Here is a 56,411-nt window from a genome sequence, read left to right on the forward strand (position 1 = left end):
GCCGAGGAAGCCGCAGGTGCCCTTGATGGTGTGGACCAGGCGGAAGATGTTATCCAGGATCTTGGCGTTGTTCGGCTCCTGCTCGAACTTCACCAGCTGGTTGTCCACGGTGTCCAGGCTCTCGCTGGTCTCCGTCAAAAACTCCCGCAACAGATCATCCATGAAAACGCCTTACTGAGCTGGACTTCGACGCCTGGGCCGCGCTTGGAATCGACGGAAGCCCTCTTTCGATCGTTAGACATCCCCTTTCACGGTCCCGTTAATTTCATCCTCCGTGCTAATACGGATATTGAAGAGAAGTTTGCCGTTCGGCTGCACGCAAGGGCGCTTTTCGACAAAACCGTCATCGCGCCGCGGCGGCGAGAAGCGTGAGGTCAACGCGCCGAGACGGCGCGGCGGGACGCACGAGAAAGTCCTGCTCGTGAAGGACGATAGGCACGGCCTGCACAGGATTGAACGAAGCCGTCCGCAATCGAGGGCGCCCTCGCGGCCGTTGTTTCGCGCTTGCCGAGATCGGCAAAGTTCGCGCTTTCGGTAAACGAACCGTTACCCCTGACCGCTGCGGCGCGCGCGGCGCTAACCCAGTCGCGCGGCCGACGCAATGTCGCGGTGCTCCGCCAGGCAATCGTTGATGGCGGCGAGCAGCGCGTGCGGCGTGAACGGCTTGCGCAGGCAGCGTGCGGCCCCGAGCTCCAGCGCCATCCGGAGGAAATCGGGTGCAGGCGAATTCAGATTGGCGAAGGCGTAGCCCGACATCGCGATCAGCGGAATGACAGGCGCCCGCTCGTGGAAAATCCGGATCGATTCGAACCCGCGCATGTGTGGCATGAAGATGTCGACGATCATCAAATCGAACTGTTCGTGTTCGAGTGCCCGCAGTCCGGCTTCACCTCCCTCGGCGATCGTGACCCGAAAATTGTTGCGCTGGAGATAGATCTCGATGGCCATGCAGACCATCGGATCGTCGTCGACAACGAGAATATGGCGCAGGCCGTCTCGTCCCATTTGAGCGTCCCGTTTCGGCAATTCAATCATGGAGCCGTGGCGCACGCCTTTCTCCTCTGGTTTCGATCGAGAAATGGATGGTTGCTAATGTCGTTGGAGGCGCCGGGAAAACGAAGACGATGGACGCGAAATCTGCGACCGGGCGGCGCCATGATCGGGAGCAATGGCGGATGATTGTAAGCACTCGTCCGATGCAAGAGGATGCGCGTGTCGACCGGTGTCCGATTGCAGCACGGATGCAATGCTTCCGGCCCATGAAGGCCCCTTGCCGATTTTTCCCGCGCCCCTTGCAGGACAGGCGCGCAGGCTCCGCAGCGAATCAGCGCGTCACACTTATTTTCCGCCGCGAATGCCCCAGGCTGTCTGCCCTCTAAAGGGTATATGGACATCTCCACAACCATTACAATATGTTTTCCTGCCGCGCAACTGGATGACGAACAGGCGCGGCACCGATCGGAATATCGAACACGCCAGATTGACCTGCATGACCGCGAGCCGCCACCTGCCCAATCAGTTGCTGCAAATGCTCGATGCGGCAGAGTTCGATCTGCTGCGCCCTCATCTCGCAACAGTGGAAATGGTCAGGGAAACTGTCTTGGGCGAGGCGGGCACCGCGCTACCACATGCGACTGTGCGGGAACCTTGCGTTCGCGACTCCACGCGCCCCGACTGCACGCCAGTACGATCGTCCGATGTGCCACGGTCGGACATCTTGTCCCAATTGCCAATATATCCCGACGGGAAGATGATGGAACTTGCTCGCCCAGGGAGCGGTTTCACCTGCCGCGACCCGCTGTTGCAGGAGAGGGGAGGCAGCTTTGGAAACGATGGTGCGCCCATCCAACGGTTTCCTGTCCGCACTGCCGGCGGACGATTATGAACTGATCCGCCCGCACCTGCGAACAGTTGATCTGCCCCATGACGCGGTGCTGGTCGAGACCGGCGAGACGCTCAAGCGCGCTTATTTTCCTCACCGCGGTGTCATCTCGCTGGTGGTGAAACTCGCCAAGGGTGAGCATGTGCAGGTCGCCATGATCGGCCGCGACAGCCTGCTCGGGACGCTCTCGACCATGGGCGATGCGTGCGCGTTGAACACCGCCATCGTGCTGGTGCCGGGCCTTGCGTCGGTGATGGATCTCGACCGGCTGCGCATCGCCGCCGACCAGAGTAGCACCCTGCGCACGTTGCTGACGCGCCACGGGCTGGCGGTTTACGCCCAGGTCCAGCAGACCGCGGGCTGCAACGCCGCCCATCCGGTCGAGGCACGGCTGTCGCGCTGCCTGTTGCACACTCATGATCTGTCGGGCGACTACCGGCTGCTGCTGACCCAGGAGGCCATGGCACAGATGATCGGGGCGCGGCGCAACAGCGTGTCGCTGGTCGCCAATACATTGCAGCAGGCCAATTTCATCCATTACAGCCGCGGGCACATCCAGATCGTCAACCTCGACGGCCTGCGCCAGACGGCGTGCGAATGCTACGCCACCGTGAAGGCCCAGTACGACCGGCTGCTCGGCCCGCGCTGACCGCGGCTCGCATGGTAAACTGCCGGCTAATGCCGGCCCGCAAACACCTCATGTCCTGCTACCGGAACTGAAATTCGAATGCCGTAGACACTGGGGGTGCCCTCGCGCCGGGACGTGCCGCGCGACAATGACCATGATCAAGGCTAGGCCATGTTTGAAGTCACCGTCGCGCCCGCGCAGAAGGCGCTCGATGCCGAACCCGCGCGCGAGCCGCGCGCGTACGAAGCGCTGGTGCGCGAGATCGGCGAAGACGGTGCCTGTGAAGTGCGCGACGTGTTCTGGAGCGAGACCTGCGGGCGCCTGCAACTGTTCCGCACGCTCTCGCTCGCGCAGCACCACGCCAGGATCGCGCGCGAAGCGCATTCGCTGAAGAGCGCGGCCGGGACGTTCGGCTATGTCAGGCTCGCGACGCTGGCATTGACGCTGGAGAGGTCGGCCGAGAGGCTCGGCGATGTCGAATTCCGCGACCTCCTGGACCGGATGGATGCCGCCTATGCCGCCGCGCGCGCACAGGAGCCGCGCTAACCACGCGCGCGTGCATTCCGCCGTACTTCTACGGTTTGCGATTTTTAGAGATGGCTAATCATAGGTGGTGATAGTCGCGGGAAACCAGGAGGGTTTCCATGTTCACCTACGAGACCGCGGACCAGAAGGAGGTTCGCCGCTTCCGTATCGCACAGTTCAACGGCCGGATGGCGACGGTGAGGGCTGGCGAGTCGACGGTGACCGGCTTCGTGCGTTCGGTGCTGGAGCAGGAATCGAGCATGCCCCCCCGCTGGACCATCACCATCATCCCGAACGGACCGAAGGAAGAGATCAAGCCGCTGCGTCCCGCCTCGCGCGCGCGTCCCTTCGCCGAAGACTATTTCTGAGCGCGATCGGGTTCTCGAGAGATATCTTCCGGCCTTTGTCCGCACCGCCTGCCGGCGATGCAACACGCCAGCCTCAATCAATCGAATGCAGCAGCGCCGCACGGACGAGATCCGCGGTGTTGCGCGCACCGAGCTTGCGCATCGCCTCGGCACGATGGCTCTCGAAGGTGCGCGGACTGATCTGCATCCGAAGCGCGCCCTGCTTGTTCGAGTAACCCTCGCTGATCAGCCTCAGCACCTCGCGCTCGCGCTTGGTCAGCCGCTTCTGGCCCGACAGGCCGAGGAGTTCGGCGCTCGGCACGCGCTGGGCTTGCTGTGCGCGGACGGCCTTCGATTCTGCGTCCTCGACACTGGACGGGATCGACAAGCCACCCTTGTGAGGACCCGCAAGCTGCTTGACCAGGCCGCAAACCCGCTCGGTCTGGGCCAGCGCGTTTTCGACCACCCGCTGCAAATAGGCACGATCGCCGGTCACAGGCGCGAGCTGATCGCTGTGATGCTTGATCTCGCCCATGTAGAGCAGCAGCGCAGTCAGGGGGCCGTTGAGCTCGCGGGCGATGGCAGCGGCCATTTCGTCGGCCGCCTTGGCCCGGGCGGCGCTCAGGCGGACGAAATCGAGCTCTTCAGTTGGAGCAGCGCTGCTTTCGTACCATTCCGACGGCCGCGAATCGGTGGCCGTATCATTCTGTGACCCCATGTCACTCACTTAGCGGAACCGGGGGCGATCGGTGGTTAACTTTTTGCTCCGTAAGACTACGGTGATTTCGGCGGTTTTGCGCTAAAATGGCGGCGCCGGCACAATTTGTGCTTGCGTCGCGCGCCGTCCGATCCCGCAGGGGTTGAGTTTCCTGCGAGATCTTGGGCAAACGGGCCGAAAATTCCTTAACCGCCGCTTCCGCCCGAGGCCGCCCCCCGGCTTTTACGGAATAATTAACGGCGACTTGCTTCTCTTAGCAGGTTGAGAGCGCGCAAATGCCTCCACGCATTGGGCCCGCACGCCCGCGGGACACGCTGCGAAAGATTGCGTGCCATGGACGAGATCGATCGGCTGTCGGAATTCCTGCAGAGGCTGACGCCGCTGTCGCGCAGCTGTCTGCTCAGTGAGCTGGAGCGGCTCGATCTGTGCGGCATCGACATGCCGGGCTCGGCCGACGTCCAGTCCCGCTTGCGCGCCGAGTTTCGCAAGGACGGATCGACCCAGGCGCGTGCCACCAGCCCGTCGCGCTATTTCTTCGCGCCGCTCGAGCTGCTCCTGATCGACGGCGCGCCCGAGCACGCCAATATGGGGCGGATCTCGCGCAACACCCTCACCCCGATCTGGGAGTGGATCTGCCGCGACCTGCTGCCGACCATGGCACGCGACTACATCAAGGCGATCGGCGACCAGGTTGCCGCCAACAATCCGAAGGAAGTCCTGAAGATCGCATCGACCTTCCAGACCAAGGTCGTCAAGGTGCTCGAGAGCACCTTCGCTTCGGCGGAGAGCACCGAATTTGCGCGCGCCAAGCTCGCCCAGTACACGGCGTCACGCAGCGCCTTCGGCGACGTCAGGAAGATGCAGCATGTGCTGCGCGCCGGCGATGCGCTGCCGAAATTCAATGAAAAACTGCCTGCAAAAATTACGAGATTCGACGACGGCCAGGTTGCCCAGATCACCGCGCAGCTCGACGCCTTCAAGAAGGCTCATCCCGACGCACTGCCCTTCGCGCTGACGCTGGTGGCGAGGCGCCTTGCGACACCCTGGCAATTGGTGCGCCTCGCCACCAAGACCGCCGCGAGCAAGAGCCCCGCCGACGTCGCCGCAGCGCCCTATGCCTGCGTCGTTCCCATGGTGCTCGACCGGCTCGACGACAAGCGCCTCGCGCTTCGCATCGCGCTCCGGCACAACCGGGTGCTGGTCGCCCGCGACCTGCTCACCGAGATCTACGACACCGAATATGCCCTCAAGGTGCGCATCGACGGCATCGAAAACTGCGAATGGGGTATCCGGCTCCAGCAATTGATGGATGCGATCGCGGCGCTGGTGTCCGCCGAGGTGAGCCGCTTCCCTTCCAATGTCGGCCACATCCTCGGCTCTCGCCGGCTGCGCAGCCACGACACGCTCGGCGGCAAGCTGACTTACCTGGCCTGGAAGGGACGCGACGCGATGCAGGACGGCGCGGCGGCGTTTCGCAAATTGATCGGGCAGACCTGATATCGCGCGGCGCGCTTTAATGCGCGCGCGGCAGGTACAGGAACCGATCGAGAAATCGCCCTGACATCACGGTTCTGAACCACCAATACATCATTCGCCGCGTCGTCATTGTCGTAATCCTCGACAGCCCACCACCGGCTGCGCCGAGCAATAGCGCAAGTGCAGCAACCCGCGTGTGATGCGCTTCACATTTGCGGCCGCGGGCCTGGCCGCGTTGTCGCAGAACCGTCGCGAGCGAAAGCGGAACATGCGCGCATCGCGGGAAAGAAGCGACGCGGCCCTGTTCACCGTCGTCGAGCAACACTGGCCGCATCTCGAAAAAGCCACCGGCAATAATCCTCCGATCATCTGCCCTTGCTTCGAAAGGGCACACAATCGCATTGCCCGCCTCCGTCCATCGGCGAGCACGACGCTAATTACATCGCGCGAGAGAAAATTCGCGTGCGCTGGCAGTCGTTGCGCGTGCGGTGCTCGAGTATGCAAATTCTTTTCGAACAGACTGTCGAAAAATTAGCTCGAATTGCAGGGTTTAACGTTACTCAAATAATTCAAGAACGATGTGAAGCTCTCCTTATTTGAACCCACGCTCCGCGTTTAAGAAACCGTCACGGAACGGGAGTGGTGTTGATGAACGATGGGATGGTTGAGCTCGTCGGACGAAGGCCTGTGACCTTCGGACGACGAAAGGTAACGCCGCGCGCCTGCGTGGCCGATAGCAAGCGGCATCTGCGCGCCTTTCTCAGCGAGGTGCTGGAGGATCTCGGCTTCGTCACCAGCGAATGCGCCAGCGCGGACGAACTGCAGACCGTGCTCGCCACAGATCTGCCGGACCTGATCCTGCTCGGCGTCGCCACTGACGGCATCGAGCCGGGAAGATTCCTTGAAATATTGGTGCGGGAGGCTTTTGCCGGCAAGGTTCTGGCCGTCGGCGCCCGCGAGTCGATCATCGTCAGGGCCGTGCAGCAGGTCGGCGAGGAATATGGTCTTACCATGCTGCCGCCGCTCACGACGCCCTTTGCCGCGGAAACGCTGCGCGAGCGCGTCGCCATGCTGCTGCCGGAGGAGCCGGCGCCGAGCCCGGCGGTGCATGTCGGCGAGGCCCTGCATGCCGGCTGGCTCGAGCTCTGGTACCAGCCCAAGATCGACGCGCGCACGCTGGTCCGCAGCGGCGCCGAGGCGCTGGTGCGGATGCGGCATCCGACCTGGGGCGTGGTGCCGCCGGCCTATTTCATTCCGGAGCCGCACGATCCGCATTTACGCGACCTGTCGGAGTTCGTGATCGCGCGCGCCATGCAGGACTGGCACTATCTTCTGGAACAACAAAGCCCGGTCGATCTGTCGATCAATCTTCCGGCGTCCTATCTCAGGGAGCCGCAGGCGGTGCGCGATCTCTGCCGCAGCATGCCGACGCATCCGGCCTTCGGTGGGCTGACGGTCGAGATCGACAGCGAAGAGGCGATCGGCGACCTCGATCACCTCGCCGAGGTCGCGCGCGAGGTCGGCCTGCACAATATCGGCTTGTCGATCGACAATCTCGGCGCCAACTGGCCGGCGCTGATGGGCCTGGACAAGATTCCCTTCGTCAAGCTGAAGGCCGACCGGCAGTTCGTCACCGGCAGCGGCAACGATCGGCTCAAGCGCACGGTGTGCCGTCACATCGTCGAGCTCGCGCAGGGCTATGGCGCGCGCAGTGTGGCCCAGGGGGTCGAGAGCCGCTCCGACCTCGTTGCGGCCAACGAGCTCGGCTTCGACCTCGTGCAGGGCTTTCTGTTCGGCAAGCCGATGCCGCTGAAGAAATTTGCACGGAGCACGCTGACGCGAACGGTGATGGGGCAGGCGTGAGGCAGGAGCCTCACGCAAACCGGCGCGCGAAGAAGACGCAGGCAACCACGAGTGCAGTTGCGACGATCGTGCTCCAGGCGACGGGCTCGTGCAGCAACAGGCCCGCGAGCGCAAGTCCAAAGAACGGTTGGAGCTGTTGCAGCTGGCCAACGCGCGCGATGCCGCCGATCGCGAGGCCGCGGTACCAGAAGATGAAGCCGACGAACATGCTGAAGATCGAGACGTAAGCGAGCCCGATCCAGGCGGGCACGCCGACGCCGCTCCAGCTCGGCGGCCAGGTCCATAGCGCGACCGGCACCATCAGCGGCAGCGCAAGCAGCAGCGCCCAGGAGATCACCTGCCAGCCGCCGAGCCGGCGCGACAGCGCGGCGCCTTCGGCATAGCCGAGGCCGCACAGCACGATGGCGGCGACCATCAGGAGATCGCCGGTGAGCGAGGCCGATCCGTCGCCGGACAAGGCAAAGCCGGCCACCGTGGCACTGCCGAGGACCGCGAACACCCAGAACAGCGGCTGCGGCCGCTCGCCGCCGCGCAGCACGGCGAAGATCGCCGTCGACAATGGCAGCAAGCCGATGAAGACGATCGAATGTGCCGAGGTGATGTGCTGGAGCGCGAGCGCCGTCAACAGGGGGAAGCCGACCACGACGCCCACGGCGACGATGACGAGCGAGGCGAGATCCTTTCGCTGCGGCCGCACCTGACGGAGCAGGCCGAGTACGGCCAGACCAATCAGCGCGGCGATGACCGCGCGCGCCGACGTCAGGAACAGCGCCGAGAAGCCGCCGACCGCCACGCGCGTCGCCGGCAACGAGCCGCTGAAGATGATGACGCCGAGAAGCCCATTGCCCCAGCCGCTGCCCGCAGATTGCATGTCCGTCCCATTTTTTTGAGTCGCGACATTGGGGCTTCCGCGCGCGCGAGACCAGTCACAATTTCACAATCCGGCGAAACTGTACGGCGGCGCCGACATGATCGTCGGTTAATACAACGGCTCCTCGTACACCGGCTCGCCGTCGAGCAGCAGCCGCTTGATGGCGGCGCGGCCCGAGGGCAGCACGGCGGCAACGACCCGGACCTTCTGCTGGTTGCGGGCTTGCTCGAGCTTCTTGCCCTCGCCTTCGGGGACGAAGTAGCTTTCGAGACCGTATTTGATCAGCAGGTTGTCGCAGAAGGTGTGCCGGCCCGGGCCGCAGGACCCACCGTAATTGGCGACGCGGCCGCGGATCAGCACTTCGGGAGCCGAGACCGTTACAGGCTCGGCATGCACCGAGACGGCCGCGTAAAGGCCGCTGGCATTGGGCGCGAGCTTGACGAACACTTCCGGATGGCGCGCATCGGCCGGCTTGCCGGCAAGTAGGCCGGCCGGCACTTGCGAGATGTCGTAGCGCAGCACGACATAGTCGCCGCGCAGGAGATCGCGGGGATCAACCGGCTGGGTCTGCAAGGTCACCTCGGTCCCCTCGCGCAGGATCTGCATGCGGTCGACGACCATCAGCACCAGCAGCGCGCATTGCAGCAGCACCGCGACACCGAACAGCACGGCTTTCGGGATGCGCTGCCAGAGTTGTGTGATGGTTCCGATCATCGCTCAGCCCTCGGCAGCATGCGATTGAGCGCGGTTGCAAAGACGACGGCAATGATTCCGGCCCCTGCAAGGAACGCAGAGCGACGCAGCAGGGAGCCCTTCACCGCCCAGGTGATGCCGGCGATAACAGCGGCGATGCCGAGCCAGCCGGCGACGATCCGCGGACGCACCTCATCGAGCACACCGGAGACGACGAGGCACAGCATGGCGCAGAGCAGCGCGGCGTAAGCGAACCAGGGCTCGCCGGCCGTGGAGACCGGCCAGATCGGCGCTGCGACCAGCACGATTCCGATCGCGCAGGCCGCGAGAATTTCACCTGCGCGCTTCGTGAGCATGGCGGAGACGAGGGCGAGAATCACCCCCGCAACCCCGCACAGGATCGCCCAAATCGGCTGGGCGGATACCGTGCTGGTCCGGAAGCGAATGATGTCGTCGACCGTCGTCACCTCCAGGAACGCGACACCGGCCAGCGAGAACGCTCCGTAGATCGACAGGACGGTCCCAAGCTGGCGCGCCCTCGGCGAGGGCATAGCTGCGATCGCAAGCCCGGCGCCGAACAGCAAGGCGGCGCCGTTGGCGAGCACGAAGGACGGCTGGGCGCCCTCGAACTCGAAGCGAAGCGACGTCGCGATCCACCACGGCAGCACCGCGAGCGCGACGAGATGAGCGGCGACGCGGGAATTCCATGCGAAGGCGAGGCCTGCGGCGATCAGCCAGACCGCCACGAACGGAAGATGCAGGACGTCGGGCGCGTCGTGGATCCGCATGCAGGTCCAGATGCTGGCGGCGACGAGGCCGACTGCGAGCGCCCCGCGCGAGCCGGTCAGAAGCGCCGCGGCGAACGCGCCGATCGACCACAGCAGCATGCCGCCGGCAAAATCCTCGCCGAGATGATACATCTGGCCGACCAGCGCGATGCCCGCACCGAAGATGATCGCACCGATGCTCGCGCAGAGATCGGCGAGAACGTCGCGCCCCCTCGCAGCGAACCAGGCGCCGAGGCTGCCGGTGACGACCATGCCGGCGAGCAGGATCGCGAACCGCAACAGCCGCGCGATCTCGGTCCAGTGTGCCGCGATGAAGGCGAGGAACGCGGCCGCGATCAACAAGCCGCCGACGATGCCGACGACGACGGCGATGTTGATGCCCGCAGGCAGCGGCGGCAGCGCATTGCGGATCGAAGCGGCCGCCGCCGGCGCAATCACGCCATCGGCTTCCCATCGCGCAAGATCAGCATCGAGGCGGTCCCGGTAGGTCTTCTCGAACATCGTGGTGGATTACCTCGTTCCCGCCTGATGGCGGGGCATTGCTGGGTCGGCGCGGGCGGGGAGTTGGTTCAAGCGGGCGCCGCGGCGCAGGGGGTCTTATGCCGCCGGACAACATAAACGCGAAAACAACCCCATGCACAGTAGACGGGGGCTGAGAGATCAATGACTTACGGGAGCCGGAATTTGTCTGCCTCGTCGGGCAAATTCCAAGAGCGATGCGCGCGGCGTCATCGCCGAGCGCGGCAAGGCGATTCATCGATCTTTTCATATTCTGCAAAAGAGATGCTCAGATTGCGCGAATGGTTGGAGGGCCCTCAAAGCTGTAGCGTTCGCTCAACACGGCCATAAACGGCCACTTTGCAGCGAGGGGGACTGCAGCCATGGAATCGCTGGCGAAAACCAGTCGCCCCGGATCGACGGTGATGCGAGCGCTGCTGTGTCTCGTTGCCGCGACGTCGCTGGCGCTCCAGGCGGGTACCGCGAGGGCCCAGACGGCAGCGGAATCCTGGCCGAACCGTGCGATCACCTGGGGTGGTGCCGTTCGGGGCCGGCGGCGTCACCGACCTCGTCTCGCGCAAGATCGCGGAGCTGCTGCGGACGCGGCTTGGGCAGCCCGTGGTGGTGGAGAACCGACCCGGCGCCGGCGGGACCATCGGGACGGAGTTCGTGGCCCGGGCCCAGGGCGACGGCTACACCGTGCTCTACGCCTCCGGCGGGCCGATGACGATCCAGCCGAACCTGGGGATGACGAAGCTCAACTACGACCCGCTTAGGAGTTACGTCCACGTCCGCGGCGTGAGCTCGTCGAATCAGGTCCTCGTCGCGACCGCAGCAGCGCCCTACAGCACGCTGGCAGAGTTCGCCGCCTACGCGAAGGCCAACCCGGGCAAGGTCAATTTCGGCTCCCCCGGCCCCGGCACCGCCCAGCACCTCGCCGGCGAGATGTTCCAGGCGGCCGCGGGCATCAAGCTGACCCACGTGCCCTACAAGTCGGGCTCGAGCCAGATGACCGACATGATGTCGGGCATCCTGGACGTCTCCTTCGACTACCTCACGGTGCTGAGGCCGCTGATCGACACCGGCAAGGTCAAGGTGCTCGGCACCACCGGCGCGGCGCGGATGGCCGCGCTGCCCGATGCGCCGACGGTGCTCGAGGCCGGCTACCCCGACGCCGTCAATGCCGGCTCGACCTGGGTCTCGCTCCCGGCCGGGACCGATCCGAAAATCGTGGCCAAGCTCTCCGAGGCGCTGGCCGCCGTGCTCGCCGACCCCGGCATCGCCGCAGACCTCGCCGCCAACGGCCAGGTATCGATCGCCGACAAGGGGCCGGCCGAGCTGGTGCCGTTCATCGTCGATGAGACCGCACGCAACAAGCGGGTGATCGAGAGCGCGGGGATTGGGGTGCAGTAGTGGGGGACGGCCGTATACGTCGCGCACGCGACGAAGTGGCTGTCGGCGTGGCAACCCGATCGCGAAGTCGCGGAAGGGCCGACGTCGCGGTGGACGATGGTGGCCCTACCGCGGTCGACGCGTCGACGATGCCGCCCGCATGTCGGCTACATGCTGCCGAAGGATCTGCTGCTGCCGTGGCGCAACGTGCTCGACAACGCCATGCTCGGGCTGGAGATCCGCAAAACGCCGAAGCCCCGCGCATGCAAGATCGCATCGAGGCTGATCCGGACTGAAGGCCTCTCCGGCTTCGAGCACGCCAAGCCCGCGGCGCTCTCCGGCGACATGCGCCAGCGTGTCGCCATCATGCGCACGCTTGCCTTCGATCCCGAAGTGATCCTGCTCGACGATAGGCGGGGTTCCGGCCGGGCCTCTCTAAGGCGACCGAGTTGCGCGGTCGAGGCTGGTTGGGAATTTTGTCTACCTCGACGTTCGCCGCCGGACAGTGCCAGTTTAGTGCACTGTCGCCGTAACACGGGCGGTACGATCTTCTTGATAATAGCGGGAGAGAGAGGCCACCCAAAATTGATATCATAGAGCGCATTGCTATGGTCGATTGCTTCCCAAGTATTAGGAAAATGGAAATGCGAGAGGAAAAGTTTGGAATCATTGCTCTAATTGTGATCGGGGCATGGATATTCGTTGCACTTCCGTTCATCTACCTGCCAGATCACAGTGAGTTTTGGAAAGAGCCGCTTGGGATGAAGCCTGGAGAATGGCTCCTCTCCCTGGCCACGTTCGGCCTCTGGTACGCGACATGGAGGTTGGTAAAGGGCGCCGATCAAAATGCCGAACGACAGTTGCGAGCGTATGTCTCCTTGGTCGGCGGAGGGATGGTTCACGCGACCGTGGACAATCAGCCCGGATACCTTGTGCAAGTCGAATTAAAGAACGGAGGCACAACGCCGGGATATGAATTCACGACATGGATCATGCCGCCTCGGATACTTGGTGTCAGCGAGATCCCGTTCGGTCCGCCGCGCCCCGAGTCCGATCGCACCGGCAAGTCGATTATTGCGCCAAGCACAAGCGCTTGGATAAACCATTATGCTATTTGGAATCCGGGCGAACTAGAGGACGTTCGGGATCGGAAGAGAGCCATCTTTATTTGGGGTGGCGCAAACTACAAGGATGCCTTCGGCCGCTCTCGTAGATTCATACTTCGGCTAATGATCACGGGGCTTGAAGGAGCGCCGAACGGATGGGCGCTGGCACCTCATCCCCTGGGCTATGAGGCCGACTGAAGCGGGAAAGATAGACAGCTCTTGCGCACGCCGGCGGTCGCGCTTGGCGCAATGCCATAAGCAGCGGAGTCCCCCTTGAGCGCAAACGGAATCTGTTGGGACGAATTCAAGACCAGGTAATGCTTTCAGCGAATAGAGGCTAGCCACGACGCTGGATCGCCCTACGCCCCTTCGGGCCTGATGAAGAGGTCTCTCATCCGGCGAGGAAGCCAGCGATGTTTGATCAAAGGACTGGTCGCGCAAGCAGTCCCAGCATCATCATTTTGGCGGAGAGGGAGGGATTCGAACCCCCGATAGGCTTGCACCTATGCCGCATTTCGAGTGCGGTGCATTCAACCACTCTGCCACCTCTCCTGAAGGCGCCAAGGCTAGGAGCTGCGGCCCCTGTGGTTGGGGGCGTTAATAGGCGAGGATGGCGGGCCAGACAAGGCGCGGGAGACGAAAATCAGACCCGTTTTCTGCCCCGGACACCACGATGTCGCGGGGGTGGTGGGGCCGATTGCAGATTTCGGCGGCACTTTGAGCCAATTCGGCCGGGCCCATTCGCTCATGGCGCGGCGCGCGGGCTGAGGCCGCGCAGGGATCGGCGAATCACGGGTCTGGTGGAGGAACGAGGGGTGGGACCGCCAGACGCGGTAAACACTGGCGGTCCCGTGCCGCTCATTGAAACTCTGGCCAGGAAGGGCGGCTTCGCAGGCCAGGCGAGGCGACGATTCGACCCTAGCGCGCGGGCGGCGGCTCGCAACGCAATCCGGTCCTTAACCTAACCAGTCAAGGTTACTCTGGAGCCCAACGGGGCTCCAGGTCCTTATTTGGACGCGTTTTCTTGACGCGAACCGGTATCCACTTCGCTCGAAAACGCTAACTAGTCCGCCTTGCCTTTTTTCTTCCCGTTCTCCGTGGAATCCCGGTCCTTGCCGTTGCCGTTTTCCTTGCGGCGGTTGGTGAAGCGCGCATTGCCAAGGCCAGTGCCGATGGTGAGCACGCCCCAGCGATCGAACTCCTGCATGAACGGCACTTCCGACAGACCCTGAACCACGCCGTCATTGTGCATCAGGACCGCGGTGTCGTGCTCGCCGATCTCGGGGATGGCCTCGATGAGGCTCACCGGCAGGTTGAACTTGCTGCTCTCCCAATTGCCCGGGAGATTCTGCGCGCCCTTCTCGATGGAGCCGTCCTTGTTGATCACGCCGGGACAGGCGATGCCGATGAAGGGTGCGAGCTTGAAGCCTTCGGCCTCGGCGTCCTCGATCAGGCCTGCGAGCATCTTGACCAGCCGCTTGACTGCGGCTTCGCGGCTCGGCTCGTCATCGGCGTGGCGCCACAGGTCGGATTTGAAGACGACCGCCTTGGACAGATCAGGCGCCTTCTTCCAACGGGTCTCGACGATGCCGCAGCGGATGTTGGTGCCGCCGATATCGACCGCGAGGATGCTGTCATAGGCCTCGAAAATCCAGGACGGTGCGAGGTGCAGGGCCCCGATCAGCCCGGCATCGTCGGGATCGAAGCGGATCGGCACCAGATCGACCTTGAAGCCTTCCGATTTCAGGATGATCTCGGCCCGGGCAATGGAAATCTCGCCGAGCCTGGAGGCCCGAAAGCCGCCGCCGACCACGATGCACTCGGTCTTGGCCCAGGCCTTGGTCTTGAGAAACCGCCGCGTGACGTAAGCCAGCTCCTGCGCGAAATCCTCGATCGCGCTGTGCACCACAGCCGTGGCTTCGGTATCGTCGCCGACCAGAACGGCATCGAGGACCTTCTTGCTGATCTTGTCGGACGGCTCGTCGCCAAAGGGATCCTCGCCGCTCTTGCGCAGCGGCTTGCGCCACTCCTCGAGGATCTCGCGAAACGCCCCCTTGCTGGCGCGATCGCCGAGAAAGCCGTCGTCGTCCTTGATCTCGATGTTGAAACTGTCGACGTCGACCGAGGGCAGGCGACCCGCCCCGTGCTGGGCGATGCCCGTCGTCTTCACCAATTCGTCTGTTGCCATGATAGCCCTTGCCCGCATGTCCGATTTGCGAGGACAACGGGGAGGGAACCTGTTGGTTGCAAACCGGCTGCAGATTCGGCCGATGCCTCGGAAGGCCGCCCAAATCCTTCAAATCCCGGCGGTTTTCCTTGACTCTTCGCGCCCGGCGGCTATAAGTCCCGCAACCGGCGCGGGGCGTTTCTCGCGCCGCTTGTTTTTGCGTGGGTTTTCAAAGGGATAACTCCCGCCCGCACAAAACTCGCATAAACCCATAGCGACTGGCAAAAAGCCGGCCCCGACAATCCGTCGCGAGGCCGGGATTGAACACGGAGAAAAAACGATGTTCGCAGTCATCAAAACCGGCGGCAAGCAATACCGCGTCGAGCCGGATGATGTTCTCGAAGTAGGCAAGATCGAAGGCGAAGTCGGCTCGATCATGCAGTTAAATGAAGTGCTGGTGGTCGGCGGCGACACGCCGGTGCTGGGCATTCCGACGGTCGCAGGCGCGTCCGTCGCGGTCGAGGTGCTCGACCACAAGCGCGGCCCCAAGGTCATCGCGTTCAAGAAGCGCCGCCGCAAGAATTCGCGCCGCAAGCGCGGCTATCGCGACGAGATCACGGTTCTGCGCATCAGCGAGATCCTGACCGACGGCGCCAAGCCCACCAAGGGCCCGCGTCCGAAGCGGGAGAAGGTGGCGAAGGAGCCGGCAGCGGAAGCCGCCGAATAAATAAAGTTGATCACGCCAATTCACGAATTGATGCGTGAGAAATTTTGAAATGATTCCGTCAAGGAATTGATCTAGAAATACGCAGGATTTCGGAGACGGGCCATGGCTCACAAAAAAGCAGGCGGTTCATCGCGTAACGGACGCGATTCCAAGGGTAAGCGCCTCGGTATCAAGGCGTTCGGCGGGGAAGTTGTGATTCCCGGCAACATCATTGCGCGTCAGCGCGGCACCACCTGGCATCCCGGCCTTAATGTCGGCATGGGCACGGATCACACTTTGTTCGCGAAGGTCGAGGGTCGCGTAACGTTCCAGGCCAAAGCCAACGGCCGCACCTTCGTATCGGTGCTCCCGATCGCAGAGGCTGCTGAATAGACGGTGGATCAAATTGGAATCCGCCGGTCCCACTGAACCGGCGGAGTCCAGATCATAGAGATCGAAGGCTCCAGGGGAGGCGGGAAACCGGCCTCCCCTTTTCTTTTGCTTGCTCACTTTGACTTAGTGACTTTCACGGAGCCGGACATGTTGCAGGATTTCTCGAGCGTGACCTTGCAGGAGGCGAGACCCAGCGTCGTCGCCACGGAGCGACTGACCTTGCGGCGGCCGACGCTTGCCGACGTCAGGACCATCGCCCGGCTCGCCAATGACCGCCGCATCGCCGAAAACACCCGCCGCCTGCCGCATCCCTATTCGCAGGACGACGCCGTCGAATTCGTCCGCGCCACCGCAGCGCTCGGCAGCGAGACCGTATTCCTGATCGAGCACGACACCGGACCGGTCGGCATGGTCGGCATCGACTGCTCAAAGCCCGGCGATGCCGAGCTCGGCTACTGGCTCGGCGTCGAGCATTGGGGCCAGGGCTTTGCCACCGAGGCCGCGCGCGGCGCGATCGACTTCTTCTTCGAGGAGTTCGAGGACGAGCATCTCTATGCCGGCGCGCGCGTCACCAACCCGGCCTCGCGCAAGGTGCTGGAGAAGTGCGGCTTCCAGTGGAGCGGCGTGCAGCTGCATCGCTTCCTCGCGCTGGGCTCGTCGACGCCGGTCGACTGCTTCCGCTTGTCGCGCGGGGTGTGGGCCTCGCTGAAGAGCTGGAGCAGCGCGAGACGGATGAGGTGACTTACCCTCCCCCAGGCGAGGGTGGGCATCACGCCGGCGGATTCACGTCGGCGCTCTCACGGCCGAGATCGCGCTCGCGCAAGTAAATATAGAACCCGGCGCCGATGATGATCGCGGCGCCGATCAGCGTCGCCATGGACGGCACGTCGCCGAACACGACGAAGCCGAAGATCACGGCCCAGACGATCATCGAATATTGGTAGGGCACCACGACGCTCGCCGGCGCGAGTTTCAGGGACCGGTTGACGCAGAACAACGCCGTTACCGAAACCAGCCCGGCGGTCACGAAGATCACGAGGCTGCCCGGGGTCGGCGGCACCCAATGGAACGCCGACAGCACCGCACCCAGCGAGAACGTGCCGACAAATTGCGAGGACGCCATCACGATGTCGGGCGTCTTGCGCAGGCTGCGTGTGATCAGCATCAACGTCGCGAAGGACAGGCTGCCGCCGAGCGCGATCAACGCCGGCAGGCTGACGGTCTGCGCCGACGGCCGCAGCGCGATCAAGACGCCGCAGAAGCCGATCAGGATCGCCGTCCAGCGCCGCCAGCCGACCTTCTCCCCCAGAAAGATCGCCGACATCGCGGTGACGAAGATGGGCCCGGCCAGATAGTAGGTGATGACGTCGGCGAGCGGCAGGTAAACGGTCGCAAGGAAGAAGGCGGCGACTTCCAGCGTCGAGAGCACGACGCGAAACAGCTGCAGGCGCGGCCGCTCCAGATGCAGGAACTGGTGACGCTGCTTCCAGATCAGCGGCGACAGCAGCAGCAGCGCCGCGCAGGCGCGCAGGAACAGCAGCTGTCCCACCGAATAGGTCCCGACCAGGAACTTGCCCATGGCGTCGCCGAACGAGAACATGAAGATCGACAGCACCATGAGTCCGATTCCGGCCAGGCGCGCGGAGCGATCGTCATAGGCGGAGAGAGATTTGAAGAAGGGCATTGATTGCACTGTCAGGGGTCGTCATTGCGAGCGACTTGTCCGCCGAAGCTCGAAGAGCGAAGGCGGAAGCGAAGCAATCCAGACTGCCTCCGCAGCGGCAGTCTGGATTGCTTCGTCGCTTCGCTCCTCGCAATGACGGGGAGAGAGCGTCAGGAATCGGCTGGTAGAGTCGCTTGCGGTCGTTTTAATGACGTGGCCGCGCCGGACAAGCCCACTCCGTCGAACTGAACGGATTGTCGCACTCTTCGCATCGCGGTAGCGATAGCAGCCGCACCGACAAAAGAGCTTTGACATGACCGATTTCGATCCGACCCAGCATCGCATGATCCCCACGCAACGCTGGTTTGAAGATTTCGTCGTCGGCGAACGCTTCGTGGTGCCGAGCCGGACCCAGACGTCGGCGATCTTCGCGGCGTTCCAGACCGCGAGCGGCGATACCCATCCCGTGCACTACGATTTGGAATATTGCCGCAGCCGCGGCATGCCGCATCTGCTCGCCCACGGCTTCCAGACCCTGATCCACACCGCGCCCGGCGCCGGCCTGTTTCCGTTCATGGTCGAGGAATCCCTGGTCGGCTTCCTCGAGCAATCGAGCCGGTTTCTCAAACCGGTCTTCGCCGACGACACCCTCTATCCCGCGCTCGAGGTCACCGAGCTGGTGCCGGGCCGCACCACCGGCGTGGTGACGCTGGGGAGTACCGTGTTCAACCAGCGCAAGGAGCTGGTGCTGGAGGGCACGCAGAAATTCCTGATCCGTCGGCGGCCCCTCTGAAGTCGTCCCGGGGTTAAGCAAGGGCCCAAATTCGCGAGAAATTCGGCCGATTTGCGGGTCCATCCGGGTTGCCGCGCGGGACCGGCTGGCCTACCTATGGCCCATGAAATTCCTCGACGAAGCAAAGGTCTATATCCGCTCCGGTGACGGCGGGAACGGCTGCGTGGCGTTCCGCCGCGAGAAGTTCATCGAATTCGGCGGTCCCTCCGGCGGCAATGGCGGCCGCGGCGGCAATGTCATCATCGAGGTCGCCGACGGCCTCAACACGCTGATCGATTACCGCTACCAGCAGCACTTCAAGGCCCAGAAGGGCGAGAACGGCTCGGGCTCGGACCGCCACGGCGCCAACGGCAAGAACATCGTGCTGAAGGTTCCCTTGGGCACGCAGATCTTCGACGAGGACCGCGAGACACTGATCCACGACTTCACCAATGTCGGCGAAAAGTTCGTGCTGGCCGAGGGCGGCAATGGCGGCTTCGGCAACGCGCATTTCAAAACCTCGACCAACCGCGCGCCGCGCAACGCCAATCCCGGCCAGGTGGGCGAAGAGCGCTGGATCTGGCTGCGGCTGAAGCTCATCGCGGATGCCGGTCTCGTCGGCATGCCAAATGCCGGCAAGTCGACCTTCCTGTCCAAGGTCAGCGCGGCGCGGCCGAAGATCGCCGACTATCCCTTCACCACGCTGCATCCGCAGCTTGGCGTCGTCAACGCCGACGGCCGCGAGTTCGTGCTCGCCGACATTCCCGGTCTGATCGAGGGCGCGCATGAAGGCACCGGTCTCGGCGATCGCTTCCTCGGCCATGTCGAGCGCTGCCGCGTGCTGCTGCATCTGATCGACGCAACCTGCGAGCATGCCGGCAAGGCCTACAAGACGGTGCGCAAGGAGCTCGACGCCTATGGCGGGCTCTTGACCGACAAGATCGAGATCGTCGCGCTGAACAAGATCGACGCGGTCGAGCCGGACGAATTGAAGAAGCAGAAGGACCGGCTGAAGCGTGCGGCCAAGAAGACCCCGCTGCTGCTGTCCGGCATCACCGGCGATGGCGTCAAGGAAGCCTTGCGCGCGCTCGTCGAGGTGATCGGCGAGGCCCCGGTGTCGGCCAAGGCCAAGAGCGCGGCCGAGGCGGAGCCTTGGTCGGCGTGAAGTAAGTACCGCTCCCTCCGCACCTCTCTCTACGGGAGAGGTTTTCTTCGCGCCATCGATAGCGCAATATCGGGCGACCGAAGTAAGGAGCGAGACGCATGGCGCGCGCGAAGAACGTTCTCTGGATCATGTGCGACCAGCTTCGCTATGATTATCTCGGCTGCACCGGCCATCCCACGCTGAAGACGCCGAACATCGACGCCATGGCCAAGCGCGGCGTGCTGTTCAGCAAGGCCTATGTGCAATCGCCAATCTGCGGGCCGTCGCGGATGTCGTTCTACACGGGACGCTACATGCGCTCGCACGGCTCGCACTGGAACGGCTGGCCGCTGCGCGTCGGCGAACCCACGCTCGGCGACCACCTGGGCAAGATCGGCGTGCGCAACGTGCTGGTCGGCAAGACCCACATGGCGCCCGACCTCGAAGGCATGAAGGCGCTCGGCATCCCACCGGAATCGACGATCGGCGTGCATGTCGCCGAATGCGGCTTCGAGCCTTATGAACGCGACGACGGCCTGCACCCGACCGGACGGCCGCGGCCGAAATACGACGAATATCTGCGCCGGCAGGGTTTCGAGGCCACCAATCCCTGGGAGCACTGGGCCAATTCAGGCGCGGCGGACGACGGCTCCTTGCAGAACGGCTGGCTGTTGGTGCACGCCGACAAGGCCGCGCGCGTGCCGGACGAGCATTCCGAGACGCCCTACATGACGCGGCGCGCGATGGATTTCATCGGCGAGGCCGAGATCGTGGGCAAGCCGTGGTGCCTGCATCTGTCCTACATCAAGCCGCACTGGCCCTATATCGCGCCCGAGCCCTACGCCAGCATGTATTCGACCGACGACATGATCCCGGTGATACGCTCCGAGCGCGAACGGCAGAATCCGCATCCGGTGTTCGGCGCCTACATGGACATGCGCTACTCCCGCAACATGGCCCGCGATGAGGCCCGCGAGAAGGTGATCCCGGCCTATATGGGCCTGATCACCCAGATCGACGACCAGATGGGCGTGCTGATGAAATTTTTGGAGGCGCGCGGCCTGCTGGAAACGACGATGATCGTGTTCACCTCCGATCACGGCGACTATCTCGGCGATCACTGGATGGGCGAGAAGGATTTGTTTCACGAGCAGTCGGCGAAGATTCCGCTGATCATCATCGATCCGTCGCAAGAGGCCGACGCCACGCGCGGCACGCGCAGCGATGCGCTGGTCGAGGCCATCGATCTCGCGCCGACCTTCGTCGACTATTTCGGCGGCAAGGTGCCGGGCCACATTCTCGAAGGACGCTCGCTGCTGCCGCTGCTGCGCGGCTCCACACCGCCGGATTGGCGCAAGGTCGCGTTCTCCGAATATGACTATGCCATGCAGGATGTGCGGCTGAAGCTGAACCAGCCGATCGCGCGCTGCCGCCTGTTCATGGTGTTCGACGGCCGCTGGAAATACATCCATGCCTCCGGCTTCCGCCCGATGCTGTACGACCTCGAAACCGATCCGGATGAATATTTGGATCGTGGCGACGATCCTGAATGTGCAGGGATCATCGCGCGGTTGCAGGCCGAGCTGTTCGACTGGGCGCTGCATCCGAACGACCACATCACGACCCCGCGCGAGAAGATCGCGGCCTATGCGGATAACCAGCTGCAGGTGAAGGGCGGCGTTCTGATCGGCATCTGGGACGAGGCCGAGCTTGCTGCGATCAAGGATGGCATCGCGCAGCGCGCGAAGCTCTAAACCCTCATGGTGAGGAGGCGCGTAAGCGCCGTCTAGCGGACGATGCTTGGCATCGCCGCGAGAACCATGCAGGCCAGCTACAGCAGCGGGGCCTCGATCCTTCGAGACGCCGCTTCGCGGCTCCTCAGGATGAGGAGATAGAGGGCGCGAAGCTCTCTCAGCTCGTCATGCCCGGGCTTGACCCCGGCATCCACGTCTTGCGCCAAACGCTGAGGCACGTGGATGGCCGGGTCAGGCCCGGCCATGACGGCGGGGTGTGGAGTGCGAGCCGCGCCCTCAATTCTCGATCTTGTATCCCGTCGCTTTCACGATCGGCTGCCACAACGCGATGTTCGCGGCGAGCTCCTTGGTCAATCCATCCGGTGTCGACCCGACCGGAATGAGACCGATCGCCGTCAGCTTCTCCTTCACCTCGGGCTTGGCGAGCGCGGCGCTCGCGGCCGCGCCGAGCTTGCTCGCAAACTCCGGCGGGCTGCCGGCCGGAAGCCACATGCCGTACCAGGCGTCCGCGACGAGATCGATGCCGCTCTCCTTCAGCGTCGGGACCTCAGACGCGAACGGCGAACGCTCCGCGCTCGACACCGCGATGATCTTCACGCCCTTGGCGCGGTGCTGCGGCAGCGCGTCGGCCAGTGTGGTGATCCCAAAAGAGATGTGACCGCCGACGAGATCGTTGAGGATCGGCGCGCTGCCGCGATAGGGCACGCGGGTCAGGGGGATGCCGAGGTCCTTCTCGAGCTTGGAGCCCATGAAATGCGGAATGGTGCCGTTGCTCGGCACGCCGAATGACGTCTTGTCCGGATGCGCCTTGAGCCACGTCACAAAGCTCTTGAAATCGGTGGCCTCGACCGCCGCGTTGATCACCAGCGCGAATTCAAACCGCGCCAGCAGCGATACCGGCATGAAATCCTTGGCCGTGTCGAAGCTCGGTGTCGTCTCCACCATCGGCAGCAGGTACATGGTCGGGCCTGTCGTCACCAGCACCATGCTGCCGTCTGCGCTTGCGCCCTTCACCGCCTTGATGCCGATCAGGCCGTCGCCGCCGGTGCGGTTCTCGACCACGATGGTCCGCTGCAGCGCCGGCGCCATCTCCTGCGCGATCAGCCGGCACAGCGTGTCGCCGCCCGCCCCCGCCGCGAACGGGAAGATCATCTTGCTCAGTCCCGCCTGCGCTTGCGCTTCGCCCGCCTGCGAGAGCAGCGGCAGCCCAAGATATCCCCCAAGGCATCCGGCCATGAATTTGCGGCGATCCATTCGTTTCCTCTTTCGGCCCATTATCGTTGGCCGCAATTAGAGCCAGGCGAACGCCCGACACAAGGCCGAGATACGCCGTTTACCATGCCGGCTGCCTTGCGCCGGTCACCGTCCTGCTGCAAAAGCAGGGCTCATCGGCGCCGCCTGTCGCTCCGCCGTTTTCCGCATACAGCGCCACACACACATACACATGGCCAGCCCCGAACTCAGTCAATTCCGCCGCATCGTCGTCAAGGTCGGCTCCGCGCTACTGGTCGATTCCGACAGGGGCGAGGTGCGGGCGTCCTGGCTCGCCGCGCTCGCCGACGACATGGCCAAGCTGCACCGCGAGGGCCGCGACGTGCTGGTCGTCTCCTCCGGTTCGATCGCACTCGGCCGCAGCCGGCTCAAATTGCCGCGCGGTCCGCTGAAGCTGGAGGAGAGCCAGGCCGCCGCCGCCGTCGGCCAGATCGCGCTCGCGCGGATCTGGTCGGAGGTGCTGGGCGCGCACGGCATCGGCGCCGGCCAGATCCTGGTGACACTGCAGGACACCGAGGAGCGCCGCCGCTATCTCAACGCGCGCTCCACCATCGGCAAGCTGCTGGAATGGCGCGCCATCCCCGTGATCAACGAGAACGACACGGTGGCGACCAACGAGATCCGCTACGGCGACAACGACCGCCTCGCCGCGCGGGTCGCCACCATGGCGAGCGCCGACCTCCTGGTGCTGCTGTCCGACATCGACGGGCTCTACGACGCCCCGCCTAAGAACAACCCGAACGCGAAGCTCATTCCGGTGGTCGAGAGCATCTCCTCGGAGATCGAGGCCGTGGCGGGTGACGCCGAGTCCGAGCTGTCGCGCGGCGGCATGCGCACCAAGGTCGAGGCGGCCAAGATCGCCACAACCGGCGGCACGCATATGCTGATCGCTTCCGGCAAGATCGAGCATCCCCTGCAGGCGATCGCCGATGGCGGCCGCTGCACCTGGTTCCTGACGCCGGCCAACCCCATCACCTCGCGAAAGCGCTGGATCGCAGGCACGCTGGAGCCGAAGGGCACGCTGACGATCGATGCCGGCGCCGTGACGGCGCTGCGCGCCGGCGCCAGCCTGCTGCCGGCCGGCGTGATCAAGGTCGAGGGCCAGTTCGCCCGCGGCGATGCCGTGATCGTGCGCGGCCCTGATGGCAGCGAGGTCGGCCGCGGCCTGATCGCCTATGACGCCGAGGTCGCCGAACGGATCAAGGGCCGCTCATCCCCGGACGTGATGGCCATCCTCGGCATCAGTGGGAGGTCGGAGATGATCCACCGCGATGATCTGGTGGTGGGGGGGTAAGGCCTTGTCGCATGCCCGGGCTTGTCCCGGGCATCCACGTTCTTGCGGGAGAGAGAAGGCGTGGATGGCCGGGTCAAGCCCGGCCATGACGCCGGAGATAGGCCAGCGGCTTAGCTGACACAGCATCGGGAGATCAGCCATACTCTCCCGAGCCTTCGCAAAAGCGGGATTTCCGTGCTAGGACACCGCCTTAGCAGAAGGTTGAAACTCCCATGGCCGCCCCCCTCAAAGCCGTCGACGGCAACGCCGATCTTCAGGCCCTGATGTCCGAACTCGGGACCCGTGCCCGCGCTGCCGCGCGCGTGCTGGCGCTGGCGCCGCCGGAGCAAAAGAACCGGGCGCTCGAGGCCATGGAGCGGGCGATCCGCGGCAACGCCGCGGCGATCCTCGCCGCCAATGCCGAGGACGTCGCTGAGGCCCGCGCCTCCGGCAACGCCACCTCCTCCTTCATCGACCGCCTGACCCTGACCCCGGCGCGGGTCGAGGCGATGGCCGAAGGCATCGGCATCGTGCGCGGCATTGCCGACCCGATCGGCATCGTCACCGAGAGCTGGCAGCGGCCGAACGGCATGTCCATCGAGCGCGTGCGCGTGCCGCTCGGCGTCGTCGGCGTGATCTTCGAGAGCCGGCCCAACGTCGCGGCGGACGCCGGCGTGCTGTGCCTGAAATCCGGCAATGCCGTGATCCTGCGCGGCGGCTCCGACAGTTTCCGGTCGTGCCGCGCGATCCATGAATGCCTGGTGCAGGGCCTGCGCGAAGCGGGCCTGCCTGAAGCTGCGATCACGCTGGTACCGACGCGCGACCGCGCGGCGGTCGGCATGATGCTGTCGGGATTGAACGGCGCCGTCGACGTGATCGTTCCCCGGGGCGGTAAGAGCCTCGTCGCACGTGTCGAGCAGGAAGCCCGCGTGCCTGTATTTGCGCATCTCGAAGGCGTCAATCACGTCTATGTCGATGCCAGCGCCGACCTTGCCATGGCGAAGTCGATCGTGCTCAACGCTAAAATGCGCCGCACCGGCGTCTGCGGCGCGGCCGAGACGCTGCTGGTCGATCGCGCTGCTGCCGGCAAAAATCTGAAGCCGCTGGTCGAGATGCTGATCGAAGCCGGCTGCGAGGTGCGCGGTGATGAAACAGTGCAAGGGGCGGATGCGCGCGTAAAACCTGCGAGCGAAGATGATTGGGACACCGAATATCTCGACGCGATCATCGCGGCGAAGGTGGTGGACGGCGTCGACGGCGCGATCGCGCACATCCAGAACCACGGTTCGCATCACACCGATGCGATCGTGAGCGCGGATGAGGCGGCTGCGAACAAATTCCTGAGCGAGGTCGATTCCGCGATCGTGCTGCACAACGCCTCGACGCAGTTCGCCGATGGCGGCGAGTTCGGCTTCGGCGCCGAGATCGGCATCGCCACCGGACGCTTCCATGCCCGCGGCCCCGTCGGCGCCGAGCAACTGACGAGCTTCAAATATCGCGTTCGCGGCACTGGGCAGACGCGGCCGTAAGTAACGTCGCGGGGCGGGCATTGAGCAACAATTTCGTCGTGCCGCGTTTTGTGGCGGAAGCGGTCCCGCCTCACACGGAGGGCATGCGCATCGGCCTGCTCGGCGGCTCGTTCAATCCGCCGCATCAGGCCCATCGCGCCATCAGCCAGTTCGCGCTGAAGCGATTGCAACTCGATCGCGTCTGGTGGCTGGTGACGCCAGGCAATCCGCTGAAGGAGAACGGCGCGCTGCATGAGCTCGGCGCGCGCATGCAGGCGGCGCGCGAGGTCGCTGATGATCCGCGCATCGAGGTCAGCTGTCTCGAATCCGTCATTCGTACCCGCTATACTATCGACACGATCAACATCTTGCGCCGCCGCTTCCCTGGCTTGCGCTTTGTCTGGATCATGGGCGCCGACAACCTCGCTCAATTCCACCGTTGGCAGGACTGGCGGCGCATCGCCGCCCAGGTGCCGATGGCCATCATCGATCGCCCGCCGCAGAGTTTTCGCGCCCTCGCCTCCCCCGCAGGACAGGCATTATCGCGCTACCGCCTTTCCCAGGAAAAGGCGGCACTGCTGGCGGACCGGAGGCCGCCGGCTTGGGTGTTTTTGACCGGATTGAAGCTGAATCTCTCCTCGACGGGCCTGCGGAACCCGGACGGGAGCTGGAAAGGTACGAAGTGAGTCAGAGTATGCCGACGTGATGTGGACTTCGGGCTCTCTGGCATATTGAAACCCTTAACCCCACATGATGTAGTGTAGCCAGTGGGCGCCGGATTCGGCGTTCGCGATACAGTGAAAGGAATGGTCCCTGACCACATCTGTATTGTCCAAGACAGAGTCTGTTTTACCCAAGGTTGCCAAGCCGGCGCGTAAAACATCGACCAAAGCTGCGGCCTTGAAGGCGCAACCCGACGCCGACAAGACGCTGAGCCTGATCCTCTCCCGCCTCGACGACATGAAGGCGGAAGAGACGGTCACCATCGACCTTCGCGGCAAATCGGCGTACTCCGACTACATGATCGTCACCACCGGCCGGGTGAACCGGCACGTCGGCGCGATCGCGGAAAACGTCGCCAAAGGCCTCAAGGAAAACGGCATCAAGAACATCCACGTCGAGGGCTTGCCCAATTGCGACTGGGTGTTGATCGATTCCGGCGACGTGATCGTGCACGTGTTCCGACCCGAAGTCCGCGAGTTCTACAATCTCGAGCGATTGTACACGCAGGGCCCAGGGGCGGCGAAGGCGATCTAGGCTCATCGGGCCGATTTCGAATCGGCTGACGCGCATGCTAGCGTCGTGCGCGCGCTTATTGCGCGCGGTCTTGAAAACGCGACCCTGAAGATATCAGACCCCTGAAGATATCATGCGTGTTGCTGTCATTGCGGTGGGCCGGCTGAAGCAGGGCCCCGAACGGGAGCTTGCCGACCGCTATTTCGAGCGGTTCGATGAGGCCGGCCGCAAGCTTGGATTCCGCGAGCTCCTGGTCCACGAAATCCCCGAAAGCCGCGCGCGGGACACCGCGACGCGGATGAGCGAGGAGGCCGCGGCGATCTCCGTCCATATTCCGGAAAAATCGATCCTGGTGGCGCTGGACGAGCGCGGCCAGAATCTCGAGTCCAGCGTATTCGCACGGCATCTGTCGCGCTGGCGGGACGAAGGCGCCGGACATACTATCTTCGTGATCGGAGGGGCGGACGGACTTTCGCCCGAATTGCGCCGTAAGGCGAAGCTCGCGATCGCGTTCGGCTCTGCGACCTGGCCGCACCAAATGGTCCGCGTCATGCTTCTGGAACAGCTTTACCGGGCCGCCACCATTCTGGCCGGCCACCCCTATCACCGCGCGTGATGCGCGCCATAACGAGCACCTTTGCCGACACGATGCGAGCGCCGCTCCTCAACCTGTTGCTGATCACAAGCGTTGCCGGCGCAAGCCTCGCGCAAGCTCAGACGGCAACGCCGGCGCCGCAGACCGCAGCCGTCTCGCCCGATGCCATCAAGCAGCGCGAGCAGGAGCTGGAAGCCGCCCGCGCCAGGCAGAAGAGCGCGGAGGAAGCACAGGCCAAGCTCAAGGCCGAGATCACCGCGCTCGGCCAGGACCGCACCCAGCTCAACCAGCAGCTGATCGACACCGCCGCCAATGTGCGCAGCGTGGAGACCAAGATCGACGAGACCGAAGCACGGCTGCGCGCGCTGAACGGACGCGAGCAGGCGATGCGCACCTCGCTGGATTCGCGCCGCGCCGACATCGTCGAGGTGCTGGCGGCGTTGCAGCGGGCCGGGCGGCGCACACCGCCGGCGCTGCTGGTGCGGCCCGAAGATGCGCTGCAATCGCTGCGCACGGCGATGTTGCTCGGCGCCGTGGTGCCGGAATTGCGCGGCCGCGCCGAAAAGATCGCAAGCGAGCTCGGCGAGCTCGTCGCCTTGCGCAAGTCCATCGCCACCGAGCGCGACCAGCTCGCCTCGGACCGCGACCGGGTCCGCAACGACCAGACCCGGCTCACCGCCCTCGTCGACGAACGGCAGCGCCAGCAGGCGGGGCGCGAAAAGGATCTCGACGCCGAGAACTCGCGCGCGATCATACTGTCAAAGCAGGTCGGGGATCTCCAGGGGCTGATCACCAAGATGGAGCAGGACCTGCAAAGCGCCGCCAAGGCAGCCGAGAAGGCCGCCGAGGCCGCAAAGCTGGCCGAAGCCAAGGCGGCAGCCAGCGCCAAATCCGGCCCGGGCGCATTCAAGGACCGGTCCCGGACCACCCCCGCGATTGCCTTTGCCTCGGCCAGGGGCCTCCTGCCTCTTCCAGTTAACGGTAACAAGATCAGGGATTTTGGCGGTTCCGACGGGGCCGGCGGGGTCCAGAAGGGTATTTCGCTGGCGACCAAGCCCGGCTCCCAGGTCACAACGCCGTGTGACGGCTGGGTGGTCTATTCCGGCCCGTTCCGCAGCTATGGACAACTCTTGATCCTCAATGCCGGGGGCGGGTATCATGTCCTGATCGCCGGGATGGAGCGCATTTCGGTCAACATCGGACAGTTTGTGCTCACGGGGGAGCCGGTCGCGACCATGGGGTCGACCTCTCAGGTCGCTTCCATTCTCGCGACGAACGCGAGTCAACCTGTGCTGTATGTCGAGTTCCGTAAGGACGGCACTCCAATCGATCCAGGCCCATGGTGGGCCGCAAATGAAGGCGAGAAGGTTCGCGGATGATGCGCAAGACTTCAGTAATCCTCCTCAGCGCAGCCACCGGTGCGGCGCTGACGCTGTTCGTGACACAGCCGCGCGCGGTGTTCATGGGTTCGAGCGCGCGAGCTGCCACCGCGGACACCTATCGCCAGCTCAATCTGTTCGGCGACGTCTTCGAGCGCGTGCGCTCCGACTATGTCGAGAAGCCCGACGACACCAAGCTGATCGAATCCGCCATCAGCGGCATGCTTACCGGCCTCGATCCGCATTCGAGCTACATGGACGCCAAGAGCTTCCGCGACATGCAGGTGCAGACCCGCGGTGAATTCGGCGGCCTCGGCATCGAGGTCACGATGGAAGACGGCCTCATCAAGGTGGTCTCGCCGATCGACGACACGCCGGCCTCGCGCGCCGGTGTCATGGCCAACGACATCATCACCAATCTCGACGACGAGGCGGTGCAGGGCCTGACCCTGAATCAGGCGGTCGAGAAGATGCGCGGCCCGGTCAACACCAAGATCAAGCTCAAGATCATCCGCAAGGGCCAGGACAATCCGATCGACGTCACCCTGGTGCGCGACAACATCCGCGTCCGCTCGGTGCGCGCGCGTGTCGAACAGGACGACATCGGCTATATCCGCATCACCACGTTCAACGAGCAGACCACCGAAGGCCTGAAGCGCGAGATCGCCAACCTCTCGAATCAGATCGGCGACAAGCTCAAGGGCTACGTCATCGACCTCCGCAACAATCCGGGCGGCCTGCTCGAGGAAGCGGTCACTGTCTCCGACTCGTTCCTGGAGAAGGGCGAGATCGTGTCGACCCGCGGCCGCAACGCCGAGGAGACCCAGCGCCGTACCGCGCATTCGGGCGACCTCACCAAGGGCAAGCCGGTCATCGTGCTGGTCAATGGCGGCTCGGCTTCGGCGTCGGAAATCGTCGCCGGCGCGCTGCAGGACCACAAGCGCGCAACCATCGTCGGCACCCGCTCGTTCGGCAAGGGCTCGGTGCAGACCATCATCCCGCTCGGAAGCGGCAACGGCGCGCTGCGTCTGACCACCGCGCGCTACTACACGCCGTCGGGCAAGTCGATCCAGGCCAAGGGCATCGTGCCCGACATCGAAGTGCTGCAGGACGTACCGGACGAGCTGAAGTCGCGCACCGACACCAAGGGCGAAGCTTCGCTGCGCGGCCATCTCAAGAACGACGGCGACGAGAAGACCGGCTCGCAGTCCTACGTCCCGCCGGACGCCAAGGACGACAAGGCGCTCAAGCTCGCCGACGATTTGCTCCACGGCATCAAGAACAGCGCCTCGGCGGCGCCCACCCCTGGCGGCGACAACAAGGCCACGGCCGACAAGCCCAAAGCGGCGAATTAGGTCCTCGCATCGTAAGATCTGACGAGAAGGGCGGCTCCTCGAGCCGCCCTTTTTGCTTGGAACTCCCGGCATCCCCGGCCTATCCCGGCCTGCCGCCGCTTGACCCCGGCGTGGTATCGTCATTCGCAGTGATTCGGGATCGCGCATGACTGAAACGGCCGATGATCTGAGCGCCCCGCTCGGACAGGATAAGCCGCGCCGGAAACGCCGGCTGCGGCTGCCGTTCACGGCCATGCAGCTGCTCGCCGTCCTGCTCGGCCTGTTCCTCGTTACCTTTGCCGGCTTCGCCATCTTCAACAAGGATCCGCTCGGCGGCGAGCCGATGACGCGGATCGCGATCGGCGAGAAGGGCGCGGACAAGGCTGCCGCTGAGAAGCCTGCCGCCGACCATGGCCAGAACAGCAAGCAAGACGGCAAGCAAGACAGCAAGCACGACAGCCAGGAGGCGCAGAAGCAGGCTGCTCCCGGCGAGCAGAAGACCGTTACCATGATCGACGGCTCCACCGGCGCCCGCCATGACGTGGTGATCGGTGCCGGCGAAGCCGCCGACAAGGGCGACGCCGCAGCGTCAGCCCCGCCGCCCGTCATGGCCGGGATCAATCCAAAACTGCTGGAGAAGTCACGCTACGGCATGATCCCGGTGGTCGCCGACGGGCTGAAGCCGTTCAACGTCTACGCGGCGGATGCCGACCGCGCCAAGGCCGCCAAGATGCCGGTGGTCGCCATCGTGATCGGCGGCCTCGGCGTCGGCGCCGCCAAGACCACCGACGCCATCATGAAGCTGCCGCCGGCGGTGACGCTGGCCTTCACGCCTTACGGGTCCGATCCCGGCAAGCTGGCGGAGCGGGCCCGCGCGCAGCGCCACGAGATCTTCCTGCAGATCCCGATGGAGCCCTACGACTTCCCCGACAACGATCCGGGACCGCAGACGCTGCTGACCTCGCTCAGCGCCGACCAGAACATGGACCGCCTGTACTGGCATTTGAGCCGGATGCAGGGCTATGCCGGCATCGCCAATTTCATGGGCACCCGCTTCATCGCGACGGAGCCGGCGATGCAGCCGATCATCCGCGAGGCGGCCAAGCGCGGCCTCGGCTTTTTCGACGACGGCTCCTCGCCCCGCAGCATCGCGCCTCAGGCCGCGGCGAACCAGACCATGCCGTTCGGCAAAGGCGACATCGCGATCGACGTGGTGCCGACCCCGACCGAGATCGACCGCGCCCTGAACAAGCTCGAATCGGCGGCACGCGAGCGCGGCGCGGCTGTCGGCACCGCCTCCGCCCTTCCCGTCTCGATCGAGCGCATCGCCGCCTGGACCAAGACATTGGGCGACCGGGGTATCCTTTTGGTGCCATTGACAACCGCGATGCTGAAATCAAAATCCAGCTAAATCAACGGATTGGTACGGCACGGGTCCTCGCGGGGCCATTGGCGCCCTACCGACAGCATGCGAGAGGTCTGGCGGAATGGCGCGTTACGAGGATCTGCCCTACCGGACCTGCGTCGGAGTGATGCTGATCAACACGAAGGGCCTGGTGTTCATCGGCCGCCGCGCCGGCGGCATCGAACATGTCGATGACACCCATGTCTGGCAGATGCCGCAGGGCGGCGTCGATCCCGGCGAAGACACCTGGGAGGCCGCCAAGCGCGAGCTCTATGAGGAGACCAGCGTGCGCTCGGTCGAGCGGCTCGGCGAGGTCCCGGACTGGCTCACTTACGACATTCCGCGCACGGTCGCCGGGCGCGCCTGGAAGGGCCGCTATCGCGGCCAGCGCCAGAAATGGTACGCGGTGCGCTTCACCGGCAAGGACAGCGAGATCAACGTCGAAAGGCCCGGCGGCGGCGGCCACAAGGCCGAGTTCGTAAGCTGGCGCTGGGAACCGATGCACAATCTGACCGGGCTGATCATTCCCTTCAAGCGCCCGGTCTATGAGCGCGTGGTGCAGGAATTTTCCCCGCTGGCGGATGAATAAATCAAATTGTCGCTCCGGGTTCGATGCTAAGGCATCGCCGGAATGACGATGAGAGATGCCCGCGTGACCAACGAAAAGCCCTACCGCCCCAACGTGGGGATTGCCCTCTTCAATGCCGATGGCCGCGTGCTGATCGGTCACCGCTTCAAGGGCGACGGCCCCGAGATCATCCTGCCGGGGCTCGATTGGCAGATGCCGCAAGGCGGCGTCGACGAGGGCGAGAATCTGCGTGACGCCGCGATGCGCGAGCTCTGGGAGGAGACCAGCGTCGTCAGCGCGGACTACCTCGGCGAGACCGACTGGTTGACCTACGAATTCCCTCCTTACGACGGCCCGCAAACACACCGGCTGGCGAAGTTTCGCGGGCAGCGGCAAAAATGGTTCGCGCTGCGTTTCACCGGCAAGGATGATGAGATCGATCCGCTGACGCCGCGCAACGACCAGCCCGCGGAGTTCGACGCCTGGCGCTGGGAGCGCCTGGATCGCGTCGCCGATGTCGTGGTGCCGTTCCGGCGTGACGTTTATCGCGCGGTGGCGCGAGAGTTTGCGGTCTTTGGAAAGTAAAACCGCGAAAACAACCCCATGCACAGTAGAACGGGGGTGGAAATCATTGGAGGATTTTCGCCGGAGATTTGCGCGTGAGGCACCGTTCTTGTCAGCAAGGCTGCCACCGCTCGCTCCGCTGCGCTCCCTCCCCCGCTTGCGGGGGAGGGTTGGGGAGAGGGTATCTCCGCAACCGAGAACCCCCAAGAGGAGAGAGCCCTCACCGGGCGCGTTGCGCCGACCTCTCCCGCAGGCGGGAGAGGTGCACCGAGCCCGCAGCCGATTGATTCAACCTAAGCACATTCCACCCTAATTAACCGGTCCCACCGTGAACGGGCCGATTGCGAGGACGTGGCAATCGCTGTCGCGCTTGGCGCAGTCGGCGAGGGCGGAATTGACGGCGGTCTGCTCGTCGGCGGCCTTGAGGCCGAGGCCCGGCCGGCCGGCGGTGCCGACGGCAATCGCATTCCAGCCCATGGCGTCGGCGAGCTTGCGCATCACCTCGCCGCGCGCATCCGCTACGATCGATGCATTGGAGGCGGCATTGAAGAAGCCGGTGATCCTGAACAGGGTCGGGATCGGCACGACGAAATTATCGTCGACGGCGACCACGAGGCACGCCACGCCGGCGATCGCGCCGCACGATTCCAGGGACCGCCGCGCGGCGTCCTCAGGCGATGAGGCGCCGAGCACCATGAAATATTGTCCGCCCGGCCCAAGCGCGACCGAACGCGATTTCGCAGCCGGCACGAACATGTTCTCGAGACGGACTTTTTGCGGATCGCGCACGATCGGAAAGTCCTTTGAGGCGAACGCCCGCTCGGTCATGGCGTCATGCCGGAAATAGGGCGACGGCGGCATCGGCGGCTTGCCGTGAGTGTAGACGATCGTGTTGCCGACCGCATAGAGCTCGCAACGCCGCGGCGATTGCGCGGCATCGGCGCGCTTCTGGCACTGCTCGAGCGCGCCGTTACGCGCGGCCTCCTCGCTCGGCTGGTTCAACACCGAGCCGGTGAAGCCGCCGACATTGAGCGCGAAGGCCTTGTAGTCGCCGGCCGTGGAATAGTCGCCGGCGAGGAAGTTGCGGACGCGCTCGTTGATGAACGGCACGCTGTCGGCCGCAAACTTGCCGGCCATCGGCGCGGCCGACGGCGCAGGCATCGGAGCCATGGCAGCTCCGGTATTTTGCGGCGCCATTGATGTCATCGGCGCCTTGGCAAGCTGGGTCGGCATTGGGCTCGGCACCGCTGCATTTGCCGTCGGCGTGGCACTTGGTGCCGCGGCCGGCGCCGCTGCGACGCTCGCCGTCTGCTTGAGCTTGGTGTTGTAGAGAAAGCCGGTGACGCCGATGGCGACGATCGAGACCACCGCGACCACCAGCGGCCACATCCACACCGGGGCAGCGGCCAGCTTCGAGCCCGGCCTCTTCAGCTGCGGCTTGGTGTAGCTGCCGTCCTCGCGCCGCATCGCCACCATGTAGGCATGCACGGGCGTCGGGATGTTCTTGACCTCCTGCGCGCCGATATCGGCGAACTGCACCGAGAGCTTGTTGGCGACCTGCTCATGCACCGCGCGGGAGACGCAGATGCCGCCGACCTCGGCGAGGCCTTCCAGCCGCGCCGCGATGTTGACGCCGTCGCCAAGCAGATCGCCGTCGCGCTCGACCACGTCGCCGATGGTGATGCCGATGCGGAACGACATCTGCCGGCTCGGCGGATAGGCCATGTTGCGGGTCCGCAACGACTCCTGGATGTCGATCGCGCAGCGCACCGCATCGACCGCGCTCGGGAATTCCGCCAGCACGGCATCGCCCGCCGTGTTGAAGATGCGTCCGCCGGACTTGGCGATGAAATCGTCGACGACCTCGCGGTAGGAGGCCAGACGCCGCAGCGTCTCCTCCTCGTCTTCCGCGACCAATCTCGAGTAACCGGCAATATCCGCTGCGAATATCGCGGCGATCTTGCGTTTCATCTGCACCCCGCCCCGGGAACAAAATTCGCAAGGGAGAATGCCGCTATCGGAAGCGCGGTGCAACAAAGTTTCAGCGCCCGCCACGGTCGGTGACGAGCGCTGAACTTGTTCAGGAATTTTAGGCCTAAAGCCCCGGAGCGGTGCCCCGGGGCTTAGTGCATAGCCGTCGAGTTGAGCTGCTGCTGGATGCTCTTGAAGTGGTCGAGCCGCTCGATCGCCTGATCGAGCTCGCTGCCTTCGTGCTCCTTCAGCCCCTCTTCCATCTCCGAGACGGTCGCGGCGAACTGGGCGCGGTCGAGCTCGGCCAGCGACGTCGCGACGTCGGCGAGCACGGTCAGGCCGTTTTCGGAGACTTCGGCGAGACCGCCGAGCACGATGATCTTCTCGTGACGGCCGCCAGCGGTGATGGTGAGAATGCCCGGACGGATCGCGGCCACGACCGGCGCATGCCCTGCCAGCACGCCGAAGTCTCCCTCGACGCCGGGGATGTCGACCTGATCGACCTCGCCCGAGAAGGCGAGCTTTTCCGGAGAGACGAGATCGAAGTGGAAGGTGGCCATTGGAAACCTGCGAATGGTGAGTAGCGAATAGCGAATGGAGCGGGAGCAGCGAGACTATTTGCTACTCCCTACTCGCCATTCGCAGCTTAGGCCGCCTCGGCCGCCAGCTTCTTGCCCTTCTCGACCGCCTCTTCGATGGTGCCGACCATGTAGAAGGCGGCTTCCGGGAGGTGATCATACTTGCCTTCGCAAAGGCCGCGGAAGCCCTTGATGGTGTCCGCGAGGTCGACGAACTTGCCGGGCGAGCCGGTGAAGATTTCGGCCACGTGGAACGGCTGCGACAGGAAGCGCTCGATCTTGCGGGCGCGGGCCACCGTCAGCTTGTCCTCTTCCGAAAGCTCGTCCATGCCCAGAATGGCGATGATGTCCTGGAGCGACTTGTAGCGCTGCAGCACCTGCTGGACCTGGCGCGCGGTGTCGTAGTGCTCCTGGCCGACGACGAGCGGCGAGAGCATGCGCGAGGTCGAGTCGAGCGGGTCCACCGCCGGGTAGATGCCCTTTTCCGAGATCGCGCGGTTCAGCACGGTGGTGGCGTCCAAATGCGCGAACGAGGTCGCGGGCGCCGGGTCGGTCAAGTCGTCGGCTGGAACGTAGATGGCCTGCACCGAGGTGATCGAGCCCTTCTGCGTGGTGGTGATGCGCTCCTGCAGCGCGCCCATGTCGGTGGCCAGCGTCGGCTGGTAACCCACGGCGCTCGGAATGCGGCCGAGCAGCGCCGACACTTCCGAACCAGCCTGGGTGAAGCGGAAGATGTTGTCGACGAAGAACAGCACGTCCTGGCCCTGGTCGCGGAAGTGCTCGGCGACGGTGAGACCCGTGAGGCCGACGCGGGCGCGCGCGCCCGGCGGCTCGTTCATCTGGCCGAACACCAGCGCGCACTTCGACTTCACGCTCGGATCCGGATTGTGCGGATCGGCGTTGACCTTGGACTCGATGAACTCGTGATAGAGGTCGTTGCCCTCGCGGGTACGCTCGCCCACGCCGGCGAACACGGAGTAACCGCCGTGCGCCTTCGCGACGTTGTTGATCAGCTCCTGGATCAGCACGGTTTTGCCGACGCCGGCGCCGCCGAACAGGCCGATCTTGCCGCCCTTCGCGTAGGGAGCAAGAAGATCGACGACCTTGATGCCGGTGACGAGAATCTCGGCTTCGGTCGACTGGTCGGTGTAGGTCGGCGCTTCCTGGTGGATGGCGCGCACGCCCTCGGACTTGATGGGACCGGCTTCGTCGATCGGCTCGCCGATCACGTTCATGATGCGGCCGAGCGTGCCGTCGCCCACCGGAACCGCGATCGGCTGGCCGGTGTCGGTGACTTCCTGGCCGCGCACCAGACCTTCGGTCACGTCCATCGCGATCGTACGCACGGTGGACTCGCCGAGATGCTGCGCAACTTCCAGCACGAGGCGGATGTTGCCGTTCCTGGTTTCCAACGAATTGAGAATGGCCGGCAGGTGGCCTTCGAACTGAACGTCGACGACGGCGCCCATGACCTGGGTGACGCGACCGACCGGGTTAGCTGCTGTAGCCATGAAGCTCTCCTTCGAAATTCTGTACTTGAACGACCGTCGTTTGGTTCGTGCGTCAGACCGCCTCGGCGCCGGAGATGATCTCGATCAGCTCCTTGGTGATCTGGGCTTGACGGGTTCGGTTGTAGATCTGGGTTTGCTTGCGAATCATCTCACCCGCGTTGCGGGTGGCGTTGTCCATCGAGCTCATCTGCGCGCCATAGAACGAGGCGTTGTTTTCCAGCAGCGCGCGGAAGATCTGCACCGCGATATTGCGCGGCAACAGGCCGGAGAGAAGCTCGTCCTCCTCCGGCTCGTATTCGTAGGAGGTCGTCGGCGCGTTCGCGGCCTTTTCCTCGACGATCAGCGGAATGATCTGCTGCGCGGTCGGGATCTGGGCAATCACCGACTTGAACTGCGCGTAGAACAGCGTGCAGACGTCGAACTCGCCGTTGTCGAAACGGGCCAGCACCTTCTTGGCGATGTCCTCGGCGTTGACGAAGCCGAGCTGACGGACGCTGCGCAGGTCGAGATGCTCGACGATCTGCTTGTCGTACAGGCGGCGGAGCTGCTCGTAGCCCTTGCGGCCGACGCAGAAGAATTTGACTTCCTTGCCCTGCGCGATCAGTGCCTGGGCGCGCTCGCGCGCGAGACGCACGATCGAGGAGTTGAAGGCACCCGACAGACCACGTTCGCCGGTGCAGACCAGCAGCAGGTGGACCTGGTCCTTGCCGGTGCCGGCCAGCAGTGCCGGCGCGCCGGGCGAACCCGCGGCAGCGCTGGCGATGTTGGAGATCACCGCGCTCATCTTGTCCGCATAGGGCCGCGCCGCCTCGGCCGCTTGCTGGGCGCGGCGCAATCTGGACGCGGCGACCATCTGCATCGCCTTGGTGATCTTCTGCGTCGCCTTGGTGGAGGCGATGCGGACGCGCATGTCTTTAAGTGACGCCATTCTTCGTTCACCCCGACGGTTCGATCCCTTTCGGTCAAACCGCTAGCTTGTCCCTGTCGTCATGCCCGGGCTTGTCCCGGGCATCCACGTCTTCGTCTCCCACGCGGTGAGGCGGGGATGGCCGGGACATCAATGCGAAGACGCGCTGCGCACTTTCGCCCGGCCCCGACGGCGTTCTTATGCGAAAGACTTCGCGTAGCCTTCGACCACCGACTTCAGCTTGGCGGCGGTGTCGTCGGAGAGATCGCGGCTGTCGCGGATCGCAGTGAGGATCTCGGCGTTCTTGCCGCGCAGCAGCGACAGGAGACCGTCCTCGAACGCGCGCACCTTGTTGAGCGGGAGCGGGTCGAGATAGCCGTTGGTGCCGGCCCAGATCACGCAGACCTGCTCTTCCATCTTCAGCGGCGCGAACTGCGGCTGCTTCAGGAGCTCGGTCAGGCGCGAGCCGCGATTGAGCAGGCGCTGGGTCGAGGCGTCGAGGTCGGAGCCGAACTGCGCGAATGCCGCCATTTCGCGGTACTGCGCGAGCTCGCCCTTGATCTTGCCGGCGACCTTCTTGGTGGCCTTGGTCTGCGCCGAGGAGCCGACGCGCGACACTGACAGACCGACGTTCACCGCGGGACGGATGCCCTGGAAGAACAGGTCGGTTTCCAGGAAGATCTGGCCGTCGGTGATCGAGATGACGTTGGTCGGAATGTAGGCCGACACGTCGTTGGCCTGGGTTTCGATGACCGGCAGCGCCGTCAGCGAGCCCGAGCCCTGGTCCTTGTTCAGCTTCGCCGCGCGCTCGAGCAGGCGGGAGTGCAGATAGAACACGTCGCCCGGATAGGCTTCGCGGCCTGGCGGGCGGCGCAGCAGCAGCGACATCTGGCGGTAGGCGACGGCCTGCTTGGACAGATCGTCATAGATGATGACGGCGTGCATGCCGTTGTCGCGGAAGTACTCGCCCATGGTGCAGCCGGTGAACGGCGCGATGTACTGCATCGGCGCCGGATCCGACGCGGTGGCGGCGACGATGATCGAATATTCGAGCGCGCCCTGCTCTTCCAGCACCTTCACGAACTGGGCAACGGTCGAACGCTTCTGGCCGATCGCGACGTAGACGCAATACAGCTTGATGTTCTCGTCCGGCTGCGCGTTGAGCGGCTTCTGGTTGAGGATGGTGTCGAGCGCGATCGCGGTCTTGCCGGTCTGACGGTCGCCGATGATCAGCTCGCGCTGGCCGCGGCCGATCGGGATCAGGGCGTCGATCGCCTTGAGGCCGGTCGCCATCGGCTCGCTCACCGATTTGCGCGGAATGATGCCGGGCGCCTTGACGTCGACGCGCATGCGCTTGTCGGCCTGGATCGGGCCCTTGCCGTCGATCGGGTTGCCGAGTGCGTCGACGACGCGGCCGAGCAGACCCTTGCCGACCGGCGCGTCCACGATGGCGCGGGTGCGCTTGACGGTCTGGCCTTCCTTGATCTCGCGGTCGGCGCCGAAAATAACGATACCGACGTTGTCGGTTTCGAGGTTCAGCGCCATGCCGCGGGTGCCGTTCTCGAACTCGACCATTTCGCCGGCCTGGACGTTGTCCAGACCATAGACGCGAGCGATACCGTCGCCGACGGACAGCACCTGTCCGACTTCGGAGACTTCAGCTTCCTGGCCGAAATTCTTGATCTGGTCCTTGAGGATCGCGGAAATTTCCGCGGCGCGGATGTCCATCAGCCTGCCTCTTTCATCGCGTGCTTGATCGAATTGAGTTTGGTGCGAAGCGAACTATCGATCATGCGGCTGCCGAGCTTGACGACGAGGCCACCGATGATCGAGGGATCGACATTCACGTTGAGCGCGACGTCCTTGCCGGTCACCGACTTCAGGGCAACCTTGAGGGCGTCGAGATTCTTGTCCGAGAGCGCTTCCGCCACGGTGACGTCGGCCGTCACCTCGCCCTTGAACCTGGCGACGAGGGCGCGGTAGGCGCGGATGACGTCAGTCACCGCGAACAGGCGGCGATTGGCGGTCAGAACCTTGAGGAAATTGGCGGAGATGCCGGCGATACCGGCCTTGTCCAGCACGGCCGAGAGAGCCCTGGACTGGGTCTCGGCCGCGAACACCGGGCTGCGGACGAGGCGCTTCAGATCAGCGCTTTCATTCAGCAAGCCCTCGAATTTGTCGAGATCGGCTTTGACCTCGTCGACCACTTTCTGGTCGCGGGCCAGTTCAAACAAGGCCGTTGCATAACGGCCCGACACACCTGAAACGGACGTATCTTCTGCAGCCACAGACGCGCTCTTTTTGCTGTCAAACTCGCAAGGGAAAAACCGTCGCCACAAAGCGGCGCCAAGCGATCCAAGCCCTTGGAATTCAAGCGGGACTTCGATTTTCGGCCGACACGGGAGGTGCCGGATCCGTTAAAATCGCGGCTTTGCTATCATAGCAGGCGCGCACGTGCAACATGACGCCAAATTAAAGGCATGACGTTCTGTCGCCAGTTCGTCGCAGTCCACGACGACGCAACGTCGACCTGCCACCCGACGGAATTGCCGCGCGCCTCTGAGCGACGCCGGCCCTTTCGTTCCTGCCCTCAGCGCATAGCGGCCATGAACACGGATCGCTGAGGCGTGATTTTGGCCTCCTCGGTTCCACTCGCCGAATACTTACCCAATTCTAAACGTTGGAGGCGACAACTTCGTTTTACAGTATTCGGATGTAATCAAGAGATTAACAAATCGTTAAAGCGGAAGATTACGGAACATCGGCTGAATATCCGATAGCGGTAACAAGATATTTCATGACGAAACAGAATGGATTTACTGCCCAATTCACGCCTCATTAGGAATCGAAACGCCAACCCGCTCACAAACTGATGGGGGCTCCACTAGCCACATGTGTGGCAATACTAGCTTAGGGACCACTAAATGCTGTCTTTGAAGACGCTGGGCTTTGTGACCCGGCCACGCACGGCGATCGCTTTCGTTGCCGCAACTCTCCTCATCGGTGGAACTGCCACCGAGGCTTCCGCCAAATCCCGGCATCACCGGCATCATCATCATCACCGCCACCATGCTCAGACCGATACCAACGCGACCTCCGATTGGCGCAATGCCAATGCGGCGATGACGCCGTCGGCGGGCACGGGCCGCAGCTTCTCCGGCATCGCCTCCTATTATGGCAACGAGTCCGGCAGCAAGACCGCCTCGGGCCAGCGCTTCAACCAGAACGCCATGACCGCAGCGCACCGTTCGCTGCCGTTCGGCACCAAGCTGCGCGTTACCCACGGTGGCTCGAGCGTCATCGTCACTATCAATGACCGCGGCCCGTTCATTCGCGGCCGGGTTCTCGACCTCTCCACCGGCGCTGCCCGCGCCATCGGCCTCACCGGGGCCGGCGTCGGCCGCGTCACCGCGGAAGTCGTCTCCTAAGGCGCGTTAGCGCCTCATCGACCGCGCAGTTTTTCATCAGTTTGCTGCGCACATGAAACAAGCCCGCGGTCTTGGGGGACCGCGGGCTTTTTTATTGTCGTCACCGCGCGCGTGTCCCGGACAAGCCGCAACGCCGCCAGGGCGTTGCGGCGCAGAGCCGGGACCCAGAAGCCGCAAGCTCCTGTGCCACATGGGCCCCGGCTCTGCAGCGCACCGCTGAAGAAGCGCTGCGCTGCGTCCGGGGCACGACGGAGAGAGAGAGAGAGAGAGAGAGAGAGAGAGAGAGGCACTGCTCTCACAGCGTCATTGCGAGCGCAGCGAAGCAATCCAGACTGTTTCCGCGGAAGGACCCTGGATTGCTTCGTCGCAAGGGCTCCTCGCAATGACGTGGAGAGAGTGTGCGCAGTCTTACAAAAAGCTCTGCGGATCGACGTCGACTTCGAGCTTCTGATTGCCCGTCGGCTTCGGGCAGACCGCGAGCCAGTTGCGCAAATAGTCCGACAGATCGAAGCCGCGCGCCGATTTCACCAGGATACGGAAGCGGTAGCGGCCCTTGATCACGGCGAGCGGCGCCTCCGCCGGCCCAAGCACCACGACGCGCTCATCGCGCGGCGCGAGCGCGACGAGACGGCGGCCAAGACCTTCGGCGCTCGGGCGGTCGCCCGCGGAGATGATCAGGCTCGCAAGCCGGCCGAACGGCGGATAGAGCGTCTTCTCGCGCAAATCGATCTCGCTGTCGTAGAAGGCCTCGCGGTCGCAGGCGATCAGCGCTTTCATCACGGGATGATCGGGCTGATGGGTCTGGAGATAGCCGACGCCGCGGCCCTGCTCGCGCCCGGCGCGGCCGATCACCTGGTTGAGCAATTGCCAGGTGCGCTCCGCCGCGCGCGGATCGCCGTTGCTCAGACCGAGATCCGCGTCGATCACGCCGACGAGATTAAGCCGCGGGAAATTGTGGCCCTTGGCGACGAGCTGCGTGCCGATGATGATGTCGACGCGGCCCTCCGCGATCTCGGCGAGCTCGCTGCGCATCGTCTCGATCGAGGTGATGAGATCGCTCGACAGCACCATGGTGCGCGCTTGCGGAAACAGCGCAGCCGCCTCCTCCTGCAGACGCTCGACGCCGGGACCGACCGCGACCAGCGATTCCTCGGCCGAACAGTTCGGACAGATGTGCGGGCGTGGCATCGAGAAGCCGCAATGATGGCAGACCAGGCGCTGGCGGAAACGGTGATCGACCAGCCAGGCATCGCAGATGGTGCAGGCGAAGCGATGGCCGCAGCCGCGGCACAGTGTCAGCGGCGCATAGCCGCGGCGATTGAGGAACAGCAGTGCCTGCTCGCGCTTTTCGATCGCACCTCTGATTTCACCGGCAAGCCGCGGCGAGATGAAGCGGCCGCGCGCGGGCGGCTCGCGGCGCATGTCGATGGCCTCGATATGCGGCATGTGCTGGCCGCCGAAGCGCGAGGGCAGCGCGATGCGCTGATAGCGATTCTTGCGCGCATTGACCTCGGATTCGACCGAGGGCGTCGCCGACGCCAGCACGACCGGGATCTTCGCGATATGCGCCCGCACCACGGCCATGTCGCGGGCGTGATAATGCACGCCCTCGTCCTGCTTGTAGGCCTGGTCGTGCTCTTCATCGACCACGATGAGGCCGAGATCGGCGTATGGCAGAAACAGCGCCGAGCGCGCGCCGACCACGACCGGCGCGGTGCCTCCTGAGATCGCCGCCCAATTGCGCGCGCGGGTGCGCGGCGTCAGCTCGGAATGCCATTCGATCGGCCGCACGCCGAAACGTTGCGCGAAGCGGTCGAGGAACTGGCCGGTGAGCGCGATCTCCGGCATCAGGATCAGCGATTGCCTGCCGCGGCGGATGGTTTCAGCAACGGCCTCGAAATACACCTCGGTCTTGCCTGAGCCGGTCACGCCGTCGAGCAGTGCGACGTGAAAGGTGCCGTTGGCCGCGAGCGCGCGCATCGCATCCACACCGGCACGCTGCAGCGGCGAAAAATCCGGCCGGCCGAAATCCGGATCGGGCACAGGCGGCGGCGCCGGCGGCGGCATCGGCTCGACCGTGAGCGTGCCTTCATCGACGAGCCCGTCGATCACGCCGGCCGAGACACCCGCCTCCTTGGCGGCCTCCGACTTGCCGTGCAGCAGCCGGTCCGACAACACCTCGATCACGCGCTGGCGTGCCGGCGTCAGCCGTCGCGGCGGATCGCCGACCAGACGCACGCCGGGGCGGACCCGCTCGGGGCCGAGATTCTCGCCCATCCGCAGGCACATGCGCAGCACCATGCCGCGCGGACTCAGCGTGTAATTGGCGACCCAATCGACCACGGAACGCAGCTCGGGCTTGAGCGGCGGGATATCGAGCTTCTCGCTGACCTCCTTGAGGCGATTGTGCAGGCGCGGATCCGGATTGGCGTTTTCTCCCCAGACCACCGCGAGCACCTCGCGCGGCCCGAGCCGCACACCGACGAGATCGCCGGCCTTCAGCTCCATCCCGCGCGGCACCTTGTACGAATAGGTCTGGTCGAGCGCGACCGGCACCAGCACGTCGACCATGCCGGTCGCGTTGGTGGGGGCGGTCGTGCTGCGCGACGTGTGATCCATGAACGGAGAATCGGAACCCGGGGCTTCAAGGCTAGCGCCCTGGGGCGGCCTTAGCGAACGATAAACGAGTGTGATGCGATATACTGTAGGGAATCACCACGTCCAGAGCGCATGAGCAAAGCGGCCGCCCCACATATCGAGCTCGCCAGCGCCGATCCCTCGATCGCGCAGGAGATGACGCGCTGGCTGTCGCATCTCGGCGCCGAGCGGCGGCTGTCGCCGAAGACGCTGGAGGCCTATGGCCGCGACCTGCGGCAATGCCTGGATTTCCTCTGTGCTCACTGGGGCGAGCGCGTCACGCTCAAGCGCTTCGCCGCGCTGGAGGCGACCGACGTGCGCGCCTTCATGGCGATGCGACGCGCCGACGACATTGCCGGCCGCTCGCTGATGCGCGCGCTGGCGGGCCTGCGCTCGTTCGGCCGCTTTTTGGAGCGCGAAGGCAAGGGCAAGGTCGGCGCGCTCTCTGCCATTCGCGCCCCGAAGGTCGCAAAGAGTCTGCCAAAACCGCTGCCGATGGCATCGGCAAAGCGTCTTGCCGATGCCGACGAGCGCGCCGGCGAGGATCGCGAGACCTGGATTCTGGCGCGCGATGCCGCGGTGATGGCGCTCTTGTACGGCTCGGGCCTGCGCATCTCCGAGGCGTTGGGGTTGCAGCGCCGCGAGGTGCCGCGGCCGGGCGAAGGCGACGTGCTTGTCGTCACAGGCAAAGGCAACAAGACCCGCATGGTGCCGGTGCTGCAGAACGTGCTGGAGCTGGTGCAGGAATATGCCGCGATGTGTCCGTATCCGCTGCCGGCGGACGGCCCGATCTTCGTCGGCGCGCGCGGCGGCCCCTTGAGCCCGCGCATCATCCAGCTCGCGATGGAGCGGCTGCGCGGCGCGCTCGGCCTGCCCGACAGCGCCACGCCGCACGCGCTTCGGCATTCCTTCGCCACGCATCTGTTGTCACGCGGCGGCGATCTGCGCGCGATCCAGGAATTGCTCGGCCATTCCTCGCTCTCGACCACGCAGGTCTATACCGGTATCGACTCCGAGCGCCTGCTCGAGGTCTATGCCAGCGCGCATCCGCGGCGCTGAACTGGCGCTGAATTCTGACATGAAGCTGTCATAGCTCGCGTGCCTCTTGCGCAGCGCCCGCGGTTCGGTCAATCGTTGCGGAACCGAGGCAGGAGAGATCTATGAGCGCACATGAGAGCATGGAGCACGCCGAGCACGCCGAACACGCGTCCGGCTCGAACAAGAAGATCGCGCTCCTGATCGCCGTGCTGGCGCTGTTCCTGGCGATCTCGGAGACGCTCGGCAAGGGCGCCCAGACCGAATCGATCAGCAAGAACGTCGAGGCAGCCAATCTCTGGGCGTTCTTCCAGGCCAAGAGCATCCGCCGCACCGTGGTGCTGACCGCGGCCGAGCAGGGCAAGCTGACGCTGGGCGGGACGAGTGACGACGCCATGAGGGCGACGGTGCAGAAGCAGGTCGACGACTGGGCCAAGACCGCGCAGCGCTACCGCTCCGAGCCCGAGACCGGCGAAGGCACCGAGCAGCTCGCGGAGAAGGCCAAGCACGCCGAGCACGACCGCGACGAGGCGACCGCGAAATACCACCATTTCGAGCTGGCCTCGGCCGCGTTCCAGATCGGCATCGTGCTGGCTTCGGCGACGATCATCACCGGCATGTTCGCGCTGGCCTATGTCGGCGGCGTGCTGACGATCGCCGGCCTCCTCATGACCGCGCTCGGCCTGTGGTGGCCGCACCTGCTGCACTTGCATTGAGGTAGTAAGGCCAAAGACCGCGCAGTCAATCCCGTCATCCTGAGGTGCGAGGCGCGCGATGCAACGCATCGCGGGCAGAGCCTCGAAGGATGAACGGCCACCGCTGCAGCCGCGCGAAGAGATCCGGGCCGTCGCCCTTCGAGGGCCGCTGAAGAAGCGGCTACCTCCAGCGACAACGGCTTCGCCGTTGCGCGGGGGTGACGGTGAAAGACTGATTGTGCGGACGCTCACCGCGCTTCGTGCACGCTCTTCCTGAAACGCTGGATCAAACGCAGCGTACGTGACGACCAGCCTTCGCCGTTGCCGGCGATCAGCTCGCGGACGCGGCGCTTGATCGGGTCGACCAGCTCGGCGGCCTTGGCGCGCACCTTTAGCACGAGATCATAGATTCGCTCGAACCAGCGCATCTCCAAGAGCTTGTCGCGCGTCACATCGAACACGAAGGCGGTGACGCCGACGCCGAGCATTTTCGCGAAAACGATCGTGAAGACCGCGCTGGTCCAGTACTCATGCGTGAGCAGCCACAGGCCGACCAGCTTGAGCGGAAACAGCGGGACGATGGGGACCGCGAACACGATCAGCGTCGTGGCCGGCGACAGCGCGTCGACCCGCTCCGTCAGCCATTGCTTGAAGCGCGCCAGCGGAATCGCCGCGACAACCCGCGCGACGACCGGCTCGAGATGGTCCCACAGCCAGGCTTCGATCAGGAAGACGATCGCAAGCAGGACCCAGACCGGTTGAAGAAGGCGGCGCAGCATGTGTTTCCCGCCCGATTCGTCCTGGGCACACACCTACATATGGATGGCCCGCTTGCCGACTGCAAGCGCGGCCTCCTTGATGGCCTCCGAGCGGGTCGGATGGGCGTGGCAGGTGCGCGCGAGATCCTCCGCACTGCCGCCAAACTCCATGAGAACGCAGGCTTCATGGATCATTTCGCCGGCTTCGCGGCCGATAATGTGCACGCCGAGCACGCGATCGGTCTTCGCATCTGCGAGTATCTTCACAAAGCCGTCAGTGGTTTGATTGACCTTGGAGCGACCGTTGGCGGTGAAGGGGAACTTTCCGACGGTATAGGCTGTGCCTGCCTGCTTCAGTTCCTCCTCGGTCTTGCCGACGCAGGACACTTCCGGCGTGGTATACACGACGCCTGGGATCACATCGTAATTCACGTGGCCGGCCTGGCCTGCGATGATCTCGGCCACCGCAACGCCTTCATCCTCGGCCTTGTGCGCGAGCATCGGGCCCGCGACGACGTCGCCGATGGCATAGACGCCCTTCAGGCTGGTGGCGAAATGCGGATCGATCTGCACGCGGCCACGGGGATCAAGCGCAACCCCGGCCTCCTTCAGGCCGAGAGCGTCCGTGTAGGGCACGCGGCCGATGCAGACCAGCACGACGTCGGCTTCCAGCGTCTCGGCAGCGCCGCCGGCGGCGGGCTCGATCGTCGCCTTCAGCGTCTTGCCTGCCGTGTCGACCGCGGTGACCTTGGCACCGAGCTTGAACGCAAAGCCCTGCTTTTCCAGGATGCGCTGGAATTGCTTGGCGATCTCGCCGTCCATGCCGGGCAGAATGCGATCCAGGAATTCGACGACGACGACTTCGGCGCCGAGGCGATGCCAGACCGAGCCGAGCTCGAGGCCGATCACGCCGGCGCCGACGATCAGCAGCTTGCCGGGGACCTTCTCCAGCGACAGCGCGCCGGTGGACGAGACGATGCGCTTCTCGTCGATCTCGATGCCCTTGAGCCGCGCGATATCCGAGCCGGTGGCGATGACGATGCTCTTGGCGTCAACGACTTGGGACTTGCCGTCGGCGGAGACCTCGACCTTGCCGCTGCCGAGGATCTTGCCGGTGCCCTTGAGCACGTCGATCTTGTTCTTCTTCATCAGGAACTCGACGCCCTTGACGTTGCCGTCGATGCCCTGCTGCTTGAAGTTCATCATCGCGGGCAGATCGAGCTTCGGCGACGGGATCGACACGCCCATTTTCGCGAAGGAATGACCGGCTTCCTCGAACATTTCGGAGGCGTGCAGCAGCGCCTTCGACGGCATGCAGCCGACATTGAGGCAGGTGCCGCCGAGCGTGGCGTTCTTTTCGACCACGGCGACTTTCATGCCGAGCTGGCTGGCGCGTACCGCGCAGACATAACCGCCCGGTCCGGTGCCGATGACGACGAGATCGTAGGTAGCCATGAGAGAAAGTCCCGTAGGTTTGGCGTGATGAGGATGTGTCAGCGTCCGCCGGAGCGTCAGCGTCCGCCGGACACATCGAGAATGGCTGAGGTGACGTAGGAGGCCTCGTCCGACATCAGCCAGACGATGGCGTTGGCGATTTCGTCCGCGGTGCCGACGCGCTTCATCGGCACCAGATGGGCCAGACGATGGGCGCGGTCGGGCTCGCCGCCGGCGGCGTGGATTTCGGTGTCGATCAGGCCGGGGCGGATGCCTGCGACGCGAATGCCTTCGCCCGCGACTTCATAGCCGAGACCGATGGTGAAGGAATCGATCGCGCCCTTGGAGGCCGCATAGTCGACATAGGTGTTGGGCGCGCCGAGCCTCGCGGCGACCGACGACAGATTGACGATGACGCCGCCCTTGCCGCCGTGCTTGGTCGACATCCGCTTCACCGCCTCGCGCGCGCAGAGGATCGAGCCGGTGACGTTGACGGCCATCACGCGCTGGATGCGCTCGGCCGACATCTCGTCGACGCGCACGCCGCTCTGGCCGACGATGCCGCCATTGTTGACGAGCGCGCCGAGCGTGCCGAACTTGTCGGCCGCCTTGAATAGCTCGACGATGTCGCTTTCCTCGGCGACATCGCATTTTACCGCGATGGCCTTGCCGTTGCTGGCCTCGATCTGCGCGACGACCTCGTCGGCGGCGGTTTTGTTGCTGGCATAGCCGACCACGACGCGGAAGCCGCGCGCGGCCGCCGCAATCGCGGTCGCCCGCCCGATGCCGCGGCTGCCGCCGGTGATGACAACGACTTTATCGGTCACGCGCGCCTCCATGGTTCGACATGCGCCGTCGCGAATGGCGACGGCGCTCGCAGAGCATCAGCGATCAGAGATCGAGCACCAGACGCGCCGGATCTTCCAGGCTCTCCTTGACGCGAACCAGGAAGGTGACGGCTTCCTTGCCGTCGATGACGCGGTGATCGTAGGACAGCGCCAGATACATCATCGGACGGACCTCGATCTTGCCGCCGACGACCATCGGCCGCTCCTGGATCTTGTGCATGCCGAGGATGCCGGACTGCGGCGCGTTCAGGATCGGGGTCGACATCAGCGAGCCGTAGATGCCGCCATTGGTGATGGTGAAGGTGCCGCCCTGCATCTCGTCGATCTTGAGCTGGCCGTCGCGGGCGCGGCGACCGAAATCGGCGATGCCCTTCTCGATGTCGGCGATCGACTTGTGGTCGCAGTCGCGCACCACGGGCACGACGAGGCCCTTGTCGGTGCCGACGGCAACGCCGATGTGGTAATAGTTCTTGTAGATCAGGTCGGTGCCGTCGATCTCGGCGTTGACGGCCGGGATGTCCTTCAGCGCCTGCACCACGGCCTTGGTGAAGAAGCCCATGAAGCCGAGCTTGGAGCCGTGCTTCTTCTCGAACGCATCCTTGTAGTGCGCACGCAGCGCCATGACGTTGGTCATGTCGACCTCGTTGAAGGTCGTGAGCATGGCCGCGGTGTTCTGCACGTCCTTGAGGCGGCGCGCGATGGTCTGGCGCAGGCGGGTCATCTTGACGCGCTCTTCGCGGGCGGCATCATCGGCCGGCGAGGGGCTGCGCACCTGCACGGCGGCGGCCGGCTGGTTGACCGGGGTCGGCGCGGAGGCCGCACGCTCGATCGCGGCGAGCATGTCGCCCTTGGTGACGCGGCCGTCCTTGCCGGAGCCCGGAACGGTCGAGGCGTCGACGCCGCTCTCGGCCGACAGTTTCCGCACGGAAGGCGCGAGCGGCGCATCGGCCGGCGGCGCCTTCGCAGCCGGGGCCGGTGCAGCAGCGGCTGCCGCGGCTGCGGCAGGCTTGGCGGGCGCAGCTGCGGGCTTTGCCGCGCCGACACCATCGGTGATCTGGCCGAGCAGCGCGCCGACCGCGACGGTGGCGCCATCGGCGGCAATGATCTCGCTCAGCGTGCCCGCGGAGGGCGCCGGGACTTCGATGGTGACCTTGTCGGTCTCGAGCTCCACCAAGGGCTCGTCGACGGCGACGGGATCGCCGGCCTTCTTGAACCAGCGGCCGATGGTGGCCTCGGTGACGGATTCGCCGAGCGTCGGCACACGAATTTCAGTCATGGTCTTTGTCCTTAGGGATCGCCGATGCGGTCATAAGTGCGGATGCCATCGCCTGCGAAAAGCAAGCCATCCAGCAAACCGGACGCTCGTACAGGGCACGGACGTCACGGCGTACTGGATGCCCCGCTCCAGTGCGCTGGTTGCGCACGAGGCGGGGCATGACGCAGTTCGAAAAGTTCAGCTCAGTGCTTCGTCCAGGAACGCCTTCAACTGCGCCTGATGCTTGGACATCAGACCCGTGGCGGTCGCGGCGGAAGCGGCGCGGCCGACATAACGCGGACGCCGGCTTGCGCCGTTCACCTGGTTCAGCACCCATTCCAGATAGGGCTCGATGAAGTGCCAGGCGCCCATGTTGCGCGGCTCTTCCTGGCACCACACCACTTCGGCCTTCTTGAAGCGCGACAGCTCGGCCACCAGCGCCTTCAACGGCACCGGATAGAGCTGCTCGACGCGCATCAGGTAGATGTCGTCGATGCCGCGCTTCTCGCGCTCCTCGTAGAGGTCATAATAGACCTTGCCGGAGCACAGCACGATGCGACGGATCTTCTCGTCGGGAACGAGCTTGGTCGCCTCGCTCGGCTGCATCTGGGCGTCATCATAGAGGATGCGGTGGAAGGTCGCTCCCTTCGCGAGCTCCTCGAGACGCGACACCGCCCGCTTGTGACGCAGCAGCGACTTGGGCGTCATCAGGATCAGCGGCTTGCGGATCTCGCGATGGAGCTGGCGCCGCAGCACGTGGAAGTAGTTCGCCGGCGTGGTCGGATAGACCACCTGCATGTTGTCTTCGGCGCACATCTGCAGATAACGCTCCAGACGTGCCGAGGAATGCTCCGGCCCCTGGCCTTCATAGCCATGCGGCAGGAGGCAGACGAGGCCGGACATGCGCAGCCATTTGCGCTCGCCCGAGGAGATGAACTGGTCGAACACGACCTGCGCGCCGTTGGCGAAGTCGCCGAACTGGGCTTCCCAGAGGGTCAGCGTGTTCGGCTCCGCGAGCGAGTAGCCGTATTCGAAACCGAGCACGGCTTCTTCCGACAGCAGCGAGTTGATGACCTCGTAATGCCCCTGCTCGTGGCCGAGATGGTTGAACGGCGTGTAGCGGCTCTCGTCTTCCTGGTCGATCAGGACGGAATGACGCTGCGAGAAGGTGCCGCGCTCGGAGTCCTGGCCCGACAGGCGGACATGGTGGTTCTCGTTGAGCAGCGTGCAGAACGCCAATGCCTCGCCGGTCGCCCAATCGATGCCGACGCCGGTGTCGATCGCCTTGGAGCGGTTCTCCAGGAAGCGCTGGATGGTGCGGTGGGCGCGGAAACCGTCCGGCACCTTGGTGATCTTGCGGCCGATATCCTTCAGCTCGGCGATGTCGACGCCGGTGACGCCGCGCCGCGCATCCTCTTCCTGGTCGGCGATCTTGAAGCCGGCCCACTTGCCGTCGAGCCAGTCGGCCTTGTTGGGCTTGTAGCCGGAGCCGGCTTCGAGCTCGGCGTCGAGCCGCGCACGCCAGTCGGCCTTGGCCTTGTCGACCTCGCCCTCGGTCAGCACGCCTTCGCTGATGAGGCGGCGGGCGTAGAGCTCGAGCGTGGAGGGATGGGCCGCGATCTTCTTGTACATCACCGGCTGGGTGAAAGCCGGCTCGTCGCCCTCGTTATGGCCATGCCTGCGGTAGCAGAACATGTCGATGACGACCGGCTTGTGGAATTTCTGCCGGAACTCGGTCGCGACCTTGGCCGCGAACACGACGGCTTCGGGATCGTCGCCATTCACGTGGAAGATCGGCGCGTCGATCATCTTCGCCACGTCGGACGGATAGGGCGAGGAGCGCGAGTAACGCGGATAGGTGGTGAAGCCGATCTGGTTGTTGACGATGAAGTGCACGGAACCGCCGGTGCGGTAGCCCTTCAGGTCCGACAGGCCGAAGCATTCCGCGACCACACCCTGGCCGGCGAACGCGGCGTCGCCGTGCATCAGGAGCGGCATCACGGAGATGCGCATATCCGGCGGATCGCCGTGCTGGTCCTGCTTGGCGCGGACCTTGCCGAGCACCACGGGATCGACGATCTCGAGATGCGAGGGGTTGGCGGTCAGCGACAGATGGATGCGGTTGCCGTCGAACTCGCGGTCCGAGGAGGCGCCGAGGTGATATTTGACGTCGCCGGAGCCCTCGACCGCGTCGGGGTTGGCGGAGCCGCCCTTGAACTCGTGGAACAGAGCGCGGTGCGCCTTGCCCATCACTTGCGTCAGCACGTTGAGGCGGCCGCGATGCGGCATGCCCAGCACGATTTCCTTCACGCCGAGATTGCCGCCGCGCTTGATAATCTGCTCGAGCGCCGGGATCAGCGATTCAGCGCCGTCGAGACCGAAGCGCTTGGTGCCGGTGAACTTGGTGTCGCAGAATTTTTCGAAGCCCTCGGCTTCGACCAGCTTCACCAGGATGGCTCTGCGGCCTTCGCGGGTGAACGAGATCTCCTTGTCCGGACCCTCGATGCGCTCCTGGATCCAGGCCTTCTGCGCGGCGTTGCTGATGTGCATGAACTCGACGCCGAGCGTCTGGCAGTAGGTGCGCTCGCAGATCGCGGTGATCTCGCGCAGGCTGCCGTATTCGAGACCGAGCACGTGGTCGAGGAAGATCTTGCGGTCGAAATCGGCTTCGCTGAAGCCGTAGGTGCGCGGGTCGAGCTCTTCGCGGTTGCGCGGGGCTTCGATGCCGAGCGGATCGAGCTTGGCGTGGAAGTGACCGCGCATGCGGTAGGCGCGGATCAGCATGAGGGCGCGGACGGAGTCGCGCGTCGCCTGCAGCAGGTCGGCCGAGGAAAGACCGGCGCCCTTGTCGCCTCCCTTGGCCTGCGCCTTGGCGGCGATCTTGGCACCGACCGCCTTCTCGACTTCGGCCCAATTGCCGTCGAGGGCGGAGGTCAGGTCATCCTGCGGGGTCAGCGGCCAATTGGCGCGCTCCCAGGACGGGCCCTCGGCGTTCTTCCGGACGTCAGCGGGCTGGTCGTTGAGGCTCTTGAAGAACTCCTGCCACTCGGCGTCGACCGAGGACGGGTCCTTCTCGTAGCGGGCGTAGATTTCGTCGATGTAGGTGGCGTTGGTGCCCTGCAAAAAGGAGGACAAGGCAAAGGCTGCGTTCGCGTCTTGGCGAGACATACTGGAATTCCTGGCGATTTCGGTTCGCGCATAACAAACGGCGCTGGCACCGAGCTCCCCGGCAGAGGCTCGGCGCGGCAGGCACCCTTTACCCTATTTGCTGCGAAACTTCGCCCGGAAAAGTACGAAGAAGTGAATTAGCCCTTCAACTTTTCGGCAAGCGTATGGCCGAGGCGCGCCGGCGACGGCGACACTGTAATCCCAGCGGATTTCATCGCTTCGGTCTTGGAACCGGCATCACCCTTGCCGCCGGAGATGATCGCGCCGGCATGGCCCATGCGGCGGCCAGGAGGGGCGGTGACGCCGGCGATGAAGCCGACCATCGGCTTCTTGCGGCCTCGCTTGGCCTCGTCCTTGAGGAACTGGGCGGCGTCTTCCTCGGCGGAACCACCGATCTCGCCGATCATGATGATCGACTCGGTCTTGGGGTCGGCGAGCAGCATTTCCAGCACGTCGATGAACTCGGTTCCCTTGACCGGATCGCCGCCGATGCCGACCGCGGTGGTCTGGCCGAGCCCCTCCTGGGAGGTCTGGAACACGGCTTCGTAAGTGAGCGTGCCGGAGCGGGAGACGATGCCGACCGAGCCGGTCTTGAAGATGTTGGCGGGCATGATGCCGATCTTGCACTCGCCGGCGGTCATGACGCCCGGGCAGTTCGGCCCGATCAGGCGCGACCTGGAAGCCGCGAGCGAGCGCTTCACCCGCACCATGTCGATAACAGGAATGCCCTCGGTGATGCAGACGATCAGCGGGATCTCGGCGTCGATGGCTTCGCAGATCGCATCGGCCGCGCCCGGGGGCGGCACGTAGATCACCGACGCGTCGGCGCCGGTCTTCTCACGCGCATCGCGCACGGTGTCGAACACCGGCAGGCCCAGATGCGTCGCGCCGCCTTTGCCCGGCGAGGTGCCGCCGACCATCTTGGTGCCGTAGGCGATCGCGGCCTCCGAGTGGAAGGTGCCGTTCTTGCCGGTAAAACCCTGGCAGATGACCTTGGTGTTCTTGTCGATCAGGATGGACATGAGGTCTGCTTTCGCGAACTAACGAGTGAGAGGTCAGTGGATGCGGCGGTAGACGCCGGTGAGCACGTCGGCCCAGCCTTCCGCGTCCGGCGAGAACTGGATCTTCAACGAGTAGGAGTTGTCGTCGATGATTTCGTAGACGTGGCGCGCATTGCCGCGGAGCGAGCCGCGCACCAGCGTCAGGGTCTTGCCGACCCACCCGCCGGAAGCGGGCGAGGGCGGCGTGTAACCGAGCGAGTCGTACCAGAACAATTTGTAGGTCCGGTCGTCGCGGTCGAAAGTGAAGATGCCGTGGGCGGCGAAGACCTGCTTGCCGTCGCGCATCTGGACACTGTCCTGGATCAGGTAGAACCCATTGAGATCCATGCGCGCGACGGTGCGCGAGGTGGCGGGCCCGCCCGCCGTCCAGCGCGACGGGAAGACCACCTCTTCGCCATCCCATTCGCCGGCGAACGCGGCGAGGCGCGCGTGCTCGGGGAGCGGAGATGATGCGGCGAGATGGTCCTGGGCCATGGCCTTAGCCTCCCTTGACGGCCTTCACGATCTTCTGCGCGGCGTCGTCGAGATTGTCGGCCGGCACCACGTTCAGGCCGGATTCCCGGATGATCTTCTTGCCGAGCTCGACATTGGTGCCTTCGAGGCGGACGACCAGCGGCACACTGAGGCCGACTTCACGAACCGCAGCCGTGACGCCCTCGGCGATCACGTCGCACTTCATGATGCCGCCGAAGATGTTGACCAGGATGCCCTTCACGTTGGGATCGGCGGTGATGATCTTGAAGGCGGCCGCGACCTTCTCCTTGCTGGCGCTGCCGCCGACGTCGAGGAAGTTGGCCGGGGCCATGCCGTAGAGCTTGATGATGTCCATCGTCGCCATGGCAAGACCGGCGCCGTTGACCATGCAGCCGATATTGCCGTCGAGGGTGACGTAGTTGAGGTCGTATTTGGACGCCTCGATCTCCTTGGCGTCTTCCTCGGTCTCGTCGCGCAGCGCGAGCACCTCGGGATGACGGAACAGCGCGTTGTCGTCGAACGACACCTTGGCGTCGAGCACGCGGAGCTGGCCCTGCTTGGTCACGACCAGCGGGTTGATCTCCAGCATCGACATGTCCTTGGCGACGAAGGCCGTGAACAGCTGGGCGGTGAGTTTTTCCGCCTGCTTGGCGAGATCGCCCGAGAGCTTGAGCGCATTGGCGACGGTGCGGCCGTGATGGCCCATGATGCCGGTCGCGGGATCAACCGAGAAGGTCACGATCTTCTCTGGGCTGTTGTGCGCGACGTCCTCGATGTTGACGCCGCCTTCGGTCGAGACGACGAACGACACGCGCGAGGTTTCGCGGTCGACCAGGAGCGAGAGGTAGAATTCCTTGTCGATGTCCGAGCCGTCCTCGATGTAGAGGCGGTTGACCTGCTTGCCGGCAGGTCCCGTCTGGATCGTCACGAGCGTGGCGCCCAGCATCTGCTTGGCGAATTCGGAGACTTCGGCGGCCGACTTGGCGATGCGGACACCGCCCTTGTCGCCGGCGCTGGCTTCCTTGAACTTGCCCTTGCCGCGGCCGCCAGCGTGGATCTGGCTCTTCACAACCCAGACCGGGCCCGGGAGCGCCTTTGCGGCGGCTTCCGCATCCGCGGGCTTCAGGACCGGCACGCCCTTGGAGATCGCGACGCCGAACTCGTTCAGCAGCGCTTTGGCCTGATATTCATGGATATTCATATGGTCGCTCCCTGAACCCGCGGGCGGTGACCTCTTGGGCCCACCTCAGTCTTGTGGCTGGCATACCATATACCACAGGAACTGCAACCCGGATTCTTTGACATCGATCTCTGGACTGCCGAACCCGGAACCCCGCCAACCTTCAACACGTGATGCAGCCAGGCCCCGGAAATGAAACCGCCGAAGACCGGGTTTTCGGTCTTCGGCGGGATTGCTTGCGCCTTAGCGGCCGAGAAGATCGGGGGCGATCTTCCTGCAGGCGTCGACCAGGCCCTGCACCGCGCCGACCGACTTGTCGAAAGCCTCGCGGTCCTTGCCGGCGAGCTCGATCTCGACGACGCGCTCGACGCCCTTGGAGCCGATCACGACGGGCACGCCGACATACATGTCCTTCACGCCGTATTCGCCGTTCAGGTACGCAGCCGAGGGCAGCACGCGCTTCTTGTCACGCAGATAGCTCTCGGCCATCGCGATCGCGGAAGCGGCCGGCGCGTAGAAGGCCGAGCCGGTCTTGAGCAAATTGACGATCTCGGCGCCGCCGTTGCGGGTGCGGTCGACGATCTCGTCGAGGCGCGCCTGCGAGGTCCAGCCCATCTTGACGAGGTCGGGCAGCGGAATGCCGGCGACGGTGGAGTACTTCACCAGCGGCACCATGGTGTCGCCATGGCCGCCGAGCACGAAGGCGGTGACGTCTTCGACCGAGACGTTGAACTCATCGGCGAGGAAGTAGCGGAAGCGGGCCGAATCCAGCACGCCGGCCATGCCGACGACCTTCTTGTGCGGCAGGCCGGAAGCCTTCTGCAGCGCCCAGACCATCGCGTCGAGCGGGTTGGTGATGCAGATGACGAAGGCGTCGGGCGCGTACTTCTTGATGCCGGCACCGACCTGCTCCATGACCTTGAGGTTGATGGAGAGGAGGTCGTCGCGGCT

General features: G+C 64.6%; 53 protein-coding genes and 1 tRNA gene (1 of these 54 running past the window's edge). 27 read left to right on the forward strand and 27 right to left on the reverse strand.

Annotated elements, in window-relative coordinates; translation table 11 throughout:
* The coding region (locus IVA81_RS11455; RefSeq protein ID WP_155256717.1) for an Hpt domain-containing protein at positions 1-162 on the reverse strand (162 nt) is incomplete at its 3' end.
* A 414-nt stretch (positions 163-576) separates the two neighbouring features.
* Complete coding sequence (locus IVA81_RS11460; RefSeq protein WP_247316452.1) at positions 577-1,005, reverse strand: response regulator; 429 nt, start codon at positions 1,003-1,005, stop codon at positions 577-579.
* 827 nt (positions 1,006-1,832) lie between these two features.
* On the opposite strand from IVA81_RS11460, the gene IVA81_RS11465 reads away from it, so the two are divergent.
* From IVA81_RS11465 to IVA81_RS11475, 3 genes are all read left to right on the forward strand, one after another.
* Entirely contained in the window at positions 1,833-2,531 is a 699-nt protein-coding gene (locus tag IVA81_RS11465) for a Crp/Fnr family transcriptional regulator (RefSeq protein WP_247316617.1), read from the forward strand.
* Between the two features lie 150 nt (positions 2,532-2,681).
* Positions 2,682-3,056: an Hpt domain-containing protein gene (locus IVA81_RS11470; protein WP_247316454.1), complete on the forward strand. Its 375-nt coding sequence runs from the start codon at positions 2,682-2,684 to the stop codon at positions 3,054-3,056.
* A 98-nt stretch (positions 3,057-3,154) separates the two neighbouring features.
* Positions 3,155-3,403, forward strand: coding sequence for a hypothetical protein (locus tag IVA81_RS11475; protein WP_246928461.1), 249 nt, complete (start codon positions 3,155-3,157; stop codon positions 3,401-3,403).
* 73 nt (positions 3,404-3,476) lie between these two features.
* Here the strand turns inward: IVA81_RS11475 and IVA81_RS11480 are convergent, their stop codons facing one another.
* On the reverse strand, positions 3,477-4,100 hold the full coding sequence (locus IVA81_RS11480) for a helix-turn-helix transcriptional regulator (RefSeq protein ID WP_247316456.1): 624 nt from the start codon (positions 4,098-4,100) through the stop codon (positions 3,477-3,479).
* Between the two features lie 333 nt (positions 4,101-4,433).
* On the opposite strand from IVA81_RS11480, the gene IVA81_RS11485 reads away from it, so the two are divergent.
* Positions 4,434-5,597, forward strand: coding sequence for a hypothetical protein (locus tag IVA81_RS11485; protein WP_247316459.1), 1,164 nt, complete (start codon positions 4,434-4,436; stop codon positions 5,595-5,597).
* Between the two features lie 16 nt (positions 5,598-5,613).
* On the opposite strand, the gene IVA81_RS11490 is transcribed toward IVA81_RS11485, so the two are convergent.
* Positions 5,614-5,901, reverse strand: coding sequence for a hypothetical protein (locus IVA81_RS11490; protein WP_247316461.1), 288 nt, complete (start codon positions 5,899-5,901; stop codon positions 5,614-5,616).
* Positions 5,902-6,224: 323 nt separating this feature from the next.
* Here IVA81_RS11490 and IVA81_RS11495 point away from each other — a divergent pair, with 323 nt between their 5' ends.
* Positions 6,225-7,439 (forward strand): EAL domain-containing response regulator, encoded by a 1,215-nt coding sequence (locus tag IVA81_RS11495; RefSeq protein WP_247316464.1) that lies wholly within the window; start codon positions 6,225-6,227, stop codon positions 7,437-7,439.
* Between the two features lie 10 nt (positions 7,440-7,449).
* On the opposite strand, the gene IVA81_RS11500 is transcribed toward IVA81_RS11495, so the two are convergent.
* From IVA81_RS11500 to IVA81_RS11510, 3 genes are all read right to left on the reverse strand, one after another.
* Complete coding sequence (locus IVA81_RS11500; protein ID WP_247316466.1) at positions 7,450-8,310, reverse strand: DMT family transporter; 861 nt, start codon at positions 8,308-8,310, stop codon at positions 7,450-7,452.
* Between the two features lie 108 nt (positions 8,311-8,418).
* Entirely contained in the window at positions 8,419-9,024 is a 606-nt protein-coding gene (locus IVA81_RS11505) for a GDYXXLXY domain-containing protein (RefSeq protein WP_247316468.1), read from the reverse strand.
* Positions 9,021-10,292 (reverse strand): DUF2157 domain-containing protein, encoded by a 1,272-nt coding sequence (locus IVA81_RS11510; protein WP_247316470.1) that lies wholly within the window; start codon positions 10,290-10,292, stop codon positions 9,021-9,023. The genes IVA81_RS11505 and IVA81_RS11510 overlap by 4 nt, the downstream gene beginning before the upstream one ends.
* A gap of 516 nt (positions 10,293-10,808) precedes the next feature.
* Between IVA81_RS11510 and IVA81_RS11515 the strand changes: the two genes are divergently transcribed.
* From IVA81_RS11515 to IVA81_RS11525, 3 genes are all read left to right on the forward strand, one after another.
* Entirely contained in the window at positions 10,809-11,702 is an 894-nt protein-coding gene (locus IVA81_RS11515) for a tripartite tricarboxylate transporter substrate binding protein (protein WP_247316472.1), read from the forward strand.
* A gap of 150 nt (positions 11,703-11,852) precedes the next feature.
* Entirely contained in the window at positions 11,853-12,278 is a 426-nt protein-coding gene (locus tag IVA81_RS11520) for an ATP-binding cassette domain-containing protein (protein ID WP_247316474.1), read from the forward strand.
* Between the two features lie 47 nt (positions 12,279-12,325).
* The gene (locus tag IVA81_RS11525; protein ID WP_247316476.1) at positions 12,326-12,985 is read left to right on the forward strand and encodes a hypothetical protein; all 660 of its coding nucleotides are present in this window, start codon (positions 12,326-12,328) and stop codon (positions 12,983-12,985) included.
* Positions 12,986-13,249: 264 nt separating this feature from the next.
* Here IVA81_RS11525 and IVA81_RS11530 read toward each other — a convergent pair.
* Both IVA81_RS11530 and IVA81_RS11535 read right to left on the reverse strand, forming a co-directional pair.
* Positions 13,250-13,339, reverse strand: a tRNA-Ser gene (locus IVA81_RS11530).
* A 511-nt stretch (positions 13,340-13,850) separates the two neighbouring features.
* Positions 13,851-14,975, reverse strand: coding sequence for an ROK family protein (locus IVA81_RS11535; protein WP_247316478.1), 1,125 nt, complete (start codon positions 14,973-14,975; stop codon positions 13,851-13,853).
* Between the two features lie 319 nt (positions 14,976-15,294).
* On the opposite strand from IVA81_RS11535, the gene rplU reads away from it, so the two are divergent.
* From rplU to IVA81_RS11550, 3 genes are all read left to right on the forward strand, one after another.
* On the forward strand, positions 15,295-15,681 hold the full coding sequence (gene rplU, locus IVA81_RS11540; RefSeq protein WP_063198396.1) for a 50S ribosomal protein L21: 387 nt from the start codon (positions 15,295-15,297) through the stop codon (positions 15,679-15,681).
* Positions 15,682-15,783: 102 nt separating this feature from the next.
* Positions 15,784-16,053, forward strand: a complete 270-nt coding sequence (rpmA, locus tag IVA81_RS11545) for a 50S ribosomal protein L27 (protein ID WP_247316480.1) — start codon at positions 15,784-15,786, stop codon at positions 16,051-16,053.
* A gap of 147 nt (positions 16,054-16,200) precedes the next feature.
* Complete coding sequence (locus tag IVA81_RS11550) at positions 16,201-16,794, forward strand: GNAT family N-acetyltransferase (protein WP_247316490.1); 594 nt, start codon at positions 16,201-16,203, stop codon at positions 16,792-16,794.
* Between the two features lie 28 nt (positions 16,795-16,822).
* On the opposite strand, the gene IVA81_RS11555 is transcribed toward IVA81_RS11550, so the two are convergent.
* A complete protein-coding gene (locus tag IVA81_RS11555) occupies positions 16,823-17,737 on the reverse strand; it encodes a DMT family transporter (protein WP_247316492.1) in 915 nt (304 codons plus the stop codon).
* A 292-nt stretch (positions 17,738-18,029) separates the two neighbouring features.
* Here IVA81_RS11555 and IVA81_RS11560 point away from each other — a divergent pair, with 292 nt between their 5' ends.
* The 3 genes from IVA81_RS11560 (at position 18,030) to IVA81_RS11570 (ending at position 21,386) form a co-directional block, all read left to right on the forward strand.
* Positions 18,030-18,509: a MaoC family dehydratase gene (locus IVA81_RS11560; protein WP_247316494.1), complete on the forward strand. Its 480-nt coding sequence runs from the start codon at positions 18,030-18,032 to the stop codon at positions 18,507-18,509.
* Positions 18,510-18,612: 103 nt separating this feature from the next.
* The gene (gene obgE, locus IVA81_RS11565) at positions 18,613-19,653 is read left to right on the forward strand and encodes a GTPase ObgE (RefSeq protein WP_247316502.1); all 1,041 of its coding nucleotides are present in this window, start codon (positions 18,613-18,615) and stop codon (positions 19,651-19,653) included.
* Between the two features lie 98 nt (positions 19,654-19,751).
* Positions 19,752-21,386: an alkaline phosphatase family protein gene (locus IVA81_RS11570; protein WP_247316504.1), complete on the forward strand. Its 1,635-nt coding sequence runs from the start codon at positions 19,752-19,754 to the stop codon at positions 21,384-21,386.
* A gap of 276 nt (positions 21,387-21,662) precedes the next feature.
* Here the strand turns inward: IVA81_RS11570 and IVA81_RS11575 are convergent, their stop codons facing one another.
* A complete protein-coding gene (locus IVA81_RS11575; RefSeq protein WP_247316505.1) occupies positions 21,663-22,640 on the reverse strand; it encodes a Bug family tripartite tricarboxylate transporter substrate binding protein in 978 nt (325 codons plus the stop codon).
* Between the two features lie 190 nt (positions 22,641-22,830).
* Between IVA81_RS11575 and proB the strand changes: the two genes are divergently transcribed.
* The 10 genes from proB (at position 22,831) to IVA81_RS11625 (ending at position 32,541) form a co-directional block, all read left to right on the forward strand.
* Entirely contained in the window at positions 22,831-23,952 is a 1,122-nt protein-coding gene (proB, locus tag IVA81_RS11580) for a glutamate 5-kinase (RefSeq protein WP_247316507.1), read from the forward strand.
* 212 nt (positions 23,953-24,164) lie between these two features.
* Positions 24,165-25,460 carry a glutamate-5-semialdehyde dehydrogenase gene (locus IVA81_RS11585; protein ID WP_247316510.1) on the forward strand — a complete coding sequence of 432 codons (1,296 nt, stop codon included), beginning with the start codon at positions 24,165-24,167 and terminating at the stop codon, positions 25,458-25,460.
* Positions 25,461-25,480: 20 nt separating this feature from the next.
* Complete coding sequence (locus tag IVA81_RS11590; RefSeq protein ID WP_247316511.1) at positions 25,481-26,125, forward strand: nicotinate-nucleotide adenylyltransferase; 645 nt, start codon at positions 25,481-25,483, stop codon at positions 26,123-26,125.
* A gap of 214 nt (positions 26,126-26,339) precedes the next feature.
* Complete coding sequence (rsfS, locus tag IVA81_RS11595; protein ID WP_027515020.1) at positions 26,340-26,696, forward strand: ribosome silencing factor; 357 nt, start codon at positions 26,340-26,342, stop codon at positions 26,694-26,696.
* 112 nt (positions 26,697-26,808) lie between these two features.
* Positions 26,809-27,291 carry a 23S rRNA (pseudouridine(1915)-N(3))-methyltransferase RlmH gene (gene rlmH, locus IVA81_RS11600; RefSeq protein ID WP_247316512.1) on the forward strand — a complete coding sequence of 161 codons (483 nt, stop codon included), beginning with the start codon at positions 26,809-26,811 and terminating at the stop codon, positions 27,289-27,291.
* Positions 27,292-27,323: 32 nt separating this feature from the next.
* Entirely contained in the window at positions 27,324-28,649 is a 1,326-nt protein-coding gene (locus tag IVA81_RS11605) for a peptidoglycan DD-metalloendopeptidase family protein (protein WP_247316513.1), read from the forward strand.
* Positions 28,646-30,004, forward strand: a complete 1,359-nt coding sequence (locus IVA81_RS11610) for a S41 family peptidase (protein ID WP_247316514.1) — start codon at positions 28,646-28,648, stop codon at positions 30,002-30,004. Before IVA81_RS11605 ends, IVA81_RS11610 begins: the two co-directional genes overlap by 4 nt.
* A gap of 145 nt (positions 30,005-30,149) precedes the next feature.
* Entirely contained in the window at positions 30,150-31,394 is a 1,245-nt protein-coding gene (locus IVA81_RS11615; RefSeq protein ID WP_247316530.1) for a divergent polysaccharide deacetylase family protein, read from the forward strand.
* Positions 31,395-31,470: 76 nt separating this feature from the next.
* A complete protein-coding gene (locus IVA81_RS11620) occupies positions 31,471-31,977 on the forward strand; it encodes an RNA pyrophosphohydrolase (RefSeq protein ID WP_247316532.1) in 507 nt (168 codons plus the stop codon).
* 63 nt (positions 31,978-32,040) lie between these two features.
* Positions 32,041-32,541 (forward strand): RNA pyrophosphohydrolase, encoded by a 501-nt coding sequence (locus tag IVA81_RS11625; protein WP_247316534.1) that lies wholly within the window; start codon positions 32,041-32,043, stop codon positions 32,539-32,541.
* A gap of 288 nt (positions 32,542-32,829) precedes the next feature.
* On the opposite strand, the gene IVA81_RS11630 is transcribed toward IVA81_RS11625, so the two are convergent.
* From IVA81_RS11630 to IVA81_RS11655, 6 genes are all read right to left on the reverse strand, one after another.
* Positions 32,830-34,491: an adenylate/guanylate cyclase domain-containing protein gene (locus IVA81_RS11630; protein WP_247316536.1), complete on the reverse strand. Its 1,662-nt coding sequence runs from the start codon at positions 34,489-34,491 to the stop codon at positions 32,830-32,832.
* 152 nt (positions 34,492-34,643) lie between these two features.
* The gene (locus IVA81_RS11635; RefSeq protein ID WP_247316538.1) at positions 34,644-35,051 is read right to left on the reverse strand and encodes a F0F1 ATP synthase subunit epsilon; all 408 of its coding nucleotides are present in this window, start codon (positions 35,049-35,051) and stop codon (positions 34,644-34,646) included.
* A gap of 86 nt (positions 35,052-35,137) precedes the next feature.
* The gene (gene atpD / locus IVA81_RS11640; protein ID WP_247316540.1) at positions 35,138-36,580 is read right to left on the reverse strand and encodes a F0F1 ATP synthase subunit beta; all 1,443 of its coding nucleotides are present in this window, start codon (positions 36,578-36,580) and stop codon (positions 35,138-35,140) included.
* 52 nt (positions 36,581-36,632) lie between these two features.
* Positions 36,633-37,508 carry a F0F1 ATP synthase subunit gamma gene (locus IVA81_RS11645; RefSeq protein ID WP_247316542.1) on the reverse strand — a complete coding sequence of 292 codons (876 nt, stop codon included), beginning with the start codon at positions 37,506-37,508 and terminating at the stop codon, positions 36,633-36,635.
* Between the two features lie 177 nt (positions 37,509-37,685).
* On the reverse strand, positions 37,686-39,215 hold the full coding sequence (gene atpA, locus IVA81_RS11650) for a F0F1 ATP synthase subunit alpha (protein WP_247316544.1): 1,530 nt from the start codon (positions 39,213-39,215) through the stop codon (positions 37,686-37,688).
* Positions 39,215-39,775 (reverse strand): F0F1 ATP synthase subunit delta, encoded by a 561-nt coding sequence (locus IVA81_RS11655; RefSeq protein WP_247316545.1) that lies wholly within the window; start codon positions 39,773-39,775, stop codon positions 39,215-39,217. Before IVA81_RS11655 ends, atpA begins: the two co-directional genes overlap by 1 nt.
* 636 nt (positions 39,776-40,411) lie before the next feature.
* Here IVA81_RS11655 and IVA81_RS11660 point away from each other — a divergent pair.
* Positions 40,412-40,915, forward strand: a complete 504-nt coding sequence (locus IVA81_RS11660; RefSeq protein ID WP_247316546.1) for a septal ring lytic transglycosylase RlpA family protein — start codon at positions 40,412-40,414, stop codon at positions 40,913-40,915.
* Positions 40,916-41,323: 408 nt separating this feature from the next.
* On the opposite strand, the gene IVA81_RS11665 is transcribed toward IVA81_RS11660, so the two are convergent.
* Positions 41,324-43,534, reverse strand: coding sequence for a primosomal protein N' (locus IVA81_RS11665; protein ID WP_247316547.1), 2,211 nt, complete (start codon positions 43,532-43,534; stop codon positions 41,324-41,326).
* 111 nt (positions 43,535-43,645) lie between these two features.
* Between IVA81_RS11665 and IVA81_RS11670 the strand changes: the two genes are divergently transcribed.
* Together IVA81_RS11670 and IVA81_RS11675 are read left to right on the forward strand one after the other, a co-directional pair.
* On the forward strand, positions 43,646-44,611 hold the full coding sequence (locus IVA81_RS11670) for a tyrosine recombinase XerC (RefSeq protein ID WP_247316548.1): 966 nt from the start codon (positions 43,646-43,648) through the stop codon (positions 44,609-44,611).
* A gap of 101 nt (positions 44,612-44,712) precedes the next feature.
* Positions 44,713-45,303: a DUF4337 domain-containing protein gene (locus IVA81_RS11675; RefSeq protein WP_247316549.1), complete on the forward strand. Its 591-nt coding sequence runs from the start codon at positions 44,713-44,715 to the stop codon at positions 45,301-45,303.
* A gap of 227 nt (positions 45,304-45,530) precedes the next feature.
* Here IVA81_RS11675 and IVA81_RS11680 read toward each other — a convergent pair whose 3' ends face one another.
* From IVA81_RS11680 to mdh, 9 genes are all read right to left on the reverse strand, one after another.
* Positions 45,531-46,061 (reverse strand): hypothetical protein, encoded by a 531-nt coding sequence (locus tag IVA81_RS11680; protein ID WP_247316550.1) that lies wholly within the window; start codon positions 46,059-46,061, stop codon positions 45,531-45,533.
* 33 nt (positions 46,062-46,094) lie between these two features.
* Entirely contained in the window at positions 46,095-47,495 is a 1,401-nt protein-coding gene (lpdA, locus tag IVA81_RS11685) for a dihydrolipoyl dehydrogenase (RefSeq protein ID WP_247316551.1), read from the reverse strand.
* A 56-nt stretch (positions 47,496-47,551) separates the two neighbouring features.
* On the reverse strand, positions 47,552-48,313 hold the full coding sequence (locus tag IVA81_RS11690) for an SDR family oxidoreductase (RefSeq protein WP_247316552.1): 762 nt from the start codon (positions 48,311-48,313) through the stop codon (positions 47,552-47,554).
* A 52-nt stretch (positions 48,314-48,365) separates the two neighbouring features.
* A complete protein-coding gene (gene odhB, locus IVA81_RS11695; protein ID WP_247316553.1) occupies positions 48,366-49,598 on the reverse strand; it encodes a 2-oxoglutarate dehydrogenase complex dihydrolipoyllysine-residue succinyltransferase in 1,233 nt (410 codons plus the stop codon).
* Positions 49,599-49,775: 177 nt separating this feature from the next.
* A complete protein-coding gene (locus IVA81_RS11700) occupies positions 49,776-52,745 on the reverse strand; it encodes a 2-oxoglutarate dehydrogenase E1 component (protein WP_247316554.1) in 2,970 nt (989 codons plus the stop codon).
* A gap of 137 nt (positions 52,746-52,882) precedes the next feature.
* Positions 52,883-53,767 (reverse strand): succinate--CoA ligase subunit alpha, encoded by an 885-nt coding sequence (sucD, locus tag IVA81_RS11705; RefSeq protein WP_247316555.1) that lies wholly within the window; start codon positions 53,765-53,767, stop codon positions 52,883-52,885.
* A gap of 33 nt (positions 53,768-53,800) precedes the next feature.
* Positions 53,801-54,280 (reverse strand): DUF1579 family protein, encoded by a 480-nt coding sequence (locus IVA81_RS11710; protein WP_247316556.1) that lies wholly within the window; start codon positions 54,278-54,280, stop codon positions 53,801-53,803.
* Between the two features lie 4 nt (positions 54,281-54,284).
* Positions 54,285-55,481 carry an ADP-forming succinate--CoA ligase subunit beta gene (sucC, locus tag IVA81_RS11715; RefSeq protein WP_247316557.1) on the reverse strand — a complete coding sequence of 399 codons (1,197 nt, stop codon included), beginning with the start codon at positions 55,479-55,481 and terminating at the stop codon, positions 54,285-54,287.
* A gap of 222 nt (positions 55,482-55,703) precedes the next feature.
* A protein-coding gene (mdh, locus tag IVA81_RS11720; RefSeq protein WP_151646186.1) for a malate dehydrogenase crosses the window boundary here: on the reverse strand, positions 55,704-56,411 show its 3' portion. The gene runs 261 nt beyond the window's last position; the window shows 708 of its 969 coding nt (coding positions 262-969); its start codon lies beyond the right edge, outside the window; it ends in the stop codon at positions 55,704-55,706.

This window comes from Bradyrhizobium sp. 141, assembly GCF_023074055.1.
GTDB lineage: Bacteria > Pseudomonadota > Alphaproteobacteria > Rhizobiales > Xanthobacteraceae > Bradyrhizobium.

What these genes read in the sequence shown, in the direction of transcription:
- IVA81_RS11460 (WP_247316452.1), bottom strand. Translation starts at nt 1,005, where the DNA reads ATGGGACGAGACGGCCTGCGCCATATTCTCGTTGTCGACGACGATCCG.
- IVA81_RS11465 (WP_247316617.1), top strand. Translation starts at nt 1,833, where the DNA reads ATGGTGCGCCCATCCAACGGTTTCCTGTCCGCACTGCCGGCGGACGAT.
- IVA81_RS11470 (WP_247316454.1), top strand. Translation starts at nt 2,682, where the DNA reads ATGTTTGAAGTCACCGTCGCGCCCGCGCAGAAGGCGCTCGATGCCGAA.
- IVA81_RS11475 (WP_246928461.1), top strand. Translation starts at nt 3,155, where the DNA reads ATGTTCACCTACGAGACCGCGGACCAGAAGGAGGTTCGCCGCTTCCGT.
- IVA81_RS11480 (WP_247316456.1), bottom strand. Translation starts at nt 4,100, where the DNA reads ATGGGGTCACAGAATGATACGGCCACCGATTCGCGGCCGTCGGAATGG.
- IVA81_RS11485 (WP_247316459.1), top strand. Translation starts at nt 4,434, where the DNA reads ATGGACGAGATCGATCGGCTGTCGGAATTCCTGCAGAGGCTGACGCCG.
- IVA81_RS11495 (WP_247316464.1), top strand. Translation starts at nt 6,225, where the DNA reads ATGAACGATGGGATGGTTGAGCTCGTCGGACGAAGGCCTGTGACCTTC.
- IVA81_RS11500 (WP_247316466.1), bottom strand. Translation starts at nt 8,310, where the DNA reads ATGCAATCTGCGGGCAGCGGCTGGGGCAATGGGCTTCTCGGCGTCATC.
- IVA81_RS11505 (WP_247316468.1), bottom strand. Translation starts at nt 9,024, where the DNA reads ATGATCGGAACCATCACACAACTCTGGCAGCGCATCCCGAAAGCCGTG.
- IVA81_RS11510 (WP_247316470.1), bottom strand. Translation starts at nt 10,292, where the DNA reads ATGTTCGAGAAGACCTACCGGGACCGCCTCGATGCTGATCTTGCGCGA.
- IVA81_RS11520 (WP_247316474.1), top strand. Translation starts at nt 11,853, where the DNA reads ATGCTGCCGAAGGATCTGCTGCTGCCGTGGCGCAACGTGCTCGACAAC.
- IVA81_RS11525 (WP_247316476.1), top strand. Translation starts at nt 12,326, where the DNA reads ATGCGAGAGGAAAAGTTTGGAATCATTGCTCTAATTGTGATCGGGGCA.
- IVA81_RS11535 (WP_247316478.1), bottom strand. Translation starts at nt 14,975, where the DNA reads ATGGCAACAGACGAATTGGTGAAGACGACGGGCATCGCCCAGCACGGG.
- rplU (WP_063198396.1), top strand. Translation starts at nt 15,295, where the DNA reads ATGTTCGCAGTCATCAAAACCGGCGGCAAGCAATACCGCGTCGAGCCG.
- rpmA (WP_247316480.1), top strand. Translation starts at nt 15,784, where the DNA reads ATGGCTCACAAAAAAGCAGGCGGTTCATCGCGTAACGGACGCGATTCC.
- IVA81_RS11550 (WP_247316490.1), top strand. Translation starts at nt 16,201, where the DNA reads ATGTTGCAGGATTTCTCGAGCGTGACCTTGCAGGAGGCGAGACCCAGC.
- IVA81_RS11555 (WP_247316492.1), bottom strand. Translation starts at nt 17,737, where the DNA reads ATGCCCTTCTTCAAATCTCTCTCCGCCTATGACGATCGCTCCGCGCGC.
- IVA81_RS11560 (WP_247316494.1), top strand. Translation starts at nt 18,030, where the DNA reads ATGACCGATTTCGATCCGACCCAGCATCGCATGATCCCCACGCAACGC.
- obgE (WP_247316502.1), top strand. Translation starts at nt 18,613, where the DNA reads ATGAAATTCCTCGACGAAGCAAAGGTCTATATCCGCTCCGGTGACGGC.
- IVA81_RS11570 (WP_247316504.1), top strand. Translation starts at nt 19,752, where the DNA reads ATGGCGCGCGCGAAGAACGTTCTCTGGATCATGTGCGACCAGCTTCGC.
- IVA81_RS11575 (WP_247316505.1), bottom strand. Translation starts at nt 22,640, where the DNA reads ATGGATCGCCGCAAATTCATGGCCGGATGCCTTGGGGGATATCTTGGG.
- proB (WP_247316507.1), top strand. Translation starts at nt 22,831, where the DNA reads ATGGCCAGCCCCGAACTCAGTCAATTCCGCCGCATCGTCGTCAAGGTC.
- IVA81_RS11585 (WP_247316510.1), top strand. Translation starts at nt 24,165, where the DNA reads ATGGCCGCCCCCCTCAAAGCCGTCGACGGCAACGCCGATCTTCAGGCC.
- rlmH (WP_247316512.1), top strand. Translation starts at nt 26,809, where the DNA reads ATGCGTGTTGCTGTCATTGCGGTGGGCCGGCTGAAGCAGGGCCCCGAA.
- IVA81_RS11605 (WP_247316513.1), top strand. Translation starts at nt 27,324, where the DNA reads ATGCGAGCGCCGCTCCTCAACCTGTTGCTGATCACAAGCGTTGCCGGC.
- IVA81_RS11610 (WP_247316514.1), top strand. Translation starts at nt 28,646, where the DNA reads ATGATGCGCAAGACTTCAGTAATCCTCCTCAGCGCAGCCACCGGTGCG.
- IVA81_RS11615 (WP_247316530.1), top strand. Translation starts at nt 30,150, where the DNA reads ATGACTGAAACGGCCGATGATCTGAGCGCCCCGCTCGGACAGGATAAG.
- IVA81_RS11620 (WP_247316532.1), top strand. Translation starts at nt 31,471, where the DNA reads ATGGCGCGTTACGAGGATCTGCCCTACCGGACCTGCGTCGGAGTGATG.
- IVA81_RS11630 (WP_247316536.1), bottom strand. Translation starts at nt 34,491, where the DNA reads ATGAAACGCAAGATCGCCGCGATATTCGCAGCGGATATTGCCGGTTAC.
- IVA81_RS11635 (WP_247316538.1), bottom strand. Translation starts at nt 35,051, where the DNA reads ATGGCCACCTTCCACTTCGATCTCGTCTCTCCGGAAAAGCTCGCCTTC.
- atpD (WP_247316540.1), bottom strand. Translation starts at nt 36,580, where the DNA reads ATGGCTACAGCAGCTAACCCGGTCGGTCGCGTCACCCAGGTCATGGGC.
- IVA81_RS11645 (WP_247316542.1), bottom strand. Translation starts at nt 37,508, where the DNA reads ATGGCGTCACTTAAAGACATGCGCGTCCGCATCGCCTCCACCAAGGCG.
- atpA (WP_247316544.1), bottom strand. Translation starts at nt 39,215, where the DNA reads ATGGACATCCGCGCCGCGGAAATTTCCGCGATCCTCAAGGACCAGATC.
- IVA81_RS11660 (WP_247316546.1), top strand. Translation starts at nt 40,412, where the DNA reads ATGCTGTCTTTGAAGACGCTGGGCTTTGTGACCCGGCCACGCACGGCG.
- IVA81_RS11665 (WP_247316547.1), bottom strand. Translation starts at nt 43,534, where the DNA reads ATGGATCACACGTCGCGCAGCACGACCGCCCCCACCAACGCGACCGGC.
- IVA81_RS11670 (WP_247316548.1), top strand. Translation starts at nt 43,646, where the DNA reads ATGAGCAAAGCGGCCGCCCCACATATCGAGCTCGCCAGCGCCGATCCC.
- IVA81_RS11675 (WP_247316549.1), top strand. Translation starts at nt 44,713, where the DNA reads ATGAGCGCACATGAGAGCATGGAGCACGCCGAGCACGCCGAACACGCG.
- IVA81_RS11680 (WP_247316550.1), bottom strand. Translation starts at nt 46,061, where the DNA reads ATGCTGCGCCGCCTTCTTCAACCGGTCTGGGTCCTGCTTGCGATCGTC.
- lpdA (WP_247316551.1), bottom strand. Translation starts at nt 47,495, where the DNA reads ATGGCTACCTACGATCTCGTCGTCATCGGCACCGGACCGGGCGGTTAT.
- IVA81_RS11690 (WP_247316552.1), bottom strand. Translation starts at nt 48,313, where the DNA reads ATGGAGGCGCGCGTGACCGATAAAGTCGTTGTCATCACCGGCGGCAGC.
- odhB (WP_247316553.1), bottom strand. Translation starts at nt 49,598, where the DNA reads ATGACTGAAATTCGTGTGCCGACGCTCGGCGAATCCGTCACCGAGGCC.
- IVA81_RS11700 (WP_247316554.1), bottom strand. Translation starts at nt 52,745, where the DNA reads ATGTCTCGCCAAGACGCGAACGCAGCCTTTGCCTTGTCCTCCTTTTTG.
- sucD (WP_247316555.1), bottom strand. Translation starts at nt 53,767, where the DNA reads ATGTCCATCCTGATCGACAAGAACACCAAGGTCATCTGCCAGGGTTTT.
- IVA81_RS11710 (WP_247316556.1), bottom strand. Translation starts at nt 54,280, where the DNA reads ATGGCCCAGGACCATCTCGCCGCATCATCTCCGCTCCCCGAGCACGCG.
- sucC (WP_247316557.1), bottom strand. Translation starts at nt 55,481, where the DNA reads ATGAATATCCATGAATATCAGGCCAAAGCGCTGCTGAACGAGTTCGGC.